At 35.4% G+C, this 57,671-nt stretch carries 57 protein-coding genes and 1 riboswitch (1 of these 58 only partly in view); of the genes, 24 read left to right on the top strand and 33 right to left on the bottom strand.

Going from position 1 to position 57,671, the window contains the following annotated elements; genetic code table 11:
* Positions 1-227 precede the first annotated feature (227 nt).
* The 8 genes from GTR01_RS05885 to GTR01_RS05855 form a co-directional block, all read right to left on the bottom strand.
* Positions 228-932 (bottom strand): class I SAM-dependent methyltransferase, encoded by a 705-nt coding sequence (locus tag GTR01_RS05885; RefSeq protein ID WP_160136927.1) that lies wholly within the window; start codon positions 930-932, stop codon positions 228-230.
* 344 nt (positions 933-1,276) lie between these two features.
* On the bottom strand, positions 1,277-2,086 hold the full coding sequence (locus GTR01_RS05880; protein WP_160136926.1) for a siderophore-interacting protein: 810 nt from the start codon (positions 2,084-2,086) through the stop codon (positions 1,277-1,279).
* A 109-nt stretch (positions 2,087-2,195) separates the two neighbouring features.
* Positions 2,196-2,921: a TonB-dependent receptor domain-containing protein gene (locus GTR01_RS24820; protein WP_317167583.1), complete on the bottom strand. Its 726-nt coding sequence runs from the start codon at positions 2,919-2,921 to the stop codon at positions 2,196-2,198.
* Positions 2,897-4,405 (bottom strand): TonB-dependent receptor, encoded by a 1,509-nt coding sequence (locus GTR01_RS05875; protein ID WP_317167582.1) that lies wholly within the window; start codon positions 4,403-4,405, stop codon positions 2,897-2,899. The genes GTR01_RS24820 and GTR01_RS05875 overlap by 25 nt, the downstream gene beginning before the upstream one ends.
* 607 nt (positions 4,406-5,012) lie before the next feature.
* Positions 5,013-6,605, bottom strand: coding sequence for an MFS transporter (locus GTR01_RS05870; RefSeq protein WP_160136925.1), 1,593 nt, complete (start codon positions 6,603-6,605; stop codon positions 5,013-5,015).
* Between the two features lie 102 nt (positions 6,606-6,707).
* Positions 6,708-7,826, bottom strand: a complete 1,119-nt coding sequence (locus GTR01_RS05865; RefSeq protein WP_160136924.1) for an HlyD family secretion protein — start codon at positions 7,824-7,826, stop codon at positions 6,708-6,710.
* 22 nt (positions 7,827-7,848) lie between these two features.
* Positions 7,849-9,159 (bottom strand): TolC family protein, encoded by a 1,311-nt coding sequence (locus GTR01_RS05860; RefSeq protein ID WP_160136923.1) that lies wholly within the window; start codon positions 9,157-9,159, stop codon positions 7,849-7,851.
* 89 nt (positions 9,160-9,248) lie between these two features.
* Positions 9,249-10,094, bottom strand: coding sequence for a helix-turn-helix domain-containing protein (locus GTR01_RS05855; protein WP_160136922.1), 846 nt, complete (start codon positions 10,092-10,094; stop codon positions 9,249-9,251).
* Positions 10,095-10,167: 73 nt separating this feature from the next.
* Between GTR01_RS05855 and GTR01_RS05850 the strand changes: the two genes are divergently transcribed.
* Both GTR01_RS05850 and GTR01_RS05845 read left to right on the top strand, forming a co-directional pair.
* Complete coding sequence (locus tag GTR01_RS05850) at positions 10,168-10,641, top strand: DUF962 domain-containing protein (protein WP_160136921.1); 474 nt, start codon at positions 10,168-10,170, stop codon at positions 10,639-10,641.
* 87 nt (positions 10,642-10,728) lie between these two features.
* Positions 10,729-11,571, top strand: coding sequence for a DUF4349 domain-containing protein (locus GTR01_RS05845; protein ID WP_160136920.1), 843 nt, complete (start codon positions 10,729-10,731; stop codon positions 11,569-11,571).
* Between the two features lie 55 nt (positions 11,572-11,626).
* Here the strand turns inward: GTR01_RS05845 and GTR01_RS05840 are convergent, their stop codons facing one another.
* From GTR01_RS05840 to dnaA, 6 genes are all read right to left on the bottom strand, one after another.
* Positions 11,627-12,637, bottom strand: a complete 1,011-nt coding sequence (locus GTR01_RS05840; RefSeq protein ID WP_160136919.1) for a hypothetical protein — start codon at positions 12,635-12,637, stop codon at positions 11,627-11,629.
* Between the two features lie 4 nt (positions 12,638-12,641).
* Positions 12,642-12,932 carry a hypothetical protein gene (locus tag GTR01_RS05835; protein WP_160136918.1) on the bottom strand — a complete coding sequence of 97 codons (291 nt, stop codon included), beginning with the start codon at positions 12,930-12,932 and terminating at the stop codon, positions 12,642-12,644.
* 6 nt (positions 12,933-12,938) lie between these two features.
* Positions 12,939-13,637, bottom strand: coding sequence for an SAM-dependent methyltransferase (locus GTR01_RS05830; RefSeq protein ID WP_160136917.1), 699 nt, complete (start codon positions 13,635-13,637; stop codon positions 12,939-12,941).
* Between the two features lie 4 nt (positions 13,638-13,641).
* Positions 13,642-14,142: a nuclear transport factor 2 family protein gene (locus GTR01_RS05825; RefSeq protein ID WP_160136916.1), complete on the bottom strand. Its 501-nt coding sequence runs from the start codon at positions 14,140-14,142 to the stop codon at positions 13,642-13,644.
* 2 nt (positions 14,143-14,144) lie between these two features.
* A complete protein-coding gene (locus GTR01_RS05820; RefSeq protein WP_160136915.1) occupies positions 14,145-14,597 on the bottom strand; it encodes a low molecular weight protein-tyrosine-phosphatase in 453 nt (150 codons plus the stop codon).
* Positions 14,598-14,712: 115 nt separating this feature from the next.
* Entirely contained in the window at positions 14,713-16,167 is a 1,455-nt protein-coding gene (gene dnaA, locus GTR01_RS05815; RefSeq protein WP_160136914.1) for a chromosomal replication initiator protein DnaA, read from the bottom strand.
* 136 nt (positions 16,168-16,303) lie between these two features.
* Here dnaA and GTR01_RS05810 point away from each other — a divergent pair, with 136 nt between their 5' ends.
* From GTR01_RS05810 to GTR01_RS05790, 5 genes are all read left to right on the top strand, one after another.
* Positions 16,304-16,732: an acyl-CoA thioesterase gene (locus GTR01_RS05810; protein ID WP_160136966.1), complete on the top strand. Its 429-nt coding sequence runs from the start codon at positions 16,304-16,306 to the stop codon at positions 16,730-16,732.
* A 132-nt stretch (positions 16,733-16,864) separates the two neighbouring features.
* Positions 16,865-17,713 (top strand): prephenate dehydratase, encoded by an 849-nt coding sequence (pheA, locus tag GTR01_RS05805; protein WP_160136913.1) that lies wholly within the window; start codon positions 16,865-16,867, stop codon positions 17,711-17,713.
* Between the two features lie 349 nt (positions 17,714-18,062).
* Complete coding sequence (locus GTR01_RS05800) at positions 18,063-18,770, top strand: hypothetical protein (RefSeq protein WP_160136912.1); 708 nt, start codon at positions 18,063-18,065, stop codon at positions 18,768-18,770.
* A gap of 107 nt (positions 18,771-18,877) precedes the next feature.
* On the top strand, positions 18,878-21,109 hold the full coding sequence (locus tag GTR01_RS05795) for a DUF2339 domain-containing protein (protein ID WP_160136911.1): 2,232 nt from the start codon (positions 18,878-18,880) through the stop codon (positions 21,107-21,109).
* A 113-nt stretch (positions 21,110-21,222) separates the two neighbouring features.
* Positions 21,223-21,645, top strand: a complete 423-nt coding sequence (locus GTR01_RS05790) for a hypothetical protein (protein ID WP_160136910.1) — start codon at positions 21,223-21,225, stop codon at positions 21,643-21,645.
* Positions 21,646-21,691: 46 nt separating this feature from the next.
* On the opposite strand, the gene GTR01_RS05785 is transcribed toward GTR01_RS05790, so the two are convergent.
* The gene (locus GTR01_RS05785) at positions 21,692-22,969 is read right to left on the bottom strand and encodes a replication-associated recombination protein A (RefSeq protein ID WP_160136909.1); all 1,278 of its coding nucleotides are present in this window, start codon (positions 22,967-22,969) and stop codon (positions 21,692-21,694) included.
* 102 nt (positions 22,970-23,071) lie between these two features.
* On the opposite strand from GTR01_RS05785, the gene yidD reads away from it, so the two are divergent.
* Both yidD and lgt read left to right on the top strand, forming a co-directional pair.
* Complete coding sequence (gene yidD / locus GTR01_RS05780; protein ID WP_185155097.1) at positions 23,072-23,323, top strand: membrane protein insertion efficiency factor YidD; 252 nt, start codon at positions 23,072-23,074, stop codon at positions 23,321-23,323.
* A gap of 446 nt (positions 23,324-23,769) precedes the next feature.
* Complete coding sequence (gene lgt / locus GTR01_RS05775) at positions 23,770-24,618, top strand: prolipoprotein diacylglyceryl transferase (RefSeq protein WP_160136964.1); 849 nt, start codon at positions 23,770-23,772, stop codon at positions 24,616-24,618.
* Between the two features lie 103 nt (positions 24,619-24,721).
* Here the strand turns inward: lgt and GTR01_RS05770 are convergent, their stop codons facing one another.
* Both GTR01_RS05770 and GTR01_RS05765 read right to left on the bottom strand, forming a co-directional pair.
* Entirely contained in the window at positions 24,722-26,239 is a 1,518-nt protein-coding gene (locus GTR01_RS05770; RefSeq protein ID WP_160136908.1) for an NAD(P)H-hydrate dehydratase, read from the bottom strand.
* A gap of 132 nt (positions 26,240-26,371) precedes the next feature.
* Positions 26,372-27,460, bottom strand: a complete 1,089-nt coding sequence (locus GTR01_RS05765) for an aldo/keto reductase (protein ID WP_160136907.1) — start codon at positions 27,458-27,460, stop codon at positions 26,372-26,374.
* A 134-nt stretch (positions 27,461-27,594) separates the two neighbouring features.
* Here GTR01_RS05765 and GTR01_RS05760 point away from each other — a divergent pair, with 134 nt between their 5' ends.
* Both GTR01_RS05760 and mscL read left to right on the top strand, forming a co-directional pair.
* The gene (locus GTR01_RS05760) at positions 27,595-28,500 is read left to right on the top strand and encodes a helix-turn-helix domain-containing protein (protein ID WP_160136906.1); all 906 of its coding nucleotides are present in this window, start codon (positions 27,595-27,597) and stop codon (positions 28,498-28,500) included.
* Between the two features lie 164 nt (positions 28,501-28,664).
* Complete coding sequence (gene mscL, locus GTR01_RS05755; RefSeq protein ID WP_068942591.1) at positions 28,665-29,045, top strand: large conductance mechanosensitive channel protein MscL; 381 nt, start codon at positions 28,665-28,667, stop codon at positions 29,043-29,045.
* Positions 29,046-29,119: 74 nt separating this feature from the next.
* On the opposite strand, the gene GTR01_RS05750 is transcribed toward mscL, so the two are convergent.
* The gene (locus GTR01_RS05750; protein ID WP_160136905.1) at positions 29,120-30,079 is read right to left on the bottom strand and encodes a D-2-hydroxyacid dehydrogenase; all 960 of its coding nucleotides are present in this window, start codon (positions 30,077-30,079) and stop codon (positions 29,120-29,122) included.
* Between the two features lie 85 nt (positions 30,080-30,164).
* Entirely contained in the window at positions 30,165-30,575 is a 411-nt protein-coding gene (locus GTR01_RS05745; protein ID WP_160136904.1) for a phosphoheptose isomerase, read from the bottom strand.
* A gap of 317 nt (positions 30,576-30,892) precedes the next feature.
* Between GTR01_RS05745 and idi the strand changes: the two genes are divergently transcribed.
* The 4 genes from idi to GTR01_RS05725 all read left to right on the top strand — a co-directional run bounded on the left by idi (position 30,893) and on the right by GTR01_RS05725 (position 33,859).
* The gene (idi, locus tag GTR01_RS05740) at positions 30,893-31,402 is read left to right on the top strand and encodes an isopentenyl-diphosphate Delta-isomerase (RefSeq protein WP_160136903.1); all 510 of its coding nucleotides are present in this window, start codon (positions 30,893-30,895) and stop codon (positions 31,400-31,402) included.
* A 2-nt stretch (positions 31,403-31,404) separates the two neighbouring features.
* Complete coding sequence (locus GTR01_RS05735; RefSeq protein ID WP_160136902.1) at positions 31,405-31,875, top strand: hypothetical protein; 471 nt, start codon at positions 31,405-31,407, stop codon at positions 31,873-31,875.
* A gap of 9 nt (positions 31,876-31,884) precedes the next feature.
* Entirely contained in the window at positions 31,885-32,961 is a 1,077-nt protein-coding gene (gcvT, locus tag GTR01_RS05730; protein WP_160136901.1) for a glycine cleavage system aminomethyltransferase GcvT, read from the top strand.
* A gap of 280 nt (positions 32,962-33,241) precedes the next feature.
* Positions 33,242-33,859, top strand: coding sequence for a hypothetical protein (locus GTR01_RS05725; RefSeq protein WP_160136900.1), 618 nt, complete (start codon positions 33,242-33,244; stop codon positions 33,857-33,859).
* Positions 33,860-33,942: 83 nt separating this feature from the next.
* Here GTR01_RS05725 and GTR01_RS05720 read toward each other — a convergent pair whose 3' ends face one another.
* On the bottom strand, positions 33,943-34,296 hold the full coding sequence (locus GTR01_RS05720) for an arsenate reductase family protein (protein ID WP_160136899.1): 354 nt from the start codon (positions 34,294-34,296) through the stop codon (positions 33,943-33,945).
* A 120-nt stretch (positions 34,297-34,416) separates the two neighbouring features.
* Here GTR01_RS05720 and GTR01_RS05715 point away from each other — a divergent pair, with 120 nt between their 5' ends.
* The 5 genes from GTR01_RS05715 (at position 34,417) to GTR01_RS05695 (ending at position 39,842) form a co-directional block, all read left to right on the top strand.
* Complete coding sequence (locus GTR01_RS05715) at positions 34,417-34,884, top strand: acyl-CoA thioesterase (RefSeq protein ID WP_160136898.1); 468 nt, start codon at positions 34,417-34,419, stop codon at positions 34,882-34,884.
* Positions 34,885-35,060: 176 nt separating this feature from the next.
* Entirely contained in the window at positions 35,061-35,900 is an 840-nt protein-coding gene (locus tag GTR01_RS05710) for a GLPGLI family protein (RefSeq protein WP_160136897.1), read from the top strand.
* 300 nt (positions 35,901-36,200) lie between these two features.
* Positions 36,201-36,268: riboswitch (Fluoride riboswitch) on the top strand.
* Positions 36,269-36,299: 31 nt separating this feature from the next.
* Complete coding sequence (locus GTR01_RS05705; protein ID WP_185155096.1) at positions 36,300-37,607, top strand: voltage-gated chloride channel family protein; 1,308 nt, start codon at positions 36,300-36,302, stop codon at positions 37,605-37,607.
* An 83-nt stretch (positions 37,608-37,690) separates the two neighbouring features.
* Positions 37,691-38,566, top strand: a complete 876-nt coding sequence (locus tag GTR01_RS05700) for a LysR family transcriptional regulator (RefSeq protein ID WP_160136896.1) — start codon at positions 37,691-37,693, stop codon at positions 38,564-38,566.
* A 340-nt stretch (positions 38,567-38,906) separates the two neighbouring features.
* Positions 38,907-39,842: a YeiH family protein gene (locus GTR01_RS05695; protein WP_160136895.1), complete on the top strand. Its 936-nt coding sequence runs from the start codon at positions 38,907-38,909 to the stop codon at positions 39,840-39,842.
* A 78-nt stretch (positions 39,843-39,920) separates the two neighbouring features.
* On the opposite strand, the gene GTR01_RS05690 is transcribed toward GTR01_RS05695, so the two are convergent.
* The 8 genes from GTR01_RS05690 to GTR01_RS05655 form a co-directional block, all read right to left on the bottom strand.
* Complete coding sequence (locus GTR01_RS05690) at positions 39,921-40,103, bottom strand: hypothetical protein (protein WP_160136894.1); 183 nt, start codon at positions 40,101-40,103, stop codon at positions 39,921-39,923.
* Positions 40,104-40,275: 172 nt separating this feature from the next.
* Positions 40,276-41,517 carry an MFS transporter gene (locus GTR01_RS05685; RefSeq protein ID WP_160136893.1) on the bottom strand — a complete coding sequence of 414 codons (1,242 nt, stop codon included), beginning with the start codon at positions 41,515-41,517 and terminating at the stop codon, positions 40,276-40,278.
* Between the two features lie 73 nt (positions 41,518-41,590).
* A complete protein-coding gene (gene rny, locus GTR01_RS05680; protein WP_185155095.1) occupies positions 41,591-43,156 on the bottom strand; it encodes a ribonuclease Y in 1,566 nt (521 codons plus the stop codon).
* A 232-nt stretch (positions 43,157-43,388) separates the two neighbouring features.
* On the bottom strand, positions 43,389-43,676 hold the full coding sequence (locus GTR01_RS05675) for a cell division protein ZapA (protein ID WP_045495179.1): 288 nt from the start codon (positions 43,674-43,676) through the stop codon (positions 43,389-43,391).
* Entirely contained in the window at positions 43,676-44,065 is a 390-nt protein-coding gene (locus tag GTR01_RS05670) for a hypothetical protein (RefSeq protein ID WP_228452165.1), read from the bottom strand. Before GTR01_RS05670 ends, GTR01_RS05675 begins: the two co-directional genes overlap by 1 nt.
* Positions 44,066-44,117: 52 nt before the next feature.
* Positions 44,118-44,903 (bottom strand): porin family protein, encoded by a 786-nt coding sequence (locus tag GTR01_RS05665; RefSeq protein WP_160136892.1) that lies wholly within the window; start codon positions 44,901-44,903, stop codon positions 44,118-44,120.
* A gap of 3 nt (positions 44,904-44,906) precedes the next feature.
* Positions 44,907-45,638, bottom strand: a complete 732-nt coding sequence (ubiE, locus tag GTR01_RS05660; RefSeq protein WP_160136891.1) for a bifunctional demethylmenaquinone methyltransferase/2-methoxy-6-polyprenyl-1,4-benzoquinol methylase UbiE — start codon at positions 45,636-45,638, stop codon at positions 44,907-44,909.
* Positions 45,639-45,641: 3 nt separating this feature from the next.
* Entirely contained in the window at positions 45,642-46,211 is a 570-nt protein-coding gene (locus tag GTR01_RS05655; RefSeq protein ID WP_160136890.1) for a hypothetical protein, read from the bottom strand.
* A 101-nt stretch (positions 46,212-46,312) separates the two neighbouring features.
* Between GTR01_RS05655 and GTR01_RS05650 the strand changes: the two genes are divergently transcribed.
* Entirely contained in the window at positions 46,313-47,380 is a 1,068-nt protein-coding gene (locus tag GTR01_RS05650; protein WP_160136889.1) for a 3-oxoacyl-ACP synthase III family protein, read from the top strand.
* A 70-nt stretch (positions 47,381-47,450) separates the two neighbouring features.
* Positions 47,451-48,656: a metallophosphoesterase gene (locus GTR01_RS05645; RefSeq protein WP_160136888.1), complete on the top strand. Its 1,206-nt coding sequence runs from the start codon at positions 47,451-47,453 to the stop codon at positions 48,654-48,656.
* 156 nt (positions 48,657-48,812) lie between these two features.
* Here GTR01_RS05645 and GTR01_RS05640 read toward each other — a convergent pair whose 3' ends face one another.
* Positions 48,813-49,565: a polysaccharide deacetylase family protein gene (locus GTR01_RS05640; protein ID WP_160136887.1), complete on the bottom strand. Its 753-nt coding sequence runs from the start codon at positions 49,563-49,565 to the stop codon at positions 48,813-48,815.
* Positions 49,566-49,649: 84 nt separating this feature from the next.
* Positions 49,650-50,615 carry an NAD-dependent epimerase/dehydratase family protein gene (locus GTR01_RS05635; RefSeq protein ID WP_160136886.1) on the bottom strand — a complete coding sequence of 322 codons (966 nt, stop codon included), beginning with the start codon at positions 50,613-50,615 and terminating at the stop codon, positions 49,650-49,652.
* 361 nt (positions 50,616-50,976) lie between these two features.
* On the opposite strand from GTR01_RS05635, the gene ggt reads away from it, so the two are divergent.
* Together ggt and GTR01_RS05625 are read left to right on the top strand one after the other, a co-directional pair.
* Positions 50,977-52,665: a gamma-glutamyltransferase gene (gene ggt, locus GTR01_RS05630; protein ID WP_160136885.1), complete on the top strand. Its 1,689-nt coding sequence runs from the start codon at positions 50,977-50,979 to the stop codon at positions 52,663-52,665.
* A 190-nt stretch (positions 52,666-52,855) separates the two neighbouring features.
* A complete protein-coding gene (locus GTR01_RS05625) occupies positions 52,856-54,136 on the top strand; it encodes a dicarboxylate/amino acid:cation symporter (RefSeq protein WP_160136884.1) in 1,281 nt (426 codons plus the stop codon).
* Positions 54,137-54,246: 110 nt separating this feature from the next.
* On the opposite strand, the gene GTR01_RS05620 is transcribed toward GTR01_RS05625, so the two are convergent.
* The 3 genes from GTR01_RS05620 to GTR01_RS05610 all read right to left on the bottom strand — a co-directional run.
* Positions 54,247-55,098: a diacylglycerol/lipid kinase family protein gene (locus GTR01_RS05620; protein ID WP_160136883.1), complete on the bottom strand. Its 852-nt coding sequence runs from the start codon at positions 55,096-55,098 to the stop codon at positions 54,247-54,249.
* A gap of 44 nt (positions 55,099-55,142) precedes the next feature.
* The gene (locus GTR01_RS05615) at positions 55,143-55,970 is read right to left on the bottom strand and encodes an RsiV family protein (protein ID WP_160136882.1); all 828 of its coding nucleotides are present in this window, start codon (positions 55,968-55,970) and stop codon (positions 55,143-55,145) included.
* 102 nt (positions 55,971-56,072) lie between these two features.
* A protein-coding gene (locus GTR01_RS05610) for a transglutaminase domain-containing protein (RefSeq protein WP_160136881.1) crosses the window boundary here: on the bottom strand, positions 56,073-57,671 show its 3' portion. It continues 333 nt past the right edge of the window; only the last 1,599 of its 1,932 coding nucleotides appear in the window; the start codon falls outside the window, past its right edge — the gene reads right to left on this strand; its stop codon occupies positions 56,073-56,075.

Below are 57,671 nucleotides of genomic sequence, written 5' to 3'. Positions count from 1 at the left end.
CAAAACCTAATAATAAATTAGTCCATAGATATCTAATGACTAACTGAAACCTTTTGTCTTGCTCATGGATTGTATTGATAATGCGAATTGAAATGATGCGATTTAGTTTTATTTCTCTCAGATTTCTCAGATCATTTTAAAATAAGTTTTGGCTAAAGCCAATGGAAGGAATCTAAAAAAATAAAACGGGCTAAAGCCCGTTTCCATTGAATATCGTTAAATATATTTTATTTTTTAGTCAGTTTTGCTAAGTAAGAATCTTCATCCTTCAAAACCTTTTCTATCTTAAATCCATTGTTCTCAGCAGCATTTTTCAATGTATTGAAGTCTAAATAGAGCCATGTGATCGGTTTTTCAGATTCTCCTTTATAATGAACAATATATTCTAGTTCTCCGTAATATCCGCCGGCAGGAATATATACTCCACCATCTTTATCGCGGTCAAACATATAGAGAATATCTGTACTATCAATCAAGATCTGCCCGTCTTCATTCAGTAATGTTCTTAATTTTTGAAGGTAAGTATCAATTTTAGATAATCCTTCAAAAATTCCGGTACCATTCATTAATAGCAAAATAGTATCAAACATTTCTCCCGAAAAATCAAGAATATTTGTACAAACCGCCTTCTTTACACCTCTCAATTGACAAACTTCAATGGATTTTGGAGAAATATCCAATGCCGTTACATCAAGTTTCATTTCATTCTGAAGATACAAAGCATGTGAACCAGCTCCTGCACCAATATCCAAAGTTTTCCCTTTGGAGAGCTGCAATGCTTTTTGCTCAATGTCATTCATTTCTTCAAAATCTCTGAACAAATAGTCTACAGGAAGTTCATCCAATTCAGAAATTGAAGTTTCAGTCTGCAGATCTTCAGGATTCTCGTCATGATAAAAATCCCAGATGGCTTGGCCCATTAAATCTTTCATAGTGGCAAAGATACGGCTTCAAGCGGTAAAGTTCAAAGTTGGAATGGCGAGTTTTGAGTTATTGGGTTCGAGTTACGGGTTACGAGTTACGAGGTTTGTTATTACATTAACTTTGCTGAGATCTTCATTATATGCAATATGATAACGCAATAGATCGCAAGGTTTTTAGGATGTTCATACTTTTTATAAGATCGCAAAAGACGTTTCACTCAGCAATGAAACAGTAAATGTCCTCGCTGAATGAAATGCCTCTGTGAACAAAATTATTTTCAAGTTTGATAAAAACCGTTGCGTTCTCAGTGTTAAAAATATTAAATAGTTCTTTTATCTCAACTGAGGTTATGCTATGCTATTGAATCTTTTTCTTCGTGTCGGTCTGCCTGTGACTCGTTTTCTGCTTTACCTGCTTTCCAATAAGAAAATGCATAAAGTTCTTTGGATGTCCAGTTTTTTTCTTTTCGAAGGTAAGTACGGATTTCTTTAACGCTGGAAAATTCACATGCTACATATCCGAATTTTGAAATTTCAGGAATATCAATACTCTTTATCATCTCTGCAATTTCACTGCTGATTTGAGGCTGAGAATTGTGAAGCCATTTAAACTCAATATCCGCTTTGGTTTCCAGGATCTGCTCATCTTCTTTTCCATGAACTTCGATAATACAGATTCCTTTTGCTGTTTCCGGAAGGGTTTCTAAAATGGCGCTCAAAACAGGAATTGCAGTAGCATCACCCGCTAATAAATACCATTCTGCTTCAGGATATAACTCTTTTCCATCCAGGCGCATCATTACTCCAAGTTTTTTCCCAGCTTCTGCTTCTCTTGCCCATTTCGAAGCTGGCCCACCATCTCCGTGATCTGCAAAATCAATGAACACTTCATTCTTTTCCAAATCAATTCCTCTATGGGTATACGTTCTGATAGACGGAGCCACTTCTTTGGGCGGATACACCCATTCATCATTTTCTATTGTCGGAAAATAAACTTCGTCTACCCCAACCGGAGGAATAGCAATTTTATTATTATCTCCTATTGTCGTATTTTTAAACAAATGAACTTCAGGAGAATACAGATACACTCTGATAAAATGATCGGTAATGTATTCTTTTCTGGTTACTTCGGCAATGAACTGCCCTGTTGAAATTTGAGCCATAACTGAAATGTTTTTAAAATTAAAATCCAGCTTCCGATCAATATCAGAAACCGGATTTGTAGAAAGTATTTAATTCAGATTAAAGCATTATTACCCTAATCTTATTTTTTTAAAATTCAAAGGTATAAGACAGGTTAAATGTTCTGCCTCTTCCTTTATAATTGAATAGATCTGGTATTCCATAGCTTGAATATAGCACTTGCGAACGCTTGCTCCAGATGGTTTGATAATCTGTATTGAACAGGTTCTGAATTCCAAGATTGAATTTTCCAAACTGGAATCTATATCCTATCATAAGGTCTGAGGTATTGTACCCTTCCACTACATTTTTAAGTTCATCTTTCTGCTTGAAATTCTGTAAAGACTGGAATCTGAATGACCAGTTTTTTATATTATATCCAATATACGTCACCAATTTCGATGGTGAAGCATTGTAAATTTCCTGTTTCTGCCATTCTCCTTTATTGTCAACCTCAGATTTAATCAATAATCCGCTTGCTCCGAAATACACTCCGTTGTTCATGGAATAAGAAATCTCAGCTTCGATTCCCATATTTCTTAATTTCAGGTCATTAACAAGAATCTGGAATGTTTTTTTATCTACCGCTACAGTTTTGTCTGAATTGCTTAAGAATCCGGCAACCTGTGCTCTCAAACCGCCTTTATTGATACGGTATCCTACTTCAAACTGATTGGTTTTGATGGCCTGTAAAGGCTGTTCTTTGACATTGATACTGGAAACTACATCCCAATGGGTTCCGTTCAGTTTATAGGTTCCTATTCCATAATATTTTGCCGGATCTGCCAAACTTACTCCTTGTGAGAATGTCCCCAAACCTGATGATGTTCATTAAACTTGTATAGCAGCCCTGCATTCGCCAATGTTACATTATATGAGCTTTCCCCACCAGGAATGGCAGACGCTGACTGTCCATATCCTGCTGTAATCTGAGTCTGCTGTTCTGACCCAACAAAATCATCTACTTTTACTTTAATATTCTGATAACGAACGCCTCCGTTAATCTGTAATTTTGGAATAATATTATATTTTGCCTGAACATATCCTGCGTAACTTTGTGAACGGTTGGTAGGATATCTGCCCAGAGTAAACATCGTTTCATTAATAAGTCCTCCGCTTGACATTGTTTTAGCAACATCATAAATGGATTGTGTTCCTTCAAATTTTTCAAAATCTACATCTACTCCATAGGTTACATTGAGTCCTCTCCATGATTTAGACAACAAAGCCTTTAATCCTGAGTAATAGGTATCCTGTTGTGAAGAAGACATATAAGGAATTGTTTTTGTTTGTAGTTTTAAATTTCCCGGAAACGGATAGAATCCAAGTTTTTCAGCACGGGTAGCAAACTGAACATACAGATCCTGTCCTCCAAGAATATTATTCCCTGTATAAGCTACTGTTCCCATATAACGTTCTGTACCTACATTTTTATCGGAAGAAAAACCATCTCTCATTTCCAGTAAACTTCCATCTCTTTTAATAAAAGCGCCTAGGTTTTCCCCTAAATACAAACTTCTGTCTCCATTGAATTTGGAATTATAATATTGAAGGGAAGCAGTTATTTTATGCTTATTATTAAACTGATATCCTCCGGTTGCAAGGATGTCAATAGATTGGTTGTACTGAAGATCGGTTTGGGTAATATCTGTAAACAGCTGTTTCTGATTGGCTCCATATACTCCGCCATTTTGCTGATAAGCAACTCCCAATCTCCCGAAGAACTTCTCTCCTTTGGCTGAAATAGCTTGAGCCGCACGGAAATCATGGTCATCTTTACCCATAAATCCTGTACGTATTCCCAATTCAGTTTCTCCGCTGATTCCTTTTTTGGAAGGTGTTTTGGTAATGATATTAATGATCCCACCGGTAGCATTTCCTCCATAAATTGAGCTTGCTCCGGAAAGCACTTCAATTCTTTCAATATTAAATGGATCAATAGCATCCAGCTGACGGCTGATCGCACGGATACTATTTAAAGAAACTCCGTCTATCATCACCAAGGCAGAACGTCCCCTCATGTTCTGGCCATAGTTTGTTCTCCCTTGTGGGCCAATATCCATACTTGGAATTAAAATGGATAACATTTCCTTAATAGGAACTCCACTTTTGGCCTGCTCCTGAATTTTTTCTTTCTGAACTACCCAAACGGTACCGGGAATTTCAGATATTTTGGTTGGTTTCCTTGATGCTACGATAACAACATCTTCTATACCTTTAGAGGTTACAGAATCTTTAACTGTCTGGGAAAATAGTAATCCCGATGCTAATAGACCTATGAATGCATACTGCTTTTTCATTCCTTCAAATCAAAGTTTTATAATCCGGCAAAGATAAATCTTATTTAGAACTAATAAAAATAATAAAAGGTGAAATTTTTCACTTTTTTTGGTGTAAAGGCTGGAAGATGGAGGCTGGGAGCAGGAAGTTATCTATGACCTGAGTACAACTAAAAGTTATCAAAACTTCTTTGTGGGAATTCTCTTACGTTGAGCAATAGCAGTTAACCGTCTGTCATAACCTCCTGCTTCCCTCCTTATAAAACTTAGCCTCTATATGAAATGATCCATCTATAAAAATTGAGATATAGCCGCTAAATGTCTATCAGAACTTCCCTCTTCCAGCCTCCAGCTTCCTCCTTATAAACTTAAATTCAATATGAAATCATCATCCATAAAAAATGAAATATAATCGTTAACCGTCTATCATAACTCCCCTCTTCCAGCCTCCCGCTTCCTCCTTATAAACTTAAATTCAATATGAAATCATCCATCTATAAAAATTGAGATATAATCGTTAACCGTCTATCATAACTCCCCTCTTCCAGCCTCCCGCTTCCCTCCTAAAAATCATAAGATCCCAGCCCACCTAAGGACCAGGATCTTACTGTGAAAAACAAGGTATCTTTTACATCGCAGGCCCAGCTGCGTCTTTTATTTCTTCTAATAATCTTTTGCGTTCACGAAGTCTTCTTCTTGCAATAACAGATTTACCTCCAAGTACTCTGACAAATCTGAAATACTGGAATCGTTTTGCCCCAAAATGGTGCGTTGCCACATACAATAGAACTCCGGAACCAACCAAAATAATATATCCGAATATCTTTTTGGTCGCTATAATAATAGCATTCAATTGAATGGTTTTCATATTGGCCATTACATTCTGCGGACTTATAGTCATTCCATCCATATAAACAGCCAGATCTCCTATTGCTGTAACCTGAAAACGATATTGGAACCATGCGTATAAGGTTGAGAAAATACCTACCGCAAGAAAGGTTCTCCAAACCAAGACCAAACCAATGGCAGCAAGCATTTCATCCATTTCAAGTTTATCCAGTGTATAAAACCATACAGAAATAAATAATGAACACATTCCGTACCCTTTCAGGAACATAGGTAAATACCAGTTATCATAACTGAATTCCAGTACCATCGAAAAGTACATAATAATAGCATAGCCCATCATCGCTGAAAATCCTGAAAAAATATACATTTTTAATGGTTTTTCTTTTTTAAACCAAAAGACTGCGATGATTCCGGCTACAATAATTCCGGGAATCATTAACATACTTAGCTTTGCATTCGTCAATTGGTCATAGCCTAAAACTCCTACAGCAAAAGTATTCTGAAGTGAAGCAGTTCCTAAGAACATTCCTAACCAGAATAACATAAACAGGCCATGCTGTACATTATTTTTGGTGAAAATTTTAAATGAAAGATAAGGTCTCTTTAAGGTTAGTTGGCGAATTGAAAGCAATGCAAAACTTACAAAAGCAGCAATACTTGCATTAATTATATTTTGTGAATTCCACCAATCCTGTTGTCTTCCAAAGGCATATACATAAGCCGAAAACATAAAGGTTGAAATAAACAGCAGGATACTCAGCCAGTCGATATAATGCAATGGAACTTTCAGCGCAAAGTATTTATCATGCATAAAAATCCAGTGTATCAATGCCAATGTAAAGCACAGAACTGCTGTAAAAACATAAAAATGCTGCCAGTTATAAAGAAGTGCAAATTCCGCTGAATAATAAACCGCTATCTGATTCATCATCAGGACAAATGTATAGAATACGCCATAAAACATTCCACGATTTCCAATCATTACCATTAATGGCAGGAAGAGTTCTATGGTAACCATCATCTTCATAAATCCGATCAATAAAGCGGAAAAAACAAAAATCATGGGTTGTAAAGTAGTCGCATTGATATAGCTTAGCAATCCCAAAAGAATCAACAGCAGTACCATTTTATCTCTTACCTTGAACCTCATTTTAATTCTGAGGACAACAGGCATACAGGCTCCCATTCCTATCGTGGTCGCATAATTCGCCCACATAAAATATTCTGTCATAGATCCGGTACCACTTACCAGAGAACTTATGTTCCCTGTATACACCCCACCTATCGGCATCACTACGGCAAGCAGCAATACAATCAGCAGGAGCTGTACGGGTTTCGGTACCCAATCGCTATATAATCCTTTGTTGTACATATTTTAGATACTAGAGTACAGATATCAGATAGCAGACTTTACCAATTCAGCCTTCAATCTTTATTCACCATATCAAGTCTGAAATCTGACCTCTGATATCTTTTAGTCTTTATTAATATTCACATTCATATTCATCCCTGCACTCAGCTTCTCAAGATCTTCTTTTTTATTAGAAGCAGTAAACTCTATTCTTACAGGAATTCTCTGTTGTACCTTGATGAAGTTTCCTGTAGAGTTATCTGTTGGTACATTTGAGTATCTTGATCCGGTCGCTGCAGAAACAGCAGTTACTACTCCTTCAAACTTCTGTCCGCCTAAAGCATCAGCCGTCATTATCATCTTCTCCCCTACTTTAACATTAGGCATCTGACTTTCAAGGAAGTTAGCTGTTACCCATTTCTGACCGTTTAACACGATCGTTGCCACTTGCTGACCAGGTTGAATTAATTGTCCTTCAGAAATCGTTCTTCTCCCCATCACTCCATCATAAGGAGCAGTGATAACAGTATAAGAAAGATTAATTCTAGCCATATCCAACGCAGATTTTGTTCTTTTAATCTCTGCATCATTGATTCCTAGTTTGCTTTTCACTTCTGTTGTAGAAAGGTTTGCTGATTGCTTTTGATTGACTAAAGTTTCATAAGCAGCCTTTTGAGCGTCATATTCTGTTTTCACCTGATCATATTGCTGTCTTGTCACAGCTTCCGCAGATAGAAGATTTTTGTATCTGTTTAGGTTTTGTTCAGCATTCCAAAGTCTTGCTTTTGCTCCTGCAATATTGGATTCCATTACATTTACATTATTGGAAACTGTATTTACCGAAGAGCTTGTTGCTGTTTTTTGAGCCATTGCATTTTGGTAAGCTGCTTCAGCTTGTCCTAATTGAGTAAGGATCTCACGTTCATCCAAAATAACCAACGTATCTCCTTTTTTTACTCTTTGGTGCTCAATAAATTTAATTTCTTTGATATAAGCAGAAACTCTGGTATTGATTGGGTTGATGAATTCTTCTACCTGAGCTGCTTCTGTATAGGTTTTATTTCCAATATGAAAGTATTCACGAATTAACCAGAATAATCCAAAACCGATTACCAGAAAAACGATAATATTGGAAATGATCGCTCTGATTTTATTTTTCTTGTTCTGCTTTTTTTTGCCTTCTCCGCTTGGTCTTGCTGGAGTTGGTGTTGTATTTTGAGTAGTTTGTTCCTTGTTTTCCATTGTGTTGATTTCAGTTTAAAAATTAAAGAGTTCCTGTAGATTTCAAAAGGTTATAATATTGATACAAAACATTGATCTCTGCATTGGCATAATCCAGCTCTGATTGTAGTTTCTGGTTTTGTGCATCAATCATTTCAGCCTGCACAGCCAGTTGATTCAGATATTTAGCTTCGGTAATTTTATAGTTTTCCTCTGCCAGTCTTTTGGAATCATTAAGGATGTCTGCCTGCTGAATGGCTTCCTGATATTTGGTATATGCAGCATTTACTCCCATATCTACATTCTGCTGTACCAAAGTCATTGCATCATTGGCCTGGTTCTTCTGCAGTTCACCTAATTTTACTTTTTCTTTTGTTTTATACAGGGTATCGATATTGTAACTAAGAGAAACTCCTGTCTGCCAACCTCCTGAATACATATCCAAGACAGGGTTTCTCGTAGTAATTGGTCTCTGTAAAGTATAGCCACCGAATCCGGCCAGCGTAGGCATATTATCGGTTTTTATAATTTCAATATTTTTATCGGCAACTGCAATATTTTTCTGTGCTGATTTCAACATTGGATTGCTATCATGAGCAAGACTCATATAATAATCCATTCCGATTCCGGCATCTTTATTTTCAAGATTCTCAGTAGGAACGATTTCTGTGTCAGATGATAGACCTAATGCAATATTTAAATTATAATTAAGGATTTTTCTATTGTTTGAAAGGGTCAAAATTCCTTGATCCAGATTTTTAAGAGCCAGCTCACCACGAATGACCTCATTTCTGGTCACCATACCCTGCTGATAGAACTTCTGGATATTTTTAAGACGTTCCTGAGCTAGTTTTTTGTTGTTCTGAAAGACCTCTTCCTGGTTGATGATCTTGTAGACATCCAGATAGTTTGAAATTACTAAAAATCTCACATCCTGTTTGTTCTTCTCAAAATCCAGCTCAGAAAGCTGCTCACGAAGACCGGCCATCTCAATAGATTTGTTTACCAATCCTCCTTTGAAGATCAACTGTGTTGCCTGAACGGCATACGAACTTCCATAATGAGGCATTGGAACTTTTGTAGAATTTGAAAAATCTTTATCAATAACTACTGCATCGCCTAAATAGAATTGGCTTGTAGAAGCCGTGATAGTTGGAAGTTTCTGAAGCTTGGCAACATTGATATTTTGTTTGGCAATATCAATATTCTGAGCAGAAACCTTCAACTGCTGATGATTCTGGATGGCCAAGTCGGCCACCTCACCTGCGGTCATCTGTTTTACCTGTTGTGAAAAAAACAGCGCAGGAAAAGCTGCTATCAGAACTGATAGTGCTGTTTTTATTTTCTTTGTCATTTTACCTTGTTTTACAGATGCAAAGTTAGGGCAACAACAAAATCAATCAAATGTTTGATTTCTGGAAAAAGATGTTCAAATGTAGGATTCTAATTTTCGAACTGATGTCTGTATTGTCTTGGGCTTACTTTCAGATGCTTTTTAAAAAAGTGAGAAAATGCATATTGATCACTAAAACCAAGGATAGAAGAAATCTCAGATACCGGTTTGCTGGAAGAGTTTAAAAGGACTTTTGCTTCATTAATCACAATTAGAGCAATGACATGACTGGCGGTCTTCCCTGTCACTTCCTTCACTACCGATGATAGATGTCTGGTTGTAATGGATTGTCTTTCGGCATAGAACTCAACTGTTCTTTCAGTGAGGTGATGTTCTGAAAGATCTGTGAGAAAAACAAAAACAATCTCTTCCTGTCTGGACATCTGATTCATAGAATTATTGTCTTCTTTGGAAATAATCCCAGCCATTTGATAGCAAAATACAGAAAAAAGATGTTCTACCATTTCTTTTTTATACAACATTTCAGTTTCAGAATCAAGGATGTATTTGAGGAAGTTTACGCTTTTCCATACCACCTCCATTTCATTTTCAGGGAAAGGAACTCCTTTGTTCATCTGTTGTCTGAAATATCGATAGGTAATCAGCCTGTTGAATTTCAAAGACAAAGCAGAAATAAATTCTCTTTTATAGGAAACCATTCTGGATTGAAAATCGTCACTTACAGCTACTACTTCATAAATAGTTTGGGGATCGGTCACCATAAACATATTGGCAGAAACCTCCAGATCACTGAAGTGCTGGCGAAGTTTTATCGTTCCGGATTTAATAAAAATAAATGCGGGATTTTCGGGACGGAAAGGTTTATCAACAGCGATTCTCTCGAAAATATTTTTTTGCGTAAAAATTTCAACTCCGAATTTTTCTAAGGCAGACATAAGACAAATGTAAGCAAACTTATCACTGATTACAAAATTTTATTATTTTAGCACTAATCCAATTCCTGTCAGTATGAGAAAGGTTGATTTATTATTTGCAGAGTATAGTAAAAGCCATAGAAATGCGACTAACAAGTTCATTCATTGGTTTTGTGTTCCTTTAATTTTTTGTTCTATTCTAGGATTTATTTCCCTGATACCTTCCCCCCATTTTTGTATTTCTTACTTTGGATGCATTAGTATAGTAAGTTTTATTGCAGTTATTCTGATCAGTTTATATTATCTAAGACTGTCTTTACTCATAGGAATCACCATGATTTTAATAATGTTTTTAGCAGAACATTTTATCTACCTTACTAATATCAGCCTCGAAAAGCACTCCTGGATTCTTTATCTCGGTGTTTTCGTCATTACATGGGTTTTCCAGTTTATCGGACATAAAATAGAAGGTAAGAAACCGTCTTTCCTTAAAGATATCCAATTCCTATTGATTGGTCCGATCTGGCTTTTAAGCTTTATTCTCAAAAAGACCGGAATAAGATATTAGAGTGTTTGACCTGTACTTTTAAATAATTCTGCCCCCTTGACTTTCTAAGCATAGTTTTTGATAGTATTCATGAAAAATTAACTTTCCATGAGAACGATACTATTCACTTTATTATGCCTTACTCTTATTAACTGCAGTAAACAAAAAGCTGATAAACCGCTATCTGTAAATGCAGATTTAGTAGAAATCATTGATGAGGATAAAATAGCAGGCAATATTCCACCGCCACCTTCTGCTGCAGAAATACCCAATACAACAAACCCTTTAAAGGATAGTATCTCCAGAAAAATCATTAAAAACGGGAATATGAGAATCCAAGTGGGAGATATCAAGAAAACTCAAAACCAAGTCAATGAAATTTTAAAAAAGAACAATGCTTATATCCAGAAAGAAGAATTCCAAAATACAGATATGAATGAAACAATGAGTCTAAGCATCCGGGTTCCTCATAAGAAATTTGATGCACTTGTAAACTCATTCTCTGATGGTGTAGGTTCTGTTCTATCAAAAAATATTTCCTCAGATGATGTTACTGAAGAATATACTGATGTATCCATCAAATTAGCCAACAAGAAAATTTATCTTGAAAAATACAGGGATATGCTTAAAAGTGCTGCCACTACAAAAGATATGTTGGAGATCCAGGAAAAGATTCGTGCGTTGGAAGATGAGATTGATATTGCAGAGGGAAGACTACGCTTTATAGATGACCGTGTAAATTATAGTACTTTAGAGTTAACTTTATATAAAGAAAAAGTAAGAAGTTCTGCCACTTCAAAAATCGGCTTCGGAAGTCGTTTTGTAGATTCTCTTACAGAAGGCTGGAACAGTTTTGTGGCCTTTTTATTAGGAATGATTTCTTTTTGGCCTTTCTTACTACTCATCCCCGTTATCATCGCTCTTTGGAGAAAATGGAAAAAGAAAAAGTAATAAATTTTCTTATCAATTAACAAAGCCGAAACTTTACTGAATTTCGGCTTTTATTTTAATTTGCATATTTCGTGGGAAGATCCGGGTAAACATCTTTTAAAGGAATTGTTATCCCCGCTTTCGAAATTTCTGCTTTTGGAAAAGCATTTTTAAAGACTTTAAAAGTAATAACGATGGGTTCATTTCCTTTTACTTGATTCAGATCTTTAAATGCATCCAAAATTTCCTGACTGTCAAAAGAATAGTTGCTTCCATATTTCTGTGTATTTCCCCAGTCTATTAAAAATCTATTGGGAAGATTTCTTAGCTTTACTTCTTCAAATGTTTCATCATCAGTTTTCATTGATTTATCGTCAAATGCATAAGCTGAAATTTCAGAAATTTTCTCAGCGTTCTCCGTTTCAATTTTTGCTAGCCATGAATATTTTTGAGTAAGAAGATCCGAATACTCTGAGACTCCTTTTAGAGAAGGAAAATCATTATATTCATCACCTGAATACTTTCTATAGACCAACATTTTCAACGTTCCAGGAAATTCTTTTGCCTGGAAATTTCCTATTACTGCTGATTCAACATTCTTACTACCCGAAGGTTCAATCTTCAAAGAGATTTTTCCTTTCGGTAGAATCTCCACTCGTAAATTAGCTCCCAACGTTTTATTCTTCAACGAACTTTCCATTTTTTCTAAGGGAAGTTTTGTATGTAGCTGATAGAACTTTTTCTCTTCAACAGAATAATATTTAATAGATAAAGAATCAGGCAGTAAATCATCCTGTGACCAGGAATAGGCGGAATCGGAACCTTTTTTTGAAATAATTAATTTAGGAGAATTAAAATCTAATCTATTTTCAGATTGATTAAAGGTATTGATAAAAACAGCATCAAGAATCTTTAGCATCCCGGATTTCTCATCTGTTGAATTTGGTTCTACACTTATGATTTTTACCGACCAGCTTAGTTTATTAAATTCCTTCTTATTCACTAAAGTGATTCCATACAAAATAACCAGCACTACAAAAACGCCTGCCAGACAAAAATTCAGATAATCTATGACCGTTTTTTTCATATTCTTAATGTTGATACGCCCTTCCCAATGCTGCTAAATAACTTAGTGCAATAAAGGCCAAAATGGAAATACCTATTATGAAAAAAGTAAAATATTTAAATCCTTTTTTATACTTAGACTCTCCGATAAACAAAGTAAGAAAAAGCGAAATTCCCGGAATGGAAAAACAAGCAATAGCTAAAGGCAAACCTTCCCCCATTCTCATCCTAAAATCTATATAATCAAGGTATTTAATAAGCAATACCTCAATACAAACTAATAGAAAAACGGTAAGAAATGGGTTATTTTTCATCATTGTTTTTTATTTTCCTAATACAAAGACAGCAGGAACTTTATGAAGCTCAGGCTTTTGTTTCTGCCAGTCTTTTATTGTTTTCGTTTTGATAAATTCATGTTCCGGATCATTAATATTGGCCGCAATACAAAGCTTCGTATTGGGAGATAAAAACTTCAATAGGTCTTCAATAAGCTGATTATTTCTATATGGTGTTTCCATAAAAATCTGCGAATACCCTTTTTTTTGAACCAGTCCTTCAAGATTCATCATTTGCTTCTTTTTCTCTCCTTTATCAATGGGAAGGTATCCGTGGAAGGTAAATTCCTGTCCATTAAACCCACTGGATATTAAAGCCAGAATAATAGATGATGGCCCTGAGATAGGAATAACACGGATATTTTTCTCGTGACACCATTTTACCATCAGATTTCCCGGATCTGCAATACACGGCAGCCCTGCTTCTGAAAGCAATCCGAAGTCCTGTCCTTTCAGCATAAGTTGCTGGGCTTCTTTAATATCAGCATTTTCCGTATACTTATCCAATAAAAATAGTTTCAGATCAGCCTGTTTCTTTTCAGGAGCAAAGAATTTAACGACCTTTCTAGCGGTTTTCTCATTTTCCACGAAGAAGTAATCAGTTTGCATAATATATTCCTTAATAACAGGTGCAAAATGAGTGATAGAGGTATTTTCTGATAAGTAGGCAGGGAGTAAAAAAAGCATTGTTTTATTTTTTAGTTCTTTCGTTTAATGATGGTTGTGGGAAGTATTTTGCAAGATCCATGGAGAAGGTTACAGAGGTTATTTTCCAAATTCCGTTAATCTTCATCAGCATCCAGATTTCTTTTCCCCAGTTTTCCATTTTTCCGTCATACCAAAAACTGTAATCGAAATTGGCAGAAGCTACCGCTCCATCTTCAACGATTTTAATATTGTCAAATTTTTCTTCAGACTTGTCATCTTTAAAGCCTTTGATGAAAGCTTTATAATCATCAGCAAAATAATATTCTGCTTTAGGATTTTTCTCCAGACGTTTCGCCTGTGTCCTGTCTTTATAGATTCCAGTCCAAAGTACAGGTTCCTGAAATAACGACAGGTATTGAGCTTCATTTCTTGTTTTAATACTTTCCATAAAGTCATCCATTACTTTAAGTATTTCTTTTTCATCTTTCGTTTGAGCGAAAAAGAAATTAAAGCCAAGTACAAGCAATAATAATAGTTTTTTCATGATTATGTTATTAGGATTTGCTTTCTAATGGCATCACATCCCTTCTCCAAAAGCTGGAAAACATTTTCAAAATCTTTCATATCTCCCCAATAGGGATCCGGAACCTCAGCATTTTCGCGATCTCCCAATACCTCCAGAAACAATGATATTTTCTGACGTTCTTCTTCATTTTTAGCTTTGGAAACAACATCTTCAAGCACACCTGTATCCATACAGTAGATTTTATCAAAAGTTTCATAATCTGCTCTTGTGATAGGCCTGGATCTTTGTCTGGAAATATCAACACTATGATTAGCTGCTGTTGTAATGGCTCTCTTATCCGGATGTTCACCTTCATGCATAGAAATCGTTCCGGCAGAGTCTACCACAAAATTTTCCGGCACTTTTGTTTTCATAATTCCTTCTGCTAAAGGACTTCTGCAAATATTTCCAAGGCAAACCATCAGGATTTTCATAGTCTGATATTTAATAAATTAATCGGCAATCAAAATGGATTGCTGTAACAAAACTAAATAAAAAATGAAGAATACAACTATTCTTCATTTTTAAATATTTTAGATTAAGATCTCCTTACTGCTTAATTCTTTCGGTAAGATCTTTAACGTATTTCTTGATTTCTTTATCAATCTTAGAAACATCTTTGATCGTATCACAAGCATACATTACCGTAGAGTGGTCTTTTCCGCCCATTTCTTCACCAATCTTAGTGAATGTGGAATTGGTAAACTCTTTTGAGAAATACATGGCCAATTGTCTTGGTAATGCGATCTCTCTTTTTCTTGTTTTGGATAGAAGCTGCTCTTTTTTGATTCCAAAATAGTCGCATACCACTTCCTGAATATAAGGAATATTGATAACCTTCTTTTGGTTGGCTGCAATTCTGTTGATCGTTTCCTTTAATAACTCAAGGCTTAAATCTCTCTTATATACTGTAGAATATGCAATTACTGAGTTGATAACTCCAATTAATTCTCTTACGTTTGTCTTAGTTTCAACCGCAAGGAAATCAAGCATATCTCCCGGAAGAACGATTCCGTCTCGGCTTAATTTATCTTCAATGATCTGTCTTCTTGTAGATAAATCCGGAGATTTGATTTCTGCAGAAAGTCCCCATTTGAAACGAGAAACAATTCTGTCCTGAATATCCATAATGTCTGCTGGTGCTTTATCTGAAGTAAGAATGATCTGTTTTCCGTTTTGATGCAAGTGATCAAAAATGTGGAAGAAACTATCCTGAGTCGCTGATTTTCCTGATAAAAATTGAATATCATCAATAATCAGAACATCTACCATTTGATAGAAGTTGGCAAACTCTGTTTGCTTATGTGCTTTTGCAGCAGAAATAAACTGCTGAATGAATTTTTCTGAAGATAAGTAAAGAACTACTTTGTCTGGAAACTGATTCTTTACTTCAAGACCAACGGCCTGACCTAAGTGGGTTTTTCCAACTCCATACCCACCATATAAGAATAAAGGGTTGAATGCTGTAGCTCCTGGTCTTTTAGCAATAGATCTTGCTACAGTAGCAGCAAATTTATTGCTTTCTCCTTCTACATAGCTATCAAAAGAATAGTCTGGTTTCAGGTTAGAATCGATATTTACTTTTCTGATTCCAGGTACCACAAAAGGGTTTACAATATTAGCTGAGAATCCTTGTGGCATTGTTTCCTGTGTTTTTGGAGTAGGAACGCTTTGTCCCTTCATGTTCATGGTAACCGGTTTTTCTTCACCTTTAGGTCTGTTTTCCATTACGGAATACCATAATTTAACTCCTTTTCCTACATTTTTCTTCAGGGCAGCAGAAAGTAAGGACAAGTAATTATCCTCTATATATTCCTTGTAAAAATCGCTCGGTACGATAAGTGTAAGGTTATTAGCTACTAATGAAAGTGGCTGTACCTTATCAAATAACATATCGAAAGATTTTTCAAGTTTTTTCAGGTCAGAATTATCTTCAGCTGCGTTCAGGTTATCGCGCATAAACTGAAGGCATTTCTGCCATATCATCATTAAATTGTCATCCATTTTTATGCCCTGATTATTCTTTTGTTTGTACTGTTTTTAGAAGGGAGACAAAGGTCGAATTTTTTCTTTTTAAAAAAAAATATTGCGGGTATTGATTATTTAAAAATATATTTGTATGTATAATTTAAGACCTAAAATGATACACACAACACACTCAATACGAGTACGTTACGCAGAAACAGACCCCATGAAATATGTATACTACGGTAACTATGCTGAGTACCTTGAAGTTGCCCGCGTTGAGCTCTTCAGAAGTATAGGAATTTCATACGATGAAATTGAAAACCAAGGAATTTGGCTTCCTGTTTCGGAGTACAAAATTAAGTATATTCGCCCAGCTTTGTATGATCAAAATCTAGAAATTCACACTTATATTAAAAAAATCCCCGGAGTAAAAATTGAATTTGAATATGAAATTTACAATGAAGAGCATACTAAAATTACCGAAGCCTCCACTACCCTTTTCTTTTTAGATGCCCAAACCAATAAAATCATGAAGTGTCCGGATTTTCTGATGAAAATTATTGAAGCCAACTGGAAGAGCACTCCAAAAGATGCATTATAAAAAATTGAGACAGGAGACATAGAGTGAGAAAATAGAAATGATCATCACCAACTATTCCTTCATAACCTCATCTATTTACTAATTAATTCGCACCTTTGCACCTTGTATTAACCTATACCTTATAACAATATTATGAAGATTGCATTTTTGGGGCCTCATGCCAGCTTTACTCAACTTGCCGCTGCACAGCTTTTTCCTGATGATGAGCTTTTACCACAAGCCAGCATTCTGGATTGTTTTGGTGCAGTAGAAAGCGGAGAAGCCCTCAAGGCTGTTGTCCCTTTGGAAAACTCCATAGAAGGCACCGTATCAATGACGCTGGATTATTTGTATAAGACACCGTCTATTAAAATTGAAGCAGAAGCTGTAATGCCCATTGCCCACCACCTGATGATTCATCCTGAAAATTCCATTGAGGAAATCGAAAGGATTTATTCGCATCCGCAGGCTCTTGCTCAGAGCTTTCATTTTTTAGATACTCATTACAAAGGAATTCCTAAACAGGATATTTCTTCTACAGCAGCGGCAGCTAAATTTGTTTCAGAAAATAAAGATTCTAAAGTAGCTGCAGTAGCGAATCAATTTGCAGCTAACCTATACGGTTTAAACATCATCAACCGTAATATTCAGGATTTTGAACAAAATCACACCCGATTTATCATTATTTCTAAGCAACAAAACAAATATGATAACAGCCAACTGGAAACATTAGGTGAAAAATCCGGAATGCTGGTTACCCTTCCTGAAGATCATCCTGGAGGGTTACATCAGGTTTTATCTGTTTTTGCCTGGAGAAAAATGAACCTTAGTAAAATTGAATCGAGAACATTAAAAACCGGATTGGGCAATTATTTCTTCTTTATCAATGTAGAAGGCCCATGGGAAGATGTACTTCACGGAAATGCTTTAAAGGAACTGGAATCTATCAAAGCAGATGTTGATTTTCTAGGAAATTATAAAGAATTTCTTTTAGAAAGCTAAAAAAAATACATATAAATTTAAAAAGCACTGTTAAATAACAGTGCTTTTTTATGTGATATACAAGAAAAACAACATTATATAACCCAGTAATATCTGATCTATAAAAATCAATAACTATAAATAATAACCCACATAAAAGGGATTTTTATTTTTTCCAAAACCCTCATATACAAAAGTTTATTTAAAACAGGATAAAAATAACTCGTAATTAAAATATGTAATAATATATATTAAAATATAAATATACATTTAAAAATATTACATCATATTAATATTAAAAGTGAAAATTTCACAATACGAAGTGTAATATTTTTGTATATTTGTTAGCAACTAAATAAAAATCTTGATCATGAAAACTAAACTTTACAGTCTAATATTAGCGTGTGCAACATTGCCATTGTTTTCCCAAGTAGGAATTAATACTTCCGCCCCAACAGCAACCTTGGATGTGAATGGGACGATGAGAGTGAGAGTAACTCCTCCTGCAACCACAGTAACAGGATATCAGCTTTTAGCTCAAGATACAGGAACCACAGAAGTATTTGCAATGGATCCTCAATTAATAATAGGCTCTGCTAATGTTAATTCCGGCATGTTTGCTGCAAAAAAAACAGCAGGAATCAGCCTTGTAGACATTACATTGTTTCCAGCAAGTTTCAGACCTGTTAATTTCTTAGCCAGTGAAAGAACAATAGGATCGGCAGCAATGTTTTCTGATTCAGACGGCTCTTTTATTATTCCATCTACCGGGGTTTACATGATAGGATACAACTTCCGATATGGAATGGGATTGCAGGCAAACCTTCTTGTCAACGGATACGGTATTGGAATAGCAAGAACAAGAAATGGTGTAGGTGCAGTTATTGACAGCCGTCCATTTACTGGTCTTGATTTAGGACTAGTAAGTTTAACAATATCTGAATCAACTATAAACTCACTTTACTCTTTCCAGACCGGAGATAAAGTAAGTTTTGGCCTTACAGGAAGCAATCTTCTGAATTTATCAATTTTATCATCCACTATTGCTTCATTCTACATCTATAAAGTATCTAATTAATAAGAACATATTGTTAGTTATCTATATCGTTAGCCCATCACTGAATTGTGATGGGTTAATTTTTTAATGCCATTTTAAAATTCTTTATATTTGATAAAAACTATATAATGAATGAGTATCTCGCAGTTATCCTAATTATAGTCATTGCTATTATTTTCAACAACCTGAGCACGAAGATTCGGAAGCTTGAAAAAGAGATATCTGAGCTCAATTCTAAAATCAATAAAAACATATTACCAACTGAGATACCTCAAGAAGCAACCCCTGCAAAAGAATCTGTCATTCCATCTCAAATCCCAATTCATGAGCCCAACGGAGAAACTCGAAGCTCTGAAGAGAATACCAACCCCCTCCCACCTATTCAAAAAGACTGGCTAAATCCTGTTTTTGAATTTTTAAAACAAAATATTCTTACCGTTATTGGTATTTTTACCTTAGTACTTGGAATTGGCTACTTTGTGAAATACGCGATTGATAAAAACTGGATCGGAGAAACTGCAAGAGCAGGCATTGGACTCTGTACCGGAACAGTCATTATACTTACCGGGCATTTCCTGAGAAAGAACTATAAGACATTTGCCTCTATCATCACCGGAGGCGGAATTGCCGTTTTATATTTCACAACCACCATCGCCTTTCGAGAATACCACATTTTTACTCAAAATACAGCTTTTGTGATTACCTCAGTGATCACTGCCATTTCGATCATCCTATCTTACTATTACAGAAGTGAAGTCTTGATTATTTTTTCATTAATAGGAGGTTTCACTGCCCCACTGATGATCAGTACAGGAGAAAGCAACTACTTATTCCTATTCACATATCTCACTCTACTCAATATTGGAATGCTGGCAGTTGCCTTTCTTCAACATTGGAAAAGTGTGGGCTGGACTGCCTATATCTTTACCAGCATCTATCTTTTTTATTGGACTGTAGATGTTCCCGAGCTTTTAAGTATTACTTTCTATCTTATCAGTTATATTATTTTTTACATTTTTGCCCTACTCGATTATTTCAGAAAAAAAGAACTTTCTGTTTCGGATATTTTAATGCTGGCTTTAATTAATTGTTCGAGCATCCTGGGATTAACTTATACTTTTAACGAATTACAGTATGAGCCCGTCATTATCTTTCCTCTAATTTTTGCATTGGTAAACGTCATTCTTTTATTCAGAGAATATAGAAAGCGAAATTTTGGAACTTCTTTTTCTGTATTTTCCGGAATTACAGTCAGCCTGATCACCATAGCTGCTGCTTTACAGTTTAAAACACATCTTATCACCAGTGTTTGGGCAATAGAAGCTTCCTTACTTCTTTTCATATGGAAAAAGACGGGGCATAAAATCTTCAAAACATGTTTCCATATACTTTTTCCACTGGTCATTATTGCACAACTCATTACCTGGTGTGAATATTTTAATGCAAAGGATCTTAGTATCATATTTAACCCTGTATTTTTAACAAGTCTTGTCACAATTGTATCAACCGGAATCAATTTGTATCTATTAAAAAACACTCCTAAAGAAACAGATGCAGAAAGTAATTCTTTTTTCGAAGACCTTATTACTATAGCAAGCTATGGAGTGATCTATACAGCTATCCTTTTAGAAATCACCTACCATATTAGTGATATGCCTTGGGCTGTAATAACTAGTGTAGGATTACTTTACAGCATATTCTATATTTTCATCTTATTGCTTTTCAGAAAAAAGTTGAATATTGCCAAGGATCTCGAAACTGGATTGATCTATCTTTTCATGATCCTTATTATGATTAATATTTCTGTTTCAACCTCATCAATCGTGACCGATATCTTATCAAAAAAGATTCAGAGTAGCTTTTACCTCTTCCATTTATTTCAATGGATACCTTTTATATATGTATCTCTAAAAATCATCCCTGACACAAAATTTCATCAATCGAAAATATCATACTGGATCATCTCGCTTGCCTTTATTGTTTCAGTCAGTTGCGAACTACGCCATTTATATGTAGTGACTGTTTCTCATAATCTAACAGATTCCTATTCCGCAACCAATCATTTTAACATTCTTTATCTGCCTATTATTTGGACAATTCTGGCCAGCCTATTTATCTACATCGGATTAAAAAGGAACATTCAGGAATACAACAAAGTTGGATTTGCCCTGATTGGCTTAATGGTTTTAAAACTATACGGATATGATGTTTGGCAAATGGATAACATCTCAAGGATCAGTGCGTTTATTGCTCTTGGAATTATTCTGCTATTGAGCTCATTTACATTTCAGCGTCTTAAAAACATCATCAAAAACATGGTTGACAAAAAAGAAAAAAACCAAGGAAATCAGGATTTATAATTAGATTAAATGGTTTTATTTCTAAATAAAATGTAAAACATCTCAATATTTAATTCACATTTTACAAAAAACAACTATATTTATCACGTTTTTAACAGTTACATATTCTGATTATGAAAAAATTACTCTATTCTTTTTTAATACTGTCATCTGCAACCTTATTTGCACAAAAAAAGCTTGCAGTTGCCAATAATACGATTGGAACAGAAGACCTGTTCAAGTCAAAAGGCAGCCTTATGCAGGTTGTGAGAACATATTCGAATTCAGCCAGTCTTCCTGCCAATTTGAAAAAATACAGCTCTGTTTTTACAAATGGAATTACTGAGTACAAATTCACCAAAGGCTCCGGCTTGCTTGATGTAATCACACTAGCTGTCCTGAATGAACAAAATGGTATTCCTAGCAACAACCCTGTTTTTATTGATGATCATGAATTTGCCGATTCATCTACTAAGATATACTCAGGAATGGTAGCCAAAACCGAGATCAAAAACAATAACGGTAAGTCTGCGTTCTATATTTATACGACAAAGTAATTTTAACCATACAAAAAGGATAGCATTCATTGCTATCCTTCTTTATTTAATATTTCTTTCCCCATTTTTTCTTAAGCTCTTCATAGATTTTTTTCTCTGTAGCATTATTTCCAGGCTCATATAATTTCACATCTTTGATCTCCTGCGGAAGAAAATCCTGTTCTACAAAATTACCTTCGTAAGAATGGGCGTATTTATATTCTTTTCCATAATCCATATCTTTCATCAACTTAGTAGGCGCATTTCTTAAATGAAGTGGCACAGGTAAATTCCCCGTTTGTTTTACCAATGCTAGCGCTTCATTAATCGCCATATATGCGGAATTACTTTTAGGAGAAACAGCCAGATATACAGCAGTCTCACTGAGAATAATTCTTGCTTCAGGATTTCCAATAACATTTACAGCCTGAAAACAGTTATTGGCAATCACCAATGCATTAGGATTTGCCAGTCCAATATCTTCAGCAGCTAAAATGAGCATTCTTCTTGCAATAAACTTAATATCTTCACCTCCGGCAATCATTCTTGCCAACCAATAGACTGCTCCATTGGGATCACTTCCACGCATAGATTTGATAAACGCTGAAATGATATCATAATGCTGTTCACCATTTTTATCATACAAGGCCATCGTCTCCTGAAGTACTTCCAATACATCTGAATTGATGATCTCTTTGGTTTCTGAATTTTTATACTGATTTAAAACCAATTCTACAGAGTTGATCAATTTCCTTGCGTCACCGCCCGAATACTGAATGAAGGCTTCCTTTTCCAGAATTTTAAAATCCGTTCCTTCGTCTTTATTATATCTTTCAGAAGCAATATCAATGAGCTCTTCAAGTTTTTCATAGCTTAAAGCTTTCAGTACATACACCTGACTCCTGGAAAGTAAGGCAGACACCACCTCAAAACTTGGGTTTTCTGTAGTAGCTCCAATCAAGACAATCCAGCCTTTCTCTACAGCATGCAATAGAGAATCCTGCTGGGATTTGTTGAAGCGGTGAATCTCATCGATAAATAAAATTGGTGATTTTCCTGAAAACAAATTCTGTTTTTTAGCATCATCAATCACATCACGAACATCTTTCACTCCCGAAGAAACGGCTGATAGCTTATAAAATTTTCGTCCTGAGCTTTCAGAAATAATTTCTGCCAATGTAGTCTTTCCTGTTCCCGGAGGCCCCCAAAAGACAAGGGAATTCAGAGTATTATTTTCGATCATCTTCCTGATCGTCCCTTTTTCACCAGTAAGATGCTCCTGTCCCAATACATCCTCCAGTGTTTTAGGTCTTAATTTCTCTGCTAATGGAATATTTTGATTCAAAGTACTTTTATTTTTTTAGATCAATATTTCAGATTTCTACGCTCTGAAACTTATAACAAAATTAAACTAATTTTCATTTTTTTACCCTATTTTTGCATTGTTTTGAAACTTACATTCAATAAAATCATTACATTTCCTTTGGTAATTTTGATAAAATTTTACCAATGGTTCATCTCGCCCCTACTTCCTAAAAATTGCCGTTACGAACCTACCTGCTCTCATTATATGATAGAGTCTTTACAGGTTCATGGTGTATTTAAAGGATTTTGGCTGGGATTTAAGAGGATTTTACGATGTCATCCTTGGGGAGGAAGTGGCTATGACCCTGTTCCCCCAAAACACAACCATAAATAAAAACAAACTATTAAATCAATAGAAAAATGAGTAATATTTTTTTCAGAATTTACCTTGTCATATTTGCATTGGTTACTCAGTGCCTTTTTGCACAGGAATACCCTGGAGGCTTATCTGACGGAACTTTAGATATCAACGGCAACAATGTTCCTGTAAAAATCTATTCTACGACAGAATTGGGAGACCTTAGTGCTTTTCCGGATAGAGGAATTAAAGACAATGTTCTGGTTATCCTTAATGAATCCAATTTTGAGCCTGCTTATTACACTTACAGTTCTTCAACACTGGCAAGATTCAAGGAATCGCAATACCAGTTTTTCGATAAAAACTTCAAACTGATCAACGCTGCGGTTACCAAAGATAATATTACAACATTTAAATATGCGGTAAAATCTGCAAAACCTATTGCTGAATCTGATAAAGTTGCTCTTAAAACATCCTTTAAAATATGGGATCCTTCTAAGGGAATTCATCTTGGAGTGTTTACCTTACATTTTTACAGCTTAATGTTTGTCTTTGCATTTGGTTTTGGATATGTTTTAATGACCAGAATCTTTAAAATTGACCATGTTAATCAAAAATACCTGGAACCTCTTTTCACATGGACTTTAATTGGAACTATTCTTGGTGCAAGATTAGGACATGTTATTTTCTATCAGCCGGAATTATTTAAAGAAGATTTCTGGAGTGTATTTCTTCCTATCAGCACCAAAAACGGAATTAAATTCACCGGATTTTCAGGATTAGCAAGCCATGGAGCAACCATTGCATTGATTCTTACCACTCTTTATTACTCCTTTAAGATCATCAAGAAAAACCCTTTCTGGGTATATGACAGATTAGGTATTGTAGTGGCTTTAGGAGGTGCATTTGTAAGAATGGGGAACTTCTTCAATTCAGAGATCGTAGGAAAACCGGCAGATCCTAATTCTCCGTTTGCTTTACTTTTCCCTCAACAAAGCAGTGAATACGGACTTACAGTTCCACGCTACCCAAGTCAGTTATTTGAAGCGGTAGGCTATGTTGCACTCTTTGTTCTATTATGGATTCTTTATAGAAAAACTGATAAAAAATACCAGCAAGGATGGTTATTTGGTCTATTCTTTATCATCCTTTGGGCGATTAGATTCTTTGTAGAATTCTTGAAAGAGCCGCAAGGTGATGAATTTATCCAGATTGGAGGTTTAAATACCGGACAAGTTCTATCTATTCCATTTATGATTGCCGGAGTAATCATCATGATCGTGTCTAAGAAATTTAAAATTACTGAGTCTGAAAATGCAAAACCTGAATAATCAAAACATTCAGATCTTAGCATAACAATATAAAAGGCAAATTTGTTTCATTACAGGTTTGCCTTTTTTAGGCTTAAACTTTGAGGAAGTCCAGTCGGCTATCTTATAAATTCTGCTCTGTTTTTTTATTTAATTCGGTAAAAACACTTCCCAATTCATCCATTACATCTGTTGGAAGCATAGATTCTTTTGAGTGTTTTTTTGCTGCAAAATCAGCAGCTTTTCCATGTAACCAAACGCCTAAGATACAGGTTTCTTGTTCTGAATATCCTTGTGCTAAAAGAGAAGTCAGAATTCCGGTCAGAATATCTCCACTACCTCCTTTGGCAAGTCCGGCATTTCCGGTCAGGTTATAGTAAACATCTCCTTCAGGAGTAACCACTTGCGTATGATGATCTTTTAAGACAATATAAAGACTGAATTCTTTAGCCTTTTCTCTGGCTAATTCTAACCGCTTAAAAGAGTTTTCAGTTTTCCCAAACAGCCTTTCAAACTCTTTAGGATGAGGAGTAATAATTGATTTTTTCGGAATCAGCTGAAGGTTTTTATGGTCTTCAGAAATACTATTCAACGCATCCGCATCCAATACTAATGGAGTATGATAATCTTCCAAAAAAGCCAAGAGCCCTTTTTGGGTATCTTCATGGGTTCCCAAACCAGGCCCAATTCCTATGGTGGTTCCTTTATCGATATTAAAACCCTTTATCCATTGTTCTCCGCCCTCTATAAACATTGCTTCAGGACAGGAAATTTGTACAATTTCATATCCACATCGAGGAGCGAATGTAAAAGTAAGCCCGGCACCTGCTTTCAAAGCTGATTTTGTAGCCAATACAACCGCTCCGATCTTCCCATAACTTCCTCCCACAATAATAACTTTACCGTAATTTCCTTTATGTGCGAATTCGTTTCTAGATTTAAAAAAACTTTTAACAGAGCGCTCATCTATTACAAAATAATCAGTCTTCGTCGCCTCATTATAATCTTTACTTAAACCAATATCCAAAACAATTACTTTTCCTGTATATTTTCCTGTTTCCGGATGGAGAAAACTTCTTTTCCAACACTGGAATGTGAGTGTATAATCAGCTTTCAAAACAGAAAAATTGTCATCAAAAATACCATCTACAGGTAATCCAGCAGGAATATCCAATGCTATTTTAATATGATTTTTTTTATTGATCCCATCTACCAGATCTTTATATTCTCCATGTAAAGGCCTGGATAATCCAGTTCCAAAAAGGGCATCAATAATTATGGTTTTATCATCAAACTTGTAATGCTCGATCTGATTGAAGGTTCGAACGGAGACTCCGGAAATACTTTCCAACCTTTTAAGGTTTACCAATGCATCTTCCGAGAACTCTCCTTTGAAGTCTTTTATAAAAACATCCACATCAAAACCCTTCAGATACAGCATTCTCGCTACAGCCAACCCATCGCCGCCATTATTTCCGTTACCACAAAACAAAACTACTCTTCTATGGATTTTACAATGTTCAGAAAGCCAATTGGCAACAGCCATTGAAGCTCTTTCCATTAATTGAATAGAGGAAATGGGTTCAGTAGAAATAGTAAACTGATCCCAATCCCTGATTTGCTGTGTGGTAAAAACTTTCATAAGAATACATCTAACTTTTAAGCAAATTACAAAAGATTTCTCATTATCAATTCTATATTTTAATCAAACAAAACATGGTTTTTAAACAATGCATCTACCATAGCATCAGTTCTTATTGTTTTACAAACTATTTTAGTCATACCTTTCCTGATCGTTCTGTGGCAAAATTTCCGCAACATTAGAGGTTACTCCATTAATGGTTGTACCTGCCTGCAGTAAATCTTTAGCTCCCTCCAGAAGATTATAGGGAAAAGGTAAAGAAGGTTGAGACAATACATTTAACGATTCTAATTCTTCTGTTGATAATTCCAACATTGAAGCTTTCATATTTTCCTTTAACTGACTTAACGTTCTGGCACCTAGTAAAGTTGACGTTACTCCCCGCTGTAACATTACCCAAGCAATAGCAACCGCAGAAACAGCGACCTCTTTCTCTTTTGCAAGCTCATAAAGTCTGTCAATAATTTTATAGGCAGATTCTGAAATTTCAGGGTTTATTCTATCGTTTCTGTCGCTTATTTTTTCACCTTTGTTTCCTCTAATATATTTCCCGCTCAATATACCTTCTTTTAAAGGTGACCATGGCATCACCCCTAATCCCATTTCCAAAGCCATAGGAATAAGTTCATTTTCTACGGATCGCTCCAACAATGAATATTCCAATTGCAGTCCTATAAAAGCTTCCCATCCCCGAAACTTTGAAATCATCTGAGCTTCCGTAATCTTCCATGCAGGCGTATCTGATATAGCAATATAACGTATCTTTCCTTGTTTCACCAGATGATCAAGTGTCGAAATAGTTTCTTCAATCGGAGTATAAGGATCAAAAGCATGCATCCAATACAGATCGATATAATCTGTTTTTAAACGTTTCAAAGAACCTTCTACCGATTGGATGACAGCCTTTCTTCCGGTCCCGCCACCATTAGGATCGTGAGGAAACATATTTCCCCAAAATTTTGTAGACAAAACCAATGCATCCCGACGGACTTTCTTTTTCATTAAAAAATCACCGATAATTTTTTCAGAATGCCCTTTGGTATAAATATTAGCCGTATCAATAACATTTCCTCCATGATGAATATAATATTCCAGTATCTGGTACGCATCGGAAGGACTTGTTCCCCATCCCCAATCTTCCCCAAAAGTCATTGTACCTAAAGCAAGAGGACTTACTCTTAATCCGGATTTCCCTAGGGTTCTGTAATCTTTTACACTCATAATAATTTGTTTTTCTGTTAAATCTTCTCCAAAATTATTATACATTTCAACATTAAAATATCTGCAATCAAGCCATATCTATCGAAAATCAATCCGTAATAATTTATTCATTTCTATTTTAATACATTTGTAATATGAATGATTTTAAGGCTATTGCTGAATTCTACAAACACAAAAACATTGAGCCTCCATCCCTTCCTTCTTGGGATACAGGCTATTTTGATGTAATTAAAATTGACACCTTACAAAAACGGGGCGAAATCATTTCACAATTATCTTTTTGGCGTAAAAGTATATATAAAATCAAGCTGATCAAGGGAAAATGCAAATGTCATTATGCTGGTAAAACACTTGAAATAGATCAGTATGCCTTATTATTTGTGAATCCAATGATTCCTTTCTTACTGGAAGAAAGCGAAAATCCTATCCATGAACACTTTTGTCTTTTTAATGAAGTATTTTTCAGCCATTTCGGATCTATAAAAAATTACCCTGTATTTCAGAATAACCGGGAAAACTTCTTCAGTTTAACAAAACTTCAGTATGAGGAATTTGAACGTATTTTGAATGCAATGCATGAAGAACTTGCATCAGATTACAGTTTTAAATTTGATGCTATCCGAAACTTGATCTTTAGCATAATTCATGCTACTTTAAAAATGAAAGCTATTCCTCCTACCATTATAAAAAATGATGCCAGCCACCGAATCGCAATTCTTTTTGAAGAACTCCTCGCCATGCAGTTTCCCATTCATACCAAAACAGATTTTATTAAATTCAAGAAGCCGAAGGATTTTGCTGAACAACTTTTCATTTCAATTAACCATCTAAACAAGGTCATAAAGAGTACCCGAAACAAAACCAGCTCCGAAATCATTACAGAAAGAATCCTACAAGAAGCTAAGATTCTACTGAAACTCACGGACTGGCCCATAGCTGAAATTGCTTATTTATTAGGTTACGAAACGCCGTCTCGTTTTACTTACACCTTCAGAAAAAATATTGGTATCCCACCACTTTTATTCAGAAACCAACCTTAAGAAGTCCCAAAACAGTTGAGATTTATGATTAAAAGCAATCCATTGTGATGCTTACTTTTAGTTTAAATTTCTAACTTTTTTGAATAAAAAACTCTAGAAAGGAACGTTTTTTACATTTTTTAATTATATTTTTGTGTATATACTAATTAAAAAAAATATAAATTATGGGATTTGTTAAGGAATTTAAAGAGTTTGCCTTTAAAGGAAATGTTCTCGATCTTGCTGTCGGTGTAATCATCGGTGCAGCATTTGGTAAAATTGTTTCATCATTGGTGGAAGATGTTATCACTCCTTTGATCTTAAACCCTGCGCTTAAAGCTGCAGGTGCAGAAAATATTGCGAAACTTACCTGGAACGGTGTTGCTTATGGAAACTTCCTTTCTGCGGTAATTAGCTTTCTGTGTATTGCGATGGTTCTTTTCTTCATCATTAAAGGAGCTAATAAAGTTAACAAAAAAGAAGCTCCTGCTCCTGCCGGACCTACAGATGATCAAAAGCTATTAGCAGAGATCAGAGATTTGTTGAAAAGCAAAAACAATATATAATCTGTTCTTTAACAGTTTACAATATAAAAGCACCTTCATTGAAGGTGCTTTTTATTTTTATCTTATGAATTCAATTACTGAATCTGTAAAATACTTGAAATCTGATCTGCCAGAGAAAGTCCGATTCTATCCTGAGCTTCAAGAGTAGAAGCACCCGTATGAGGTGTCAGAGAGATTTTAGAATGATTAAGGATTTCTTTAGAAGGTGTTGGTTCATTAATGAAAACATCCAGTCCGGCAAATCTTACTTTTCCAGAATCCAAAGCCTCAATTAAAGCAGATTCATCAATTACCCCACCTCTGGAACAGTTAACGATTGCTACTCCATCTTTCATGCTATCAAACTCATTTTTACCAATCATATATCCATCTTTCTGAGCCGGAACATGAAGCGTAATAAAGTCAGAATGTTTTAAAACTTCCTGTAAAGGTTCTGTTTCTATATCTACGTTGATGAACTGATTGTTGTAGAATTTCACTTTGATACTTGCTCTTCCTACATTGTTATCCGCTGCAACAACTCTCATTCCAAGACCAAGAGCAATTCTCGCTACTTCCTGGCCAATTCTTCCCATTCCGATAATTCCAATAGTTTTTCCTCTTAGTTCAATTCCTGCTGCGTATGCTTTTTTAAGTCCAGCAAATTCAGTATCCCCTACTAAAGGCATTTTTCTGTTGGAATCCTGAAGGAATCTAGCTCCGGAAAATAAATGTGCAAAAACAAGTTCAGCCACAGACTCTGAAGATGCTGCCGGTGTATTGATGACATGAAGTCCTTTTTCTCTTGCGTAGTCTACATCAATATTATCCATTCCTACTCCTCCTCTTCCGATAATCTCAAGGGAAGGACAATTGTCGATAATATCTTTTCTTACCTGCGTAGCACTTCTTACCAATAAAGTACGCACTTGGTGTTCATTAATATAATCTACTAAAAATTCCTGTGGAACTTTTGTAGTAATAACCTCGAATCCTTTTTCTGTTAATGCATCAATTCCAGATTGATCCAGGCCGTCATTAGCTAAAACTTTCATAAATACAACTATGTTTTAAAAGTAGAAAGATTTAAAAATTAAAGGATATACTCCATTTAATTTTTAAATCTTTCATTATATTATTTTATTCTTCGTCTTCTTTGAATACTTCAATGGTTACTTGCTTTTCTACCAGGTCTGTAAATCTTCCCTTGTATCTTGTAGCTCTTACCAAATGATTATCGATCCAGTGATAATTACCTCCTCTAGGTTTTCCGCAGAGTACGCTATGGTATTTGAAACCATTTTTATCCAGCCAATCGATGGTGATTTGTTTTAAGTTTTCCGTTCTTGAAGTAAAGAAACAAATCTGGTGCCCTTCATCATACCATTTATTAATGGTTTCCAAAGCATCAGGATATGGTTCACAGGTAACCATTCTTTCGGGTTCTTCATTAGGAACGTCATCTGTAATGGTTCCGTCTATATCAATTAAGTAATTTTTAACTCCATCCTTCAGAATAGGACTAATGTGCTCTATGTATTCTAATTCCATCACGAAAATTTGTGTAACAAAGTTACGGCTTTTATACCTACCAGGTGTATTAATCTTAGTTTAAGTTAAAAATTTACTATAAAAATCGTTATTTGATAAATAATATAAACATTTTATTCATTATTTTATGCATTCTGATTAAAATTTTTCATTTACAATTTTAGTTTTAGGTCTTGAAATTGAGAATATTTGAGGATTTAATGAATCTTACTTTAAATTTCAAATTTTCTTTTTAACTCTCTTCTCTATTCATTCAAAAGATAGAATGTTTTCCGAAAAATTTCCAAAATACATTTATTACACTTACATTTGTAGAAATGGAAGAATTTGTAGTTTTAGTAAATCCTGATGATGTAGTTTTGGGTTTGATGGAGAAACAGCAGGCTCACGTTAATGGCCTGTTACACCGTGCTTTTTCTGTATTTCTGTTCAACAGCAAAGGTGAAATGCTGCTTCAGAAAAGAGCGTCAGGAAAATATCATTCTCCCAATCAATGGACCAATGCAGTGTGTTCACACCCAAGAATTGGGGAAACTTATTTGGCCGGAGCCCAGCGAAGACTGAAAGAAGAACTGGGAATTGAGACTGAACTATCAGAAAAATTCAACTTTATTTACAAAGCAGATGTAGGGGGTGATCTTTGGGAGCACGAGCTAGATCATGTTTTTGTAGGACATTATGAATCAGACTTTAATTTGAATAAAGAGGAAGTGGAGGAAGTAAGATTTATTTCTCTTGAAGATCTCGATCAAGAAATTTCTGAAAATCCTGAACATTTTACAGAATGGTTCAAAATCATCCTTAATGAATATAAACACCATTTTTAACGATGAAAAAAATACTTCTTTTTACTACTATGTTATCAGGAGGTTTGTTCTTTGCACAAAAGGCAAGTGCTTACGATAGCCCCAACTACTCTATCAACGTTCCGGAAGGTTGGAGATCTACTAATGATAGTGACATCGTCAATATTTTTCCGACCAGTGAAATTGGTGCCATTACCATTTCCGAGTACCACGATCTGAATCTTCCTAAAGCCGAAACGAAAAAATTCATTCTGGCTCTTTATAAGTCGCCAGATGATGAGAAAAAGGTAAAGGAAAGCAGAAGTAAAAAGGGATACACAGAATATTATTACGAATATTTTGATGAAAAAGAAAAATTATTCTGGATTACAAGAGCTTTTCAGAAGGAAAAAGACTTGTATCTGGTAACCATTAACTGTGGCCAGAAATTCTGGAACGGAAACTATATGACCCTATTCAATGAGACTTTTAACAGTTTTAAAATAAAGAAATAAAAATTAAATATGAAGAAAACAGCTTTGTACGACAAACATGTTTCCTTGGGAGCTAAGATCGTACCTTTCGCAGGTTTTGAAATGCCTGTACAATATTCAGGAGTAACGGAGGAGCATTTTGCAGTAAGAGAAAAAGCAGGATTGTTTGATGTTTCCCACATGGGTCAGTTTTTTATCGAAGGTCCGGGATCAAAAGATCTTTTACAATTTGTAACAACTAATAATGTAGATACTCTTGAAAACGGAAAAGCTCAGTACTCATGTCTTCCGAATGAAAATGGAGGAATCGTGGACGACCTTATCGTTTACAAAATGGAGGACGATAAATACTTTGTAGTAGTCAATGCTTCCAATATTGATAAAGACTGGAACCATATCGCAAAATACAATACTTTCGGAGCGAAAATGACCAATGCTTCTGATGATATGTCATTATTAGCAGTTCAAGGCCCTAAAGCTACTGAAATTCTTCAAAAACTTACTGATGTAAATCTTTCTGAGATTCCTTACTATAACTTTACAGTAGGAAGTGTAGCAGGAGTAAATGATATCATTATTTCCAACACAGGATACACTGGAAGCGGTGGTTTTGAGATCTATTTCAAAAACGAAAACGCAGAAAAACTTTGGGATGAAGTAATGAAAGCTGGTGAGGCAGAAGGAATCATTCCTTGTGGATTAGCTGCAAGAGATACTTTAAGACTTGAAAAAGGATTCTGTCTATACGGAAACGATATTGATGATACAACTTCTCCAATTGAAGCTGGTTTAGGATGGATCACTAAATTCGATAAGGAATTCGTTTCTAAAGATACTTTCGCAAAACAAAAAGAGGAAGGTGTTACAAGAAAATTAGTTGCTTTTGAATTAACAGATAAAGGAGTTCCAAGACACGACTACCCTGTTGTAGATGCTGAAGGAAATGTAATTGGAAAAGTAACTTCCGGAACTCAATCTCCAATGAAAAAGATCGGTTTAGGTCTTGCTTATGTGGACAAACCTCATTTCAAATTAGGTTCTGAAATCTTCATTCAGGTAAGAAACAAGAACATTCCTGCAAAAGTGGTGAAAGCTCCTTTTGTATAATTGTTTTAACAAGATAAAAAAACGGCTGGAAATAAATTTCCAGCCGTTTTTTTATTTAATAGCAGATACAGCAAATCGTTCTATCCATATCCTAAGTGTATTTTTTATTTATGACAAAATCAGGCATTAAATTCTGATAATATTTTCACAATATACAGCAGATCTTCACATATAGAAGTTTTCTTAAACTGGTTTAAGATTTCCCAGAAAGTCTCTATTTATCTTTGTTCAACTCATAAAAGTGCAAATTAACTCCAACTTGAAAACAAAGAAATTTACAATGAAAATCAAAAACCTACATTATTTTTCAGGATTAATAATCTCAATATTCGTCGGTCTTCACCTCTTTAATCACTTATGCAGTATTTTAGGTATCAACCAACATATTGAAGTGATGAATATATTCAGAAAAATATACCGTAATACTGTTTGTGAAAGTATATTACTATTGGCAGTGATCATTCAAATCATTTCAGGGCTTAGTCTTTTCAGAACCCTGCGAAAAACGACAACTTCCAATTTTGAAAAGCTTCAGATCTGGTCTGGTTTGTACTTAGCATTTTTTCTGATTATTCACGTATCTGCTGTCTTGATCGGTAGATTTTGTCTGCATCTGGATACCAATTTTTATTTTGGAGCTGCAGGAATCAATACATTTCCGACTCAATTATTTTTCATTCCTTATTACACCCTTGCCATTCTCTCTTTTTTCGGACACATCGCTGCTATCCATTACAAAAAAATGCAGACCTCCTTTTTATCTCTTTCTCCAGCAAAACAATCCAAAGGTATTCTACTTATAGGCATACTGACAACGATTCTCATTTTCTATGGTTTCACTAATCATTTTAAAGGTGTTCAAATTCCTAAAGAATACAATATTCTGGTTGGAAAATAACCCCTGCTAAAAAACTGTCCGGAACCATTAATGGTTCCGGACAGAATATATAATAACCTTGTACCTTTATGTGGTACACTCCATTAGTTTACTCCAAAAAAGTTCTGTAATTCTTCAACATTCTTTTTATCATTCCCTATAAAGATCTCTTTATCTGTTATAAAAACAGGGCGCTTTAAGAAGGTATAGTGATCGAGTAACAATTCTTTGAAATCTTTTTCTCCCAAAGATTTTACATCCAGGCCTCTCAATTTAATCTGAGTAGATTTTTTGCTGAACAAAGCTTCATACGACTTTGCCAGTTTATGCATTTCTTCTAATTCTTCTTGAGTAATAGGTTGCTTTTTAATCTCACGAAGTTCCCAGTCTGTAAGATCGAATTGTGCTAAAATTTTTCTGCAGGTATCGCAGGTGTTCAGGTAAAATACTTTCTTCATTGCTATTCTTAAGTCTTTTATTGGTTAAAATTCTGCTTCATTATTATTTAATCTTTCAAAAGTAGGATTTAATCTAAAACTTTGGAAATTATTAAATAACTTTATTAAAATTTTATAAAAATGCAGAACAAACCTATTACTTTTCAGTTTATTTCAGAACCTTCAGATGTTAATTATGGTGGAAATGTACACGGCGGAAGCGTTATGAAATGGATTGATCAGGCAGGATATGCGTGTGCTACTACCTGGAGTGGAAATTATTCAGTAACCGTATATGTGGGAGGAATCCGCTTTTATGAACCTATAAAAATTGGTGAGGTGGTAAAAGTAGACGCACAGGTCATCTATACCGGCAGTTCAAGTATGCATATTGCGATCAATGTCTTTTCCCGAAACCTGAAGCAACCTACTTTCGATAAAAAAACGCACTGCATCATTGTTTTTGTAGCTGTAGACGAAAATGGGAAAAAACTTCCGGTTCCCAAATGGATTCCTGAAACTGAAGAACAAAAACAACAGGAACAATATGCGAAACGTTTGATGGAACTAAGAACACAGATTGAAGATGAGATGAAACCTTTTTTATAAAAGTTGGAGGTATGAGATTCGAGTTGCCGGGGGTTAGTTTTTGGGATGATGATAATTGATTGCAGGAATTCCTTTCAAAATTAAAACCAAAAGTTCCCCACAATACTTTTCATATTATTTTATTGTACAACACATTAGGATTATCTAATTTAGTATCCACCCATTTCAAGTATAATATGAAAAATATTCTCACAATCACAGCCATTCTGTTGATGGTTTTTCTAAAGTCACAAACTCATAGGTTTATTTATGAACTTCAGTATAAGATGGATTCTACAGAAGCTGGCCATGAAAAGCTGAATATGATTCTTGATATTAGTCCGAAAGAAGTGAAATTCTATGGAAAAGACCTCGCAACTACAGATTCTCTGAACAAGAAGTTCGGAATGAATTCTAGTTATACAGATATGACAGGTCAGGTGGTGAAAAGAAAGATTAATTCTTTTGAGAATGAAAATTTCATCAATATCAAAAATGGATATTATTCATTTAAAACTACAGATAAAATCAATTGGACAATTTCCAATGACACTAAAAAAACAGAAAGCTATACCCTCCAAAAAGCAACGACCAAATTTGGAGGACGAAACTGGACTGCATGGTTTTGTAAAGATATTCCCTTTTATGAAGGGCCTTTCAAATTGCGTGGCTTACCCGGTTTGATTTTTGAATTATCGGATACTAAGAAAAATTTCATCTATCATCTTGTAAAGAGCAATGAACTACCGGAAGTATACGCTACTGAAGATTTCTTAGAATCCAATTTTGGAAATAAAGCAATTCCTATCAACGAAAAGCAAAAACAAAAGCTGATTCTGGAGTTTTATAATGATCCCTTTGCCTTTGAAAGAAACAATTTCAGCAAATCTAATAATGAACTGAAAATTAACATCAACGGTAAAGAAATTCATAATGTAGATGAGCTAAATACTCAGACCAAGAACATGCAGGAAGTAATCAGAAAATACAACAATCCTATTGAAATAGATAAGGCAGCGCATTATCCTATCTATTAACAAATAGTACCAATCCCTCTGGATTTTGTCCGAATATTCTGGTTAAATACACGTGATGTCTTTAGGTTTTGGCTAAAGCCAATGAATTGGTTTATTTTATTTATTGAGCGGCCAGGCTAAAGCCCGCCCCTATTGATGTTGATATCCTCATGTATATGTACACAGATAAAAGTTGTTTAACGACAAGATCTTTTATCTTTTATCTTTTATCTTTTATCTTTTATCTTTTATCTTTTATCTTTTATCTTTTATCTTTTATCTTTTATCTTTTATCTTTTAATCATAATTTATATCTTTGTACCACTAAAAGGAAATGGTGTTCTTCCTTACCCAACCGCTTTACAAAAGCTGATGACGCCTGATTGAGAGATTATTAAACAATAACTAATCAGGATTATTATGTCAAAAAATCAACGAACACTTGTTAAAAAAGTAGTTTTTCAAACTCAATTTTTCTTTAGAAAATTTCCGGCACTGCCTTATATTGGCAAATGGCTTTTGATCAGTATCATTATAGGAGCTTTGGTAGGAAGTGCATCTGCTGGTTTTTTACAATCATTGGAATGGGTAACCAATTTCAGAGAAAGTCATTTGTGGCTGATTGCTTTACTTCCTGTTGCCGGTTTTTTAATTGGCCTTATCTATTATTATTGGGGAAAAGATGTAGAAGCTGGAAATAATCTTCTCATTGATACGATTCATGAACCTAAAGGAATTATTCCGTTCAAAATGGCTCCTTTTGTTTACTTAGGAACTATTGCTACTCACTTTTTTGGAGGTTCTGCCGGCCGTGAAGGGACAGCTCTTCAGATGGCAGCTGCTATTGCGGATCAACTCAGCAAACCCTTTAAGCTTGATAAAAGTGAAAGAAGAATATTAATTATTGCTGCTATTGCCGCAGGATTCGGTTCTGTATTTGGAACTCCTTTAGCAGGTGCTGTGTTTGGGCTTGAGGTTTTTCTAATTGGCAGAATACGATATAATGCCCTATTTCCGGCATTTGCATCGGCAATACTTGCAGACTGGGTCACCAATCTCTGGAATGTTAAACACACTCATTATCATATTGATTTTATTCCTAAACTAGAGTTTCTTCCTATCTTGTATAGTATTTTAGCTGGTATTGCTTTTGGAATTTGTGCTGCAGCATTCAGCAGAATCATCCATTGGACGGGTTCTATTTTTAAATCAAAAATTAAATATCCGCCACTTCGCCCGGTTGCGGGAGGTATTATTATTGCTCTAGCTGTTCTGTTCATGGGCACCACACGATACATTGGGCTGGGAGTACCCGTAATTCTGGAATCTTTTGAAAAGCAGCTTCCACTTTATGATTTCGCTCTAAAAATGATTTTTACTATTATTACCCTTTCAGCAGGTTTCAAAGGCGGTGAAGTGACTCCATTATTTTTTATTGGAGCAACATTAGGGAGTGCATTATCCCTATTTATTCCATTGCCTTTTGGATTATTGGCAGGAATGGGATTTGTAGCCGTATTTGCAGGAGCAACCAACACTCCATTAGCCTGTATGCTGATGGGAATTGAATTATTCGGGGCAGAATGTGGTATTTACATAGCAATCGCCTGCGTTGTTTCTTATCTTCTTTCAGGTCACAATAGTATCTATACTAAACAAAAAATTGGTGAAGCTAAAAATAGAAGATACGAGAGCCAACAAGATCGATCCATTTCTGATTTTCTTTAACAAACCACCAAACACGCATCCCGAACCATAAACACCCCAAACTCTGTTACTCGAAATACAACTATAATCCGTACTTTTGCACCATGTTCGATTACAGGTTAAAAGTTTTCCATACGGTAGCTTCCAGACTGAGTTTTACTAAGGCTTCTGAGGAGCTTCATATTTCGCAGCCGGCAGTTACCAAGCACATCAAAGAAATTGAGGTTCAGTTGAGCACCAAACTATTTGACAGGAAGGGAACTTCTATACAGTTGACACAAAGTGGCAAAATTCTGTATGAATATGCTGAAAAGATCAGAAATATCTACCGGGATCTGGAGTTTGAAATCAGTCAGATCAACCAACAACACAAAGGAAAGCTTATCATTGGGGCAAGTACCACTGTTGCTCAGTACATTTTGCCTGAAATCTTAGCCAAGTTCAATGCTTATTATAAAGATATCAAAATTGAGCTGCTGACCGGGAATACTGAAGCCATTTCAGCACTTTTAAAAGAAGAAAAGATTGATCTTGGTATCATTGAAGGTGAATCGCAATCTTCTTATTTTGATTATAAGACTTTTAAACCCGATGAAATTGTTCTGGCAGCCAAATCAGACCATCCTTTGGCTCATAAAATGTTAAATGTTAAAGACCTGTATCAATTGAATCTTATTTTCCGTGAACAGGGTTCAGGAACTCTTGAATTTATCCAAAACAGATTAAGAGAAAAAGGAATTAACATTCATGAATTGAATACTGTTATTCAGTTAGGAAGCAGTGAAAGCATCAAAAACTATCTTCTTCATTCAGATTGTATGGCTTTTCTTTCTATCAGCACCATTTTAAATGAGTTGAAAAATAATGTTCTTACCGTTATTGACATTAAAAATTTCAATATTGAAAGAGATTTTCATTTTATTCTTCCGAAAGGAGAGCAGTCTGAATTAATAGAATTGTTTTTAAGATTTGCAGAGTAGTTTTTTTGCAATACTGAATCTTTAAATGAAAGGAAAATCCAATCGTTTTGCCAAATGTTTTTGAGGTTTATTGAATAAAGATATACCTGAATCAATATTTCTAGGTTTTGGCTAAAGCCGTCAGAAGTTTAGTTTTTTTTGATTAGGCCGGGCTAAAGCCCACCCCTATTGATGTTGATATCCGCATGCATATGTACACAAATAAAAGTTGTTTAGCGACAAGATCTTTCATCTTTCATTTTTTATCTTTATAACTTTTAGTTATCCAATATAACAAAATACGATTTACTTTATAATAACATATTCCCGAATTTTGAATCAGATTTTAAAAGTTCGAAATATGAAAGATTTCATTCAAAATGAAACGACGCGAAAAATAATTTTTATTGGATTGGCAGTTTTATGCCTTACTCCATTCATTTCTTCTCCCATTGCTCTGGCACTAGGTTTTGCTCTGGCTGTTTTTATGGGAAACCCATTTGAAAAGCATTTGCATCAATATATTCACCTGCTGTTACAGATCTCTATTGTCGGATTAGGCTTTGGATTAAAACTGAACGAAGCGCTTCATGCCGGTAAAACAGGTCTGATGTTAACGGTTGTAAGTATTATCACTGTAATGGTTTTGGGATATTTTTTAGGAAAGATCTTCAAGCTTGAAAGACCGCTATCCTATCTTTTGTCTGCCGGAACTGCAATCTGTGGCGGAAGTGCCATTGCTGCGGTTTCTCCCATCATTAAACCTACTACCAAACAAATATCTCTGGCATTAGCAATTGTTTTTACCTTGAATTCTATTGCTTTATTTGTGTATCCTGCGATCGGGCATCTGCTTAATCTCTCTCAGGAACAGTTTGGGCTATGGTGCGCTGTAGGGATTCATGATACAAGTTCAGTTGTGGGAGCTGCCGGTAAATATGGGGATGAAGCTTTAAAAATTGCCACAACGGTTAAATTAGCTCGTGCTTTATGGATTATTCCGGTTTCCCTGATTACTATGTTTATTTTTAAAAGTAAAGATTCAAAAATTAAAATTCCGTGGTTTATTGGATATTTCATTTTGGCCATTCTACTGAATACTTATTTTCCAATTATGGATACTTTCAGTACTGCTATTACTTCTTTGGCTAAATCCGGATTAAACCTAACCCTATTTTTTATTGGTTCTACTCTTTCTATCCAGACTTTGAAAACAATAGGTCTTAAGCCCTTACTTACTGCTGTACTGCTTTGGGTAACGATTAGTGTTGGAAGTTTGTTATATATTATTCACTAAAAACAGCAGCACCCTTCTGAAATCAGAAGGGTGCTGCCTATTAAATGTGGAAATGTTTATTGCATTCTAAATAATTTATTATATCTGCGGACAGTTATATACCTGTGGACAACCGATATAGATAGAGCAATACTCCGGGCCTGTAACAGCTCCTGAACAGCTGCATCCACAAAGGGATAAATCCGGTTTACCGCTTACTCCTCCTGTAATGTTTTTCAGATCTGCCTTTCTTAATTTTTTAGCATTTTTAGTAATGTTCATGTTATTTGTTTTTTTAGTTAAACGTATAGTTTTAGTTACATCCCAAAGTTAAACAAATATTAAACATTCACAACAAAAATTTATTAAAATTAAAATAAACAACTGATTTAAATACGATTACAATATCAAAAAACACAATAATTCTGTTTTTAATTTTTAAACAAATTAAAATTTACTCTGTAAATTCCAAGTCTTTATTATGAGTTTCAGAAATCGTCAATGAAGAATAAAAAGCTAACCCAAATACTACAACACCTACAATTGCTGCGCTTTCCACTACTGAAAAACTACCTTTAAAGAAATCAAAAGCCAGAATCATGACAGGTACCAGCCCTCTTACCATATTGGGAACAGTAGTGGTGGCTGTATTTCTGATATTCGTTCCAAATTGCTCTGCTACCAGAGTGACAAACATCGCCCAATATCCGGTGCCAAAGCCCAACCATACACAGAACAGATAATACTTTGTTTCGGTATTTGTATTTCCAAACAACATAATTCCTACCCCTACCAAAGTAAACAGAAGCATATAAAAAATAGCCATCTTACGTGATTTTAAAGCATGAGAAATAAAACCACTCATCAGATCACCCACAGAAATACCTACATAGGCCCACATAATAGCCTTTCCCGGATTAATCTCCTTGATTCCAAATTCAGGAGCAAATTGGTTAGCTAAAACAGCTAAAATTCCAATACAATACCAGGTAGGTAATCCCACAGCAATACATTTCAAATATCGTATCAATCTGTCTTTATTGGTGAAAAAGGAAAGAAAATTTCCTTTGGAAACACTTTTATGTTCAATATTCTTATAGATTCCGGATTCTGAAACGCTGATTCTCAGCAATAATAATAGAATTCCCATAATACCGCCAATGATATAAGAAATATTCCAGCCTCCAGCTAATTCTACCGTTAATTGAGCTACAACAGCACCCATTAATCCAAATCCTGCTACTACTGAGGTACCAATGGCTCTTAAATTCTTCGGCAGACTTTCAGAAACCAGTGTAATTCCGGCTCCAAGCTCTCCTGCAAGTCCTATACCCGCAATAAATCTTAAAGCGGCATATTGATACACTAAATGATCTTTTGGGAAATAAGGCAAAAATCCACAGGCAATATTGGCCAGGGAATACACAAGAATAGAACCAAAAAGTACAGAAAGTCTTCCTTTTTTGTCTCCAAAGACTCCCCAGAATACTCCCCCAATAAGAAGTCCTACCATCTGGCAGTTCAAAATAAAGGTTCCGTCAACATCAGGATTAAGCCCTAAAGCTTTTAAACTGGGAATCCTCACAATCCCAAACAGGAGAAGATCATAGATATCTACGAAATAGCCCAAGGCTGCAATAATAACGGGAATAGAGAAAATGTACTTCAATTTTGAAGACAGAGATAATTCTTGCATTGTTAAGTTTTGATAAAAATAAAAAACCTTTCAATTTCTTGAAAGGTTTTTATAAAATATCTTGTTCCGATTATTATCTTGCAATATTCACGGCTCTTGTTTCTCTGATTACGGTTACTTTCACCTGTCCAGGGTAAGTAAGTTCATTCTGGATCTTTTCAGAGATATCGTAAGATAGTTGAGAAGCTACTTCGTCGTTTACTTTTCCACTTTCTACCATTACTCTTAATTCTCTACCTGCCTGGATTGCATAAGCGCTTGATACTCCATCGAAGCTTAATGCTGCAGATTCAAGATCCTTCAGTCTCTGGATGTAAGATTCCAATACTTGTCTTCTTGCTCCCGGTCTTGCTCCTGAGATCGCATCAGCTACCTGAATGATCGGAGATAATAGAGACTTCATTTCAATTTCGTCGTGGTGAGCACCAATTGCGTTTACAACCTCTGGGTTTTCACCATATTTCTCAGCCCACTGCATTCCTAATAAAGCGTGTGGTAGTTCTGATTCCTGCTCAGGAACTTTACCAATATCGTGTAGTAAACCTGCCCTCTTAGCTAATTTAACGTTTAATCCTAATTCAGCAGCCATAGTTGCAGCGATGTTGGCTACTTCTCTTGAGTGCTGTAATAAGTTCTGTCCGTAAGAAGAACGGTATTTCATTCTACCTACAATCTTGATTAATTCCGGGTGTAATCCATGGATACCTAAATCAATAATCGTTCTTTTTCCTACTTCAATGATCTCCTCTTCAATTTGTTTTCTTGTCTTTTCTACGACTTCTTCGATTCTTGCCGGGTGAATTCTACCGTCGGTTACCAATCTGTGAAGTGATAATCTTGCGATCTCTCTTCTTACCGGATCGAAACATGAAAGGAGAATAGCTTCCGGAGTATCATCCACGATGATCTCAACTCCTGTTACCGCTTCTAAAGCACGGATGTTTCTACCTTCTCTACCGATGATTCTACCTTTTACTTCATCAGATTCAATGTTGAATACTGATACTGAATTTTCGATAGCCTGCTCTGTTCCGATTCTCTGGATAGTCTGGATAACGATCTTTCTAGCTTCGTTCTTAGCGTTCATCTGAGCTTCTTCCATAATGCCCTGAACGTGTGCCTGTGCTCTTGTTTTCGCTTCAGCTTTCATGGTTTCTACCAATTCTGCTTTCGCTTCTTCAGCTGTATAATTAGAGATTTTTTCAAGTATTTCTACTTTTTTAGCAGTAGCTGTATCTAATTCATGCTGCTTTTTGTCTAGAATCTCATTCTTTTTAGCATAATCTGCGATCTGTCTGTCTAAGTCTTTTTCAAGCTTTGCAGTCTTGGCAAGCTCGTCAGTCACTTTATGCTCCTTATCCTTCGTTCTTTTTTCAGCTTCCTGCATTTTTCTTTCACGAGCCTGAATATCTGAATCATGCTGAGATTTCAATTCAAGGAACTTTTCTTTAGCTTGTAAGTTCTTTTCTTTCTTTATGGATTCAGCTTGTACGTTAGCTTTTTCTATAAGGTTTTCGGCGTTTTTCTTGGCATCATCTATAATAAATTTTGCCTTAGTATTCAGAGAGCTTTTTGAGAAAATTATTCCCACGGCAGCCCCGATTACTAAACATACAACACCGACTATAACTTCTATCATAATGTATATTGAGTTTTAATTGTATTCATATCCTTTTAAAATAAAAAAAGCCTACAATAATCCAGAGATTGAGAGTAAACTCCTAATCAACACGATTTGAACTGATTTCCACTGTCTGTAATCCGGAAGACCGGCACGCCATTCAGAGGACATTTGTTCGGTAATTGTTTAGCGTTGAGTTTACCTTTAATGTGTTAGAATTATTGTAGGCAGCTTGTTCAGGAAAAAAAATCTATTTCCCGATTTCATTCAACGATTGATTGATCTGTTGTAATCTTTCGTTGGTTGAATTAATATTTTTCTCGTAGTTAAGAGAAACTACTTCTGCATTGGTTCCCAATTTCAGGGCACACATAGCCAAAGCATCTTGTTTATCTCTTACATCGAAGTTCTGTTCAAAATCTTTAATCATATTTTCGATCTGCTTCCCTACCTTACGCAAAGTTTCCTCCTCTGCTGCCGGTACGTTCAGCGGATACACTCTTCCTGCAATGTTGACGGTTATTCTCCTTACCTCCATTATAATCCACTGTTTTGAAGCTGAGCAATACAGAAATCAATCTCTTTTACCAATCTGTTGATATGGTTTTTCATTAACCTATTGTGTTCAGGATTTCCTGATATTGCTGAATAAAGTTTTATATTTTTTTGTTCTTCTGCTAAGACCTGATTTCTTCTTCTTTCCTCATCATATTTTATCTTCAGCTCTTCATGCTCAACACTTAATTCTGATAACTTTTCAGTAAGATTTCTGTAATTCTTTTGGAGAGCCAAAATTTTTCTCTCTAATTCTGAAAAATTGTTTTCTAAATCTTGAAGCATTTCAGGTTTGTATATTCTAACTAGAAGCAAAAATAAAAAAATATTAACACTAACAAAAATAAATAGTCCTATATTTTGATCTGCCAACAAAAAAGGAGATGCAAAAGCATCTCCTGAGTATTTTTAGTATGATAATTTCTTATTCAAATTTCAGTACAAACATTACAGCTCTGGTCTGTAAAGTAGAGATAGCAGAAGCCCAATAAGGAGGTGTAGTAGCGTTATCAGCCACTTTCTCATTGTTCATGAAGAATGTTCCTCTGATGGCAGGAGTCAGTTTAAATTTGTTGAAATAAAACTGAATTCCCATTTCTGCTGACCACGCAAAGTTGTGGGTAGTGGATCTGAAGATCTGCTGCATGTTATCATCTGTAGAACTAGAATTAGACTGCAGGTTTACAATATAGTTCACCCCTGCTGCAACATAAGGTCTTGAATTATACCATCTTCGCCCATGAAGCTCCAAAAGTACCGGAATATCAACCAATGTAGACTTTATATCCCTTACTTTATCCTTTTCCTGTAAAGGAATTGGTGTAAAAATAGGGTTGGTAGTAGTTCCACCTTGAAATCTATCATTAGCTTGTGTATTAAAAGTCAACTGTCTTTGTGCAAACTGCAACCCCGGTTCTACTCTTACATCCAAATAATCATTCAATCTCCATTTTGCGATAAGTCCGGCACCGAAGCTATAGCTTTCTTTAGTGCTGGTAACGAGATTTTGATTATTTTCCATTCCATAAGTGGAATTGAGTACAATTCGGTAGTCCAGTTTATTCCCGTTCAAATAAAAACCCCAACTGAATTTCTGCTCGTCGAAATCTTCCAACTTATCCATTCTGTTTCGGGTTCTAAATTGCGCGTTTGCAAAAACGGCAACATTTACTGAGGTTAAAACCAGTGCTTTTAATAGAAATTTATTCATAGGTTACTTTGTTGCTTTATAAATTGTGGCTATACCTAAACTTAGTTTTTTATATTCAACTTTCTTAAATCCCGTATCTAAAAGAATTTGTTTCATCTTCTCCCCGAAAGGAAAAGCATTTACAGAATCCGGAAGGTATGTATACGCCCTATTATCTTTGGAAACCAGTCTGCCTATAGCAGGTAATATATTTTTGAAATAAAACATATATAATGGCCCCATGAAACCCTCAACCTTTGAAAACTCCAGTATATAAACACTTTTGTTATCTTTAACTACTCTTCTTAACTCTGCCAAACCTTTGGTAAGGTTCTCAAAATTCCTTACTCCAAATGCAACGGAAACAGCATCAAATCTATTGTCCTCGAAAGGTAAATTTTCTGCATCTCCTTTTTGCATGGAAATTTTGCCGTCTAATTTAAGTTTTTTTATTTTAATAACGCCAACATTGAGCATTTGTTGTGATAAATCTAAACCAACTACTTTTGAACCGGTTCCTTTTTCAATTGTAATTGCCAGATCTCCCGTTCCTGTAGCCACATCCAGCACTTCTTGCGGGTTATCATTTTTCATCCATTTTACCAATGTATTTCTCCATAAAACATCAATTTTCATGGATAAAACGTGGTTCAAAAGGTCGTATTTCGGCGCAATATTGTCGAACATATCCTCTACCTGGCTCTTCTTTGTAGCCTCAGAATTGTAGGGAGTAACTTTAGTGATATCTTTTGTCAAAACTTAAAACTTGTAATATTCTTTATAATAATTTAGGTAATCCTGCTTTCTGAATACCTTTGATCTCGATTCCACTTGCTGGACATTTTTGATCACTTTGTCATAATCTTCATCTACATTGTAGTAAAAATCTTCTGTGTAAAGCTTATTGAAACGCTTTGCTCCTCCGTAGTAGTCCTTTCCGTCAATAACAGTCTTGTCAAGAGCTGTCAATAACGAATCTTTTTTAAGGTTATACCCGTAGTACTGGTCATTCACGTAGTAATCCTGATGCGCAATATTGAGCAGACCACGAAGTTTGTTTACTTCAAATGCCGAATCGTAAAGCATTTTTTTATTCTGATCGAAAACCTGAATAGAGTTTTTTCCCTTATTCAAATCCACATGCACATACTGCCCCGCTGATATAATTCCTTCAGAACCATTGTTGATTTTAAAGTAATACGTGTTCGGGGTAGGATTATCTACCACATAATAATTCTTCTTGGCTAAAAAAAGGAAGTAGATCCCAAAGGCAACGATAAACGCCACACCTGCAATAAGTAAGCCTTTTAAGGATGGGTTGTTTTTCATAGATTGTAAAGTACAATTTTTGCAAATTTAATAATATTTTTAATTCTCCGTTATTAATATTAATTATTAACTTTGCATCTTTAAAAAAATCATATAAACGAATGCCGAATACGATCATTATTGGCTCTGGATCTTACATTCCTAACAGAGTTATTGGTAGAGATTACTTCATGAATTCCGAGTTCTACACTGAAGACGGAGTAAAGATTGAAAAGCCTGTGGAAGAGACCATTGCGAAGTTTGTAGAAATTACAGAAATCGAAAACAGGAGATTCATTGAGGATGATCTTTCCAACTCACAGATCGGTTATGAAGCCGCAAAAATTGCCCTTGAGGACGCAAAGGTAGACGGTGAAGAACTGGATTATATCATTTACGCTAGTAATTTCGGGGAAGTTACTGAGAACGGTTACGCAGACTTTATGCCAACAATGGCGGCAAGAGTAAAGAACAAACTAGGAATTAAAAACAGAAAATGTGTAACCTATGACATGATTTTCGGTTGCCCGGGATGGGTAGAAGGTATGATTTTAGCAGATAACCTGATTAAAGCTAAAGTAGCCAAAACCATTCTTATTATCGGAGCTGAAACACTAAGCCGTGTTACTGACCCACATGACAGAAACAGAATGATTTTTGCAGACGGTGCCGGTGCGGTAGTTGTAAAAGCTACTGATGAAGAAAATGTAGGAATTATTGCTCACAACACGATCTGCGACAATGGCCCGGAATTAAATTACCTTGAGAACCAGCCTTCTATCAACAAAGAAGTAGATCAAAAACGTCTTTATGTAAGAATGTTGGGTAGAAAAATCTACGAATACGCTCTTAAAAATGTTCCTGTGGCGATTAAAGATACCATTACAGACGCTGGTCTTTCTATTGAGGACATCGACAAAATCCTTATCCACCAGGCGAATGCTAAAATGGACTATGCTATGATTGAAAGACTTCACAGACTTTATGATGTAAAAGAATACGATCATGCCATCTCTCCTATGACCATCCAAGACCTTGGAAATACGTCTGTTGCAACAATCCCTACCATGTATGACTTAATAATTAAAGGAAAAATGGAAGGTCAATCGTTTAAAGATAATGGTAACATTGTGATGACTTCGGTAGGTGCCGGAATGAACATCAATGCTATCGTTTACAGATTTCCTTAAAAATAATTTTAATTAAAAATATAAAAAAGCACAAAGGAAGTCTTCTTTTGTGCTTTTTTTGAATCAGAATATGCAAAAGAATTTTTTAATTATTGCCGGAATCTTCCTATTTCTGGAAGTTTATATTTATCAGGCTGTCAGAACGCTGACCGATAATTTCTGGATAAGAACCGGCTATTGGGCAATCTCTCTAATCGTATATGGAATATTCGCTTACGAAGTCACCCACTATCAGAGATCAGACAGAAGCACCCTGAGAGCCCAAATCATGATCTCATTGTTTCTGGTATTTATACTTCCAAAAATATTTATTGTTTTATTCTTATTAATTGATGATCTCATCAGAATTGGAGGTTACCTGATAGGTTTTGCAAAACCTGCTGAGAATTTCTTCCCAGAAAGGCGAAAGTTCCTGAGTCTTGTGGGATTAGGAATGAGTGGAGTACTTTCTGCCCTATTCATTGATGGAATAACATTTGGCAAGTATCGTCATAAAGTAAGAAAAGTAAAAGTAAAGTTCACGAACCTTCCGAAAAGCTTTACAGGGTATAAAATCATTCAGATCTCCGATGTTCACAGTGGAAGTTTTGCTGATCCGAGTAAATTACAGCACGCTGTTGATCTTATCAACGAACAAAAACCTGATCTGGTTTTATTCACCGGAGACATGGTCAATAATGTAGCAGATGAATTTAAACCATTCATCTCTTTATTTTCACAAATCAAAGCGAAAGACGGCAAGTTTGCCGTATTAGGAAACCATGATTATGCAGATTATGTAACCTGGGATTCTCCGGCTGCTAAGAAAAAGAACCTGGACACTCTGATTGACTATGAGAAACAGGCAGGATTTGATATGTTGAGAAACGAACATAGAGTGATTGAGAAAAACGGAGAGAAAATATACATCCTTGGTGTTGAAAACTGGGGACTGAAACCATTTCCACAGTTTGGAAAACTTGATGATGCTCTGAAAGGAGTTCCCGACTCCTCCACAAAAATACTAATGAGCCATGACCCTACTCATTTTGATTATGTGGTAAAAAAACACCCCGGAAACATTCATCTAACCCTTTCAGGACACACTCACGGAATGCAGTTTGGACTGGATCTTAAAAATATTAAGTGGTCACCAGTACAGTATAAATATCCAAAATGGGCCGACTTATATGAGAGTGAAGGAAAATTACTGTATGTAAACAGAGGATTCGGAGTATTAGGATATCCGGGGAGGGTTGGGGTTCTTCCAGAGATTACACTTTTTGAATTGAGTTAAGCAAGATACAACCTTCACCTTGCGAGTTGCAATTTAGTGTCAGACACCTAACTCCTATAAAAATATTAGCATTTGATCTAAAGATATCTTTGAGCAAATAACTCAATAAGCGTCTTTGAATCAAGTGCTTTTTTATTTAAGATAATCTGAAAAATACTAGAAAATATAATCCTTCATACGGGAAGTGGCCATTTCTTTTTCATTGATAAAAGAGAGAAAATCTTCCAGTTTATCTTCCATTTTTTTCCCAGAAAACAACTTTCGATAAAACGGGATATCAAAACGGTATTTATTGAAATCGGTAAACTGCCAGATATTAAGATAGACCAATACAAATTCTTCATTCTGTAAGGTCTCCAATACCATATTCTGATAATAGTTCATAGGCAGCATCTGAAATACAAAATCATTGTACGGTAATTGACTGTAAGGAGAGATACTTTCCGGCACAATACTTAGTCCGTCCTCTTCTGTAATTTCGGTATCTCTTTTCAGCCGTTTGAATGGAAAAAGAATATTCGCATTGTCGATATTGGAGACATAATTAAACTCCAAAAGCTTCAAACTTTCCTGTTGAATTTTCACATCTTTCTGACGAATTCCCCGGATCTGTTTTCCTAAAAGATCCTGAATATTCTTTTTAGCATTTTCAATTTCTTCCAGATTTGAAACTTTATTATAAAAAGCAATTTCATGCCCTTGGGATGAAATTGCTTTGATCAGATTTTGAAGTTTTTCCGCAAGAGAAATCTCCACAAAAAAACTTGCTTTTGTATCATGAATATCTAAAATTCTGAGAATCGCTTTTGTATTCTCTTCTGTTATTTTCAACCTATCTCCATCGGTAATTTGAGAACCTCTTTTTACTTCGGCCTCAATATTCGCAATGTTAAAAGTCAATAATATCATTTAAATCAAATTTTAGATAAAGTTTATAATAAATTAAAAATCAGATGTTAAAACAATACTTAATTAAAGTATTACTTTACATTATTAATCCTTAGCTAATTTTACTTTAAGATTCTTGATCATGTCTTTCGTCATTTCAGAAATTCCGAAATCGTAAGTCAATCCCCAATCTTTTTTAGCTACAGAATCATCAATTGAAGCCGGCCATGAATCGGCAATTGCCTGTCTGAAATCCGGGTTATAATCAATGCTGAAATCCGGGATTTCTTTCGTGATTTCTTCTGCCAATTCTTTTGGAGTAAATGACATTCCACCTAAATTATAAGATGAACGAACCGTTAAACTTTCCTTTGGAGCATCCATTAATTTCAGCGTTGCATTGATCGCATCATCCATATACAACATCGGCATTCCTGTGTTCTCGGAAATGAAACTTGTATACTTTCCTTCTTCAATGGCTTTGTAGAAAATCTCGACAGCATAATCGGTTGTTCCACCTCCTGCCGGAGTCTTCCATGAGATCAATCCAGGATATCTGATACTTCTTACGTCCACTCCATGTTTATCGAAATAGTATTCACACCACTTCTCCCCTGCCATCTTAGAGATTCCGTAAACGGTAGTTGGATTCAGTACCACATCCTGTCCTACATCATGTTTTGGAATTCCTTTTCCAAACACAGCGATAGAGCTTGGCCAGAAGATCTTTTTTAGAAGCCCTTCTTTCGCCATTTCACAAAAATGAAGAAGAGGTTCAAGATTCAGTTTCCACGCAAAAATAGGCTGCTTTTCCGAAGTTCCGGATAAAAGCGATGCTAAGTGATACACTGTAGTGATGTCGTAGTCTTTTACGATCTGTCTCACTAACTGAGTATTCGTCACGTCCATTCTTTCATAGTGACCAGCGGAAGTAATTCCTTCCTGCCATCTGTCCAGTCCTGAAGCGACAACATTTTCCGCTCCGTGAATTTCAACAAGTCTATTGGTAAGTTCCGTGCCGATTTGTCCCAAGGCACCTGTAATCAGTATTCTTTCCGTATAGGATTCCATTTTTCAGATTTTTTTAGAATTGTACAAAAGTAAAAAAAACATGTCAACCATAATAATAAAGGTGTATTTAAAATATATTTCCGAATTGACATGATTTTTTTAAAACTAAACCTTCACAAAATAGCTCTATTCCTCATAATGGCAGGAAGCCTGAAGCTGGAAACAGGAAGTTATTGAAGTCTTAGAAGCACTGAAGAGCCAAGTGAATTATCTATTGAGCAACTTACATTAAGTTATAAGACCAATAGAAACCTCCAGCTTCCCTCTTCTAACTTCATAATCTCTCTGCCTTACTTTCCTCACTCCAAACCCCAGTTATTTATCTAATTTCCATATTTTTGTTATAAGAAAAACAATCATTATGAAGAAGATCTTAATTGCTTCGATTATATTAGCCAGCCAGCTTAGCTGGGCTCAGTTTACAGATATCAATATTGTAAAAGAGGTAAAGGTTAAAAATAAAGGTGTAGTAGTCTCTGCCCATCCCTTAGCAAGTGAAGCAGGAGCAAAAATCCTGAGAATGGGAGGAAATGCCTACGATGCCATTACTGCTACTCAATATGCACTGGCAGTAGTTTATCCGCAGGCAGGAAACATTGGTGGTGGCGGATTCCTGGTGGGTGTAAAAAATAATGGTGAAAAATTCACTCTGGACTACAGGGAAACGGCTCCTCAAAAAGCATCCAGAGATATGTACCTGGATAAAAACGGAAAAGCAGACACTGATCTCTCCCAAAACGGACGTTTGGCAGTAGGTATTCCGGGAAGTATTGCCGGATTCTTTGCCACCCTGAAACACTGTAAGCTTCCTATGGAAAAGATTATTCAACCTGCTATTGATCTTGCTGAACAGGGATTTGCTATTACTGAACAGGAAGCAGATATGCTGAATAATAATAGAGAGCATTTTAAGAAACATAATAAATCAGCTATCATTTTTGTAAAGGACAATCCATGGAAAGCAGGTGATCTTTTGATTCAGAAAGATCTTGCCGAAACTTTAAAATTGATTCAAAAACAGGGAGCTAAAGGCTTCTATGAAGGAAAAACTGCCGATCTTCTGATTGCCGAAATGAAAAGAGGAAATGGAATCATTACGTTGGAAGATCTTAAAAAATATAAAGTTGCTGAAAGAAAAGCCCTGGAGTTTGAATACAAAGGAAACAATGTCGTTTCCATGCCATTACCTTCCAGCGGTGGACTGCTTCTGGCTCAAATGCTGAGAATGGCTAGCTTTGAAAATCTTGAAAAGTATCAGCAAAACTCAGCACAGGCTGTTCAGATCATGACTGAAGCCGAAAGAAGAGCATTCGCAGACAGAGCTGAATACATGGGAGATCCGGATTTCATTAAGGATAAAACACCTTACCTGATTTCGGATGAATACTTGAAAGGCAGATGGAAGAGCTTTAGTTTTGATAAAGCAACTCCAAGTGCTGAAGTTGGAAAAATCATAGAACAACCTAAAGAATCTACTCAAACCACTCACATCTCTGTTCTTGACAAAGATGGCAATGCAGCCTCGGTAACCACTACCCTGAACGGATATTACGGAAGTAAAGTATTGGTTTCAGGAGCCGGTTTCTTTTTGAATAATGAAATGGATGATTTCTCTATTAAACCCGGCGTTCCCAATATGTTTGGAGCGGTAGGTGGTGAAGCCAACTCTATTCAGCCCAATAAAAGGATGCTTTCTTCTATGACCCCAACAATTTTGCTTAAAAATGGAAAACCTTATATGGTCGTAGGAACTCCGGGAGGAACTACTATTCCCACTTCTGTATACCAGTCTATTGTAAATGTAGTTGACTTTAAGCAAAATGCTAATATTGCAGTAAATGCTCCCAAATTTCACCATCAGTGGCTTCCGGAAACTATAAAAGTAGAAAATAACTTCCCGGAAAGCACGATTGCTGAGCTGAAAAAGAAAAACTACACCTTTGAAAAGGTAAAACAAATCGGAAAAACGGAGGTCATTGTTCTTGACGAAAATGGCAATATTCATGCTGTAGCAGATGGTCGTGGAGACGATTCTGTAGCGGTAGAATAAGAATTACTTCCCGATATAACCAATATAGCTTCGGCTTCATTCTGCAGATAATTCTGTCTGTAAGAAATGAAGCCGAAGTTTTTTTAATCTCATACAAAGATGGAGCAACAGATTAATTTCCATGACTTTTATCAGTTTTTCAGATGAAATTTCTTAATTTTCGCCCTTAAAAAAACAAAAAGACTGTTCATTGAAAGCAAAAAAAATATACAATCAGCTCTATTTTCAGGTAATTATTGCCATAAGTGTAGGAATTTTACTTGGAAACTTCTATCCTGAACTGGGAGAAAAAATGAAACCTTTGGGAGATGGTTTTATCAAACTGGTAAAGATGATTATCGCTCCTGTCATTTTCATTACCCTAACTCTTGGGATTGCTCACATGACTGACCTCAAAAAGGTGGGACGAATTGCTATAAAAGCAATGATTTATTTCTTCACCTTTTCTACCCTAGCTCTTATCATTGGCTTGATCGTTGGAAATCTTTTACAACCAGGGCATGGATTAAATATTGATCCGGCAACTCTTACCGGAAATGTTTCAGAATATCAGGCGAAAGCTCATGAGTCTACGTTGACTGGTTTTATGATGAATATTATTCCTGAAACACTTTTCAGTCCTTTGGTAGGTGACAATATCCTTCAGGTACTCCTTGTTGCTATTTTAATGGGTACTGCATTGGTATTAACAAAGGAGAAAAGTCAGAAAGTAACCGACTTTCTTCAAGATTTGTCTGCTCCAATATTCAAGATTGTTCATATTTTGATGAAGCTTGCACCCATAGGTGCTTTTGGGGCTATGGCATTTACCATAGGGAAATATGGTATTCATTCTGTACTGAATCTTATATTCCTTGTTGCTACATTCTATATTACCTCTTTCCTTTTTGTGGTTTTGGTATTAGGAGCCGTAGCCTGGTATAATGGATTCAGCATTTTTAAACTGTTATTTTACCTTAAAGAAGAGCTTCTTTTGGTCTTAGGAACCAGTTCTTCAGAATCGGCTTTGCCTGGAATGATGGAAAAGATGGAAAAAGCTGGTTGTTCGCGGACTATTGTAGGACTTGTAGTCCCAACAGGTTATTCTTTTAACCTTGATGGAACTAATATCTACATGACCCTTGCTTCTCTATTTATTGCCCAAGCGCTCAACATCCCTCTTTCCATCGAAAAGCAACTGATGCTTCTTTTGGTGGCTATGCTCAGTTCAAAAGGAGCTGCTGGAGTTACTGGTGCAGGTTTTGTAACATTGGCCGCTACATTAGCTGTTGTTCCGGAAATTCCAATTGCTGGAATGACACTTATCTTAGGAATTGATAAATTTATGAGTGAATGCCGTGCTTTAACGAATGTTATCGGAAACTCTGTAGCCACTGTTGTGGTAGCAAATTGGGAAAAACAACTGGATAAAGACCAGTTACAATATTGCCTCGACAACCCTCATTTGATTGAGAAGCAGCTGGAACAGTAGTTTGAGAAAAAGGGGAAGAGATTTTAGAAGATGTCAATGCTCAATTTTGCTTCGCAAGTGAAGGGTGAATGATTCAACAATCTCCAACCATAACCTTTGAACCTCAAACATTAAACCAAAATATTCAAACTTGCTGGTTGTACTTTCACATGAACGGGTGATTCTATCTTATTGAACTCACCATCAAGGTGCCAGTTTTTGGTATTTACTTTAAATGAAATTTCTGAAACAGGAAGATAAGTTACATATTCATCATCCTTCAGCCTTTTAGTAAACATTCTGAAAGCAAACAATGCGGAATATGTGAGTGGGAATTTTTTAACCAACACCATATCTACCAATCCATCACTTTTACTTGCTTTGGGTGCAATATAGGCATTATTTCCAAACTGACGGGTGTTGGCAATATTCAACATCAGATACCTTCCATTGTACTGTTTATATTCTTCTTCAAAAAAAGTAACCTTAATAGGTCTATAGTTAAAGAATGTTTTCAGGGAAACTTTGATATAGTTTTTGAATCCACGACTTGTTTTTTCAAATTCTTTTACCACTTTTCCATCAAACCCTGTTCCTGAAACATTGATGGAAAGTCTGCCATTTACTGTAAAAGTATCAATCTTTCTGGATTGCTTTGCCTTTATTTTCTCTAAAAGTTCATCTAAATTTTTACTGAAACGGGTTTCATTAGAGAATCCATTTCCGGAACCTGCCGGAAAAATAGCCAGAATTTTATCTGTAGAAATCAGATTCTTTGCTACCGTAGAAATTGTTCCATCCCCTCCTATTGCCACAAAGACATCCACTTTATCAAAATGCGTTTTGATAAATTCGTCTGTTCCCGGAATAGATTCAGAGACATAATAAAGAGGATTTTCCACCTTATTTTTAAGTTCATTCAAAAACGGCTGATAGTTCTTTTTGGCCGAAAAAGGATTGATGATAAAAGCTACGTTTTCCATTACCGCAAAAATAGAAAATGCTTCCTGAACCCGGAAGCATTAAGTTACTTAATTTTCATTCTTTCTTTAAATTCTGCATTTATTGTACCTTTCAGCTCCTCCCATGAAATAGGAATCGTGATATCTCCTGCTGCAAATGCTGCAATTTCATAAGGGCTGTAATGAAAATACAGGTTTTTATCGTCAAAATAAAAATTATCTGATGCCGGAATCTTTTCTACCAACAACATTTCTGAGTTTTTCACACTTCCGTCTCCATCCATCGTTCCACTGTTGATATTATTGATGTTTTTCATCAACATCGCTTCAAGTTTAGCTTTGGGCGTGGAAGTAATATCTTTTAATTCTAATTTTTTATTGTGTTTCAAATCAAAAATTCTTTCTGAGAATCCATAATTATCATGTGCTCCGCCTTCATATCCACTTCCTGTATACTGAATGTGCAGATAGCCGTTACTATTAGACACAAGATTCATGTGGGAGCTTGAATACCAATCCTGGCCATAGGTAATATCTGAAACCCAATCTTTACTGTCTTTTTTTACAGAATTAAAATAATTATTTTTTTCAGTTTCCAGATAAGCCTGAAGCCCGGCTTTAGAAAAGTCTTTTATTTTATCATTCTGGAAATAGATGCTATCTAAAAGGCTTTTATCTTTTAGGGTAGGAAATACCAATAGCTTAGAAGTATAAGTAATCTTTAAGGAATCGGTTATTTTCGTAGAATCTTTTACTATTACTGAATCTACCACAAATTCTTCAGCCTTTTTATTGTCCGTTTTCTCTGTTGAGATTTCTGCTTTTTCATTTTTTTTACACGCAGTAAAAACAAAGAAAGAAGAAAGTGCAAAAACGGCAATCGTATTTTTCATAATTTTAATTTTCGGTATTCAATACAAAAACCATTCAAAAGATGAATGGTTTTAAAAAATTTATTCAAAAAAGTTGAAAAAGCTCTTACAAACTTCTTATAATTATTTCTTTACTAAGCTGATTACCTGGTTTTCTTGCTTGGAAGCTACTCCCCAAATTTGCTTGAATGCAGGATAATATTCTTTAGGATAATCTGCACTGGCAACTTTTGTATAGGATGTTATTTCCAATTTGTTTCCTTTTTGTTCTACAGCATAACTGAATTCGATCTCTTTATCGTCTGTCCTGATTTTTTTATTTTTTGGCATTTCTTCAATAACATACCCTTCCGGAAGTTCAAGAATTACTTTTTTCATTTTCATGGTAGGAGCACCAAAATCAATAGGATACTTTCGGTCTTCTGTCTGATCGAACTCGTTAGAGACTTTACTTAAAAACAACATAGGATTGATGATTAATTTCTTTCCTATTTTATCTATTAAATTGGATGAAGAAAATTTCATTGTGCTTTCAAATTCTCCATTTTCCAATACTTTTGAATCGATCCCTGTAAAGTCTATAGAAAAGTTTTCTTTATATTGTTTTTTATATTTTTCAGGATTCTCGTCATAACTGTCTTTCACATACATTGCAAAAGCTCCGGTATCTTTATCTGAATAAGATCCTGAAATAGTACCATCTTCATTTACCTTTGCATCTACTGTCAGAAACGTGTTGCTCTCTTTCTTATTTTCCATCTGAAGTTGTATAGCTTTAGTTTTAGTTAATAAAACGCCATACTGATTCCAATCTCTTAAGGGAAGTTCATCAATTGAAGATTGCTTGGAAGTGGCATCATACATACGATACTGTCCGCCAATATTCACTGATGCAAGCACAAAATTCATATTAGAAACATTAGGGGAGACAAGATTGATCATCCCATGTTCTACAGTAGAAATAATCATTGGATCTGCCTGAAGGCCGGCTTCACGAAGAAGCATTATCAAATACAGATTAATTTCTGCGGCATTTCCTACTTTGGTTTCTACTAGTTTTTTAATTCCATCTTCGGTATAAATTCCTTTGTCTTTGTTCCAGGTAAATGTTTTTTGAACATAGGAAAATAGAGCATTGGCTTTTTCAAGATCAGATTTCATATTGAGAACCTCCGCAGGCATATTATCTTTTGCCAGTTTTGTTTTCTTTAATTCGTCTCCAAAATATTCATTTTCATAAAGTCTTTTACTGATCTGATCCCAAGAAGATGAGTAAAGCTTAAATTCTTTAAAATTGGTGGAATGAAGCTCTGCGCTCACCTTTGTTCTGAAGTTCCTATCGTTTCTTACAAACTTTTCCGGTTTGAAACCTTTTACATTCTCGTAGGCAAATCTATAGGTCTTGTATTGAGAACCAAAAACAGATTTCTCCTCTATTACTCTGTGCTTAGGGACCAATCCTCCTGTATAGTTTATGTTATAAGAGATATTGATGGGTGCATCTAATACATATTCTGTATATAGAGATGGTGTATCCGATTCAATTAAGAATTCGGGAATATTAAATAAATAAGGTGAGATAACCTCATACTGATATTCTAATACGGAACCATTTTTCACATTAGGGAAAGCAAATTTGGTCAAGTTTATGTATTTGTTTTCCTTACTTTTATATTGTGAGCTCTTTTCAACTTTTACAGGAACAGTAGTTCCATTTTCCAA

This window comes from Chryseobacterium sp. c4a (assembly GCF_009900745.1).
GTDB lineage: Bacteria > Bacteroidota > Bacteroidia > Flavobacteriales > Weeksellaceae > Chryseobacterium.
The sequence above is the reverse complement of the archived record's forward strand: the minus strand, read 5'-3'. Positions and strand labels throughout refer to the sequence as shown.

Excerpts from the sequence above, each read along its gene's own strand:
- GTR01_RS05885 (WP_160136927.1), bottom strand. The coding sequence starts at position 932 with ATGAAAGATTTAATGGGCCAAGCCATCTGGGATTTTTATCATGACGAG.
- GTR01_RS05880 (WP_160136926.1), bottom strand. The coding sequence starts at position 2,086 with ATGGCTCAAATTTCAACAGGGCAGTTCATTGCCGAAGTAACCAGAAAA.
- GTR01_RS05875 (WP_317167582.1), bottom strand. The coding sequence starts at position 4,405 with ATGAAAAAGCAGTATGCATTCATAGGTCTATTAGCATCGGGATTACTA.
- GTR01_RS05870 (WP_160136925.1), bottom strand. The coding sequence starts at position 6,605 with ATGTACAACAAAGGATTATATAGCGATTGGGTACCGAAACCCGTACAG.
- GTR01_RS05865 (WP_160136924.1), bottom strand. The coding sequence starts at position 7,826 with ATGGAAAACAAGGAACAAACTACTCAAAATACAACACCAACTCCAGCA.
- GTR01_RS05860 (WP_160136923.1), bottom strand. The coding sequence starts at position 9,159 with ATGACAAAGAAAATAAAAACAGCACTATCAGTTCTGATAGCAGCTTTT.
- GTR01_RS05855 (WP_160136922.1), bottom strand. The coding sequence starts at position 10,094 with ATGTCTGCCTTAGAAAAATTCGGAGTTGAAATTTTTACGCAAAAAAAT.
- GTR01_RS05850 (WP_160136921.1), top strand. The coding sequence starts at position 10,168 with ATGAGAAAGGTTGATTTATTATTTGCAGAGTATAGTAAAAGCCATAGA.
- GTR01_RS05845 (WP_160136920.1), top strand. The coding sequence starts at position 10,729 with ATGAGAACGATACTATTCACTTTATTATGCCTTACTCTTATTAACTGC.
- GTR01_RS05840 (WP_160136919.1), bottom strand. The coding sequence starts at position 12,637 with ATGAAAAAAACGGTCATAGATTATCTGAATTTTTGTCTGGCAGGCGTT.
- GTR01_RS05835 (WP_160136918.1), bottom strand. The coding sequence starts at position 12,932 with ATGATGAAAAATAACCCATTTCTTACCGTTTTTCTATTAGTTTGTATT.
- GTR01_RS05830 (WP_160136917.1), bottom strand. The coding sequence starts at position 13,637 with ATGCTTTTTTTACTCCCTGCCTACTTATCAGAAAATACCTCTATCACT.
- GTR01_RS05825 (WP_160136916.1), bottom strand. The coding sequence starts at position 14,142 with ATGAAAAAACTATTATTATTGCTTGTACTTGGCTTTAATTTCTTTTTC.
- GTR01_RS05820 (WP_160136915.1), bottom strand. The coding sequence starts at position 14,597 with ATGAAAATCCTGATGGTTTGCCTTGGAAATATTTGCAGAAGTCCTTTA.
- dnaA (WP_160136914.1), bottom strand. The coding sequence starts at position 16,167 with ATGGATGACAATTTAATGATGATATGGCAGAAATGCCTTCAGTTTATG.
- GTR01_RS05810 (WP_160136966.1), top strand. The coding sequence starts at position 16,304 with ATGATACACACAACACACTCAATACGAGTACGTTACGCAGAAACAGAC.
- pheA (WP_160136913.1), top strand. The coding sequence starts at position 16,865 with ATGAAGATTGCATTTTTGGGGCCTCATGCCAGCTTTACTCAACTTGCC.
- GTR01_RS05800 (WP_160136912.1), top strand. The coding sequence starts at position 18,063 with ATGAAAACTAAACTTTACAGTCTAATATTAGCGTGTGCAACATTGCCA.
- GTR01_RS05795 (WP_160136911.1), top strand. The coding sequence starts at position 18,878 with ATGAATGAGTATCTCGCAGTTATCCTAATTATAGTCATTGCTATTATT.
- GTR01_RS05790 (WP_160136910.1), top strand. The coding sequence starts at position 21,223 with ATGAAAAAATTACTCTATTCTTTTTTAATACTGTCATCTGCAACCTTA.
- GTR01_RS05770 (WP_160136908.1), bottom strand. The coding sequence starts at position 26,239 with ATGAAAGTTTTTACCACACAGCAAATCAGGGATTGGGATCAGTTTACT.
- GTR01_RS05765 (WP_160136907.1), bottom strand. The coding sequence starts at position 27,460 with ATGAGTGTAAAAGATTACAGAACCCTAGGGAAATCCGGATTAAGAGTA.
- GTR01_RS05760 (WP_160136906.1), top strand. The coding sequence starts at position 27,595 with ATGAATGATTTTAAGGCTATTGCTGAATTCTACAAACACAAAAACATT.
- mscL (WP_068942591.1), top strand. The coding sequence starts at position 28,665 with ATGGGATTTGTTAAGGAATTTAAAGAGTTTGCCTTTAAAGGAAATGTT.
- GTR01_RS05750 (WP_160136905.1), bottom strand. The coding sequence starts at position 30,079 with ATGAAAGTTTTAGCTAATGACGGCCTGGATCAATCTGGAATTGATGCA.
- GTR01_RS05745 (WP_160136904.1), bottom strand. The coding sequence starts at position 30,575 with ATGGAATTAGAATACATAGAGCACATTAGTCCTATTCTGAAGGATGGA.
- idi (WP_160136903.1), top strand. The coding sequence starts at position 30,893 with ATGGAAGAATTTGTAGTTTTAGTAAATCCTGATGATGTAGTTTTGGGT.
- GTR01_RS05735 (WP_160136902.1), top strand. The coding sequence starts at position 31,405 with ATGAAAAAAATACTTCTTTTTACTACTATGTTATCAGGAGGTTTGTTC.
- gcvT (WP_160136901.1), top strand. The coding sequence starts at position 31,885 with ATGAAGAAAACAGCTTTGTACGACAAACATGTTTCCTTGGGAGCTAAG.
- GTR01_RS05725 (WP_160136900.1), top strand. The coding sequence starts at position 33,242 with ATGAAAATCAAAAACCTACATTATTTTTCAGGATTAATAATCTCAATA.
- GTR01_RS05720 (WP_160136899.1), bottom strand. The coding sequence starts at position 34,296 with ATGAAGAAAGTATTTTACCTGAACACCTGCGATACCTGCAGAAAAATT.
- GTR01_RS05715 (WP_160136898.1), top strand. The coding sequence starts at position 34,417 with ATGCAGAACAAACCTATTACTTTTCAGTTTATTTCAGAACCTTCAGAT.
- GTR01_RS05710 (WP_160136897.1), top strand. The coding sequence starts at position 35,061 with ATGAAAAATATTCTCACAATCACAGCCATTCTGTTGATGGTTTTTCTA.
- GTR01_RS05705 (WP_185155096.1), top strand. The coding sequence starts at position 36,300 with ATGTCAAAAAATCAACGAACACTTGTTAAAAAAGTAGTTTTTCAAACT.
- GTR01_RS05700 (WP_160136896.1), top strand. The coding sequence starts at position 37,691 with ATGTTCGATTACAGGTTAAAAGTTTTCCATACGGTAGCTTCCAGACTG.
- GTR01_RS05695 (WP_160136895.1), top strand. The coding sequence starts at position 38,907 with ATGAAAGATTTCATTCAAAATGAAACGACGCGAAAAATAATTTTTATT.
- GTR01_RS05690 (WP_160136894.1), bottom strand. The coding sequence starts at position 40,103 with ATGAACATTACTAAAAATGCTAAAAAATTAAGAAAGGCAGATCTGAAA.
- GTR01_RS05685 (WP_160136893.1), bottom strand. The coding sequence starts at position 41,517 with ATGCAAGAATTATCTCTGTCTTCAAAATTGAAGTACATTTTCTCTATT.
- rny (WP_185155095.1), bottom strand. The coding sequence starts at position 43,156 with ATGATAGAAGTTATAGTCGGTGTTGTATGTTTAGTAATCGGGGCTGCC.
- GTR01_RS05675 (WP_045495179.1), bottom strand. The coding sequence starts at position 43,676 with ATGGAGGTAAGGAGAATAACCGTCAACATTGCAGGAAGAGTGTATCCG.
- GTR01_RS05665 (WP_160136892.1), bottom strand. The coding sequence starts at position 44,903 with ATGAATAAATTTCTATTAAAAGCACTGGTTTTAACCTCAGTAAATGTT.
- GTR01_RS05655 (WP_160136890.1), bottom strand. The coding sequence starts at position 46,211 with ATGAAAAACAACCCATCCTTAAAAGGCTTACTTATTGCAGGTGTGGCG.
- GTR01_RS05650 (WP_160136889.1), top strand. The coding sequence starts at position 46,313 with ATGCCGAATACGATCATTATTGGCTCTGGATCTTACATTCCTAACAGA.
- GTR01_RS05645 (WP_160136888.1), top strand. The coding sequence starts at position 47,451 with ATGCAAAAGAATTTTTTAATTATTGCCGGAATCTTCCTATTTCTGGAA.
- GTR01_RS05640 (WP_160136887.1), bottom strand. The coding sequence starts at position 49,565 with ATGATATTATTGACTTTTAACATTGCGAATATTGAGGCCGAAGTAAAA.
- GTR01_RS05635 (WP_160136886.1), bottom strand. The coding sequence starts at position 50,615 with ATGGAATCCTATACGGAAAGAATACTGATTACAGGTGCCTTGGGACAA.
- ggt (WP_160136885.1), top strand. The coding sequence starts at position 50,977 with ATGAAGAAGATCTTAATTGCTTCGATTATATTAGCCAGCCAGCTTAGC.
- GTR01_RS05620 (WP_160136883.1), bottom strand. The coding sequence starts at position 55,098 with ATGGAAAACGTAGCTTTTATCATCAATCCTTTTTCGGCCAAAAAGAAC.
- GTR01_RS05615 (WP_160136882.1), bottom strand. The coding sequence starts at position 55,970 with ATGAAAAATACGATTGCCGTTTTTGCACTTTCTTCTTTCTTTGTTTTT.